50 protein-coding genes, 2 tRNA genes and 1 pseudogene (1 of these 53 running past the window's edge) are annotated in these 57,281 nt (G+C 69.2%); 31 read left to right on the top strand and 22 right to left on the bottom strand.

The features are described from left to right. Positions 1–44 precede the first annotated feature (44 nt). Entirely contained in the window at positions 45–1,148 is a 1,104-nt protein-coding gene (locus H9651_RS01720) for an ABC transporter ATP-binding protein (protein ID WP_191717365.1), read from the bottom strand. Between the two features lie 206 nt (positions 1,149–1,354). On the opposite strand from H9651_RS01720, the gene H9651_RS01725 reads away from it, so the two are divergent. The 4 genes from H9651_RS01725 to H9651_RS01740 all read left to right on the top strand — a co-directional run bounded on the left by H9651_RS01725 (position 1,355) and on the right by H9651_RS01740 (position 4,572). Further along, a complete protein-coding gene (locus H9651_RS01725; protein WP_191717366.1) occupies positions 1,355–2,299 on the top strand; it encodes a DsbA family protein in 945 nt (314 codons plus the stop codon). Between the two features lie 201 nt (positions 2,300–2,500). Then, positions 2,501–2,576, top strand: a tRNA-Thr gene (locus H9651_RS01730). A gap of 108 nt (positions 2,577–2,684) precedes the next feature. Continuing rightward, positions 2,685–3,584, top strand: a complete 900-nt coding sequence (locus tag H9651_RS01735) for a helix-turn-helix transcriptional regulator (protein ID WP_191717367.1) — start codon at positions 2,685–2,687, stop codon at positions 3,582–3,584. A gap of 1 nt (position 3,585) precedes the next feature. After that, complete coding sequence (locus H9651_RS01740) at positions 3,586–4,572, top strand: aldo/keto reductase (RefSeq protein ID WP_191717368.1); 987 nt, start codon at positions 3,586–3,588, stop codon at positions 4,570–4,572. A gap of 19 nt (positions 4,573–4,591) precedes the next feature. Here the strand turns inward: H9651_RS01740 and H9651_RS01745 are convergent, their stop codons facing one another. From H9651_RS01745 to arsB, 3 genes are read right to left on the bottom strand one after another with little or no spacing between them, the layout of a single operon-like run. Further along, positions 4,592–5,011: an arsenate reductase ArsC gene (locus H9651_RS01745; protein WP_191717369.1), complete on the bottom strand. Its 420-nt coding sequence runs from the start codon at positions 5,009–5,011 to the stop codon at positions 4,592–4,594. A gap of 11 nt (positions 5,012–5,022) precedes the next feature. Then, positions 5,023–6,033, bottom strand: a complete 1,011-nt coding sequence (locus H9651_RS01750; RefSeq protein ID WP_191717370.1) for a metalloregulator ArsR/SmtB family transcription factor — start codon at positions 6,031–6,033, stop codon at positions 5,023–5,025. Then, positions 6,030–7,148 carry an ACR3 family arsenite efflux transporter gene (arsB, locus tag H9651_RS01755; protein ID WP_191717371.1) on the bottom strand — a complete coding sequence of 373 codons (1,119 nt, stop codon included), beginning with the start codon at positions 7,146–7,148 and terminating at the stop codon, positions 6,030–6,032. Before arsB ends, H9651_RS01750 begins: the two co-directional genes overlap by 4 nt. A 194-nt stretch (positions 7,149–7,342) precedes the next feature. Between arsB and H9651_RS01760 the strand changes: the two genes are divergently transcribed. Then, a complete protein-coding gene (locus H9651_RS01760) occupies positions 7,343–7,729 on the top strand; it encodes an ArsR/SmtB family transcription factor (protein ID WP_191717372.1) in 387 nt (128 codons plus the stop codon). Between the two features lie 28 nt (positions 7,730–7,757). On the opposite strand, the gene H9651_RS01765 is transcribed toward H9651_RS01760, so the two are convergent. Then, positions 7,758–8,528: a patatin-like phospholipase family protein gene (locus H9651_RS01765; RefSeq protein WP_191717373.1), complete on the bottom strand. Its 771-nt coding sequence runs from the start codon at positions 8,526–8,528 to the stop codon at positions 7,758–7,760. A gap of 191 nt (positions 8,529–8,719) precedes the next feature. On the opposite strand from H9651_RS01765, the pseudogene H9651_RS14950 reads away from it, so the two are divergent. From H9651_RS14950 to H9651_RS01780, 4 genes and pseudogenes are all read left to right on the top strand, one after another. Further along, positions 8,720–9,136 (top strand): annotated as a pseudogene (locus tag H9651_RS14950) (ATP-binding cassette domain-containing protein); the annotation flags it as partial. Positions 9,137–9,210: 74 nt separating this feature from the next. Further along, on the top strand, positions 9,211–9,654 hold the full coding sequence (locus H9651_RS14955) for a hypothetical protein (protein WP_318244729.1): 444 nt from the start codon (positions 9,211–9,213) through the stop codon (positions 9,652–9,654). Further along, positions 9,651–10,475: an ABC transporter permease subunit gene (locus H9651_RS01775; RefSeq protein ID WP_318244715.1), complete on the top strand. Its 825-nt coding sequence runs from the start codon at positions 9,651–9,653 to the stop codon at positions 10,473–10,475. The genes H9651_RS14955 and H9651_RS01775 overlap by 4 nt, the downstream gene beginning before the upstream one ends. Before the next feature lie 55 nt (positions 10,476–10,530). After that, positions 10,531–11,349, top strand: coding sequence for an aldo/keto reductase (locus H9651_RS01780; RefSeq protein ID WP_318244716.1), 819 nt, complete (start codon positions 10,531–10,533; stop codon positions 11,347–11,349). A 9-nt stretch (positions 11,350–11,358) separates the two neighbouring features. Here the strand turns inward: H9651_RS01780 and H9651_RS01785 are convergent, their stop codons facing one another. Continuing rightward, positions 11,359–11,886, bottom strand: coding sequence for a TetR/AcrR family transcriptional regulator (locus H9651_RS01785; RefSeq protein WP_191717374.1), 528 nt, complete (start codon positions 11,884–11,886; stop codon positions 11,359–11,361). Between the two features lie 80 nt (positions 11,887–11,966). Here H9651_RS01785 and H9651_RS01790 point away from each other — a divergent pair, with 80 nt between their 5' ends. Beyond that, positions 11,967–12,680: an MBL fold metallo-hydrolase gene (locus H9651_RS01790; RefSeq protein ID WP_191717375.1), complete on the top strand. Its 714-nt coding sequence runs from the start codon at positions 11,967–11,969 to the stop codon at positions 12,678–12,680. A gap of 12 nt (positions 12,681–12,692) precedes the next feature. On the opposite strand, the gene H9651_RS01795 is transcribed toward H9651_RS01790, so the two are convergent. Further along, complete coding sequence (locus H9651_RS01795) at positions 12,693–13,700, bottom strand: SDR family oxidoreductase (RefSeq protein ID WP_191717376.1); 1,008 nt, start codon at positions 13,698–13,700, stop codon at positions 12,693–12,695. A gap of 195 nt (positions 13,701–13,895) precedes the next feature. Between H9651_RS01795 and H9651_RS01800 the strand changes: the two genes are divergently transcribed. Further along, positions 13,896–14,846, top strand: coding sequence for a DMT family transporter (locus H9651_RS01800; RefSeq protein WP_318244717.1), 951 nt, complete (start codon positions 13,896–13,898; stop codon positions 14,844–14,846). A gap of 12 nt (positions 14,847–14,858) precedes the next feature. Here H9651_RS01800 and H9651_RS01805 read toward each other — a convergent pair whose 3' ends face one another. After that, entirely contained in the window at positions 14,859–15,386 is a 528-nt protein-coding gene (locus H9651_RS01805; RefSeq protein WP_191717543.1) for a nitroreductase family protein, read from the bottom strand. A gap of 14 nt (positions 15,387–15,400) precedes the next feature. Then, positions 15,401–15,808: a peptide-methionine (R)-S-oxide reductase MsrB gene (gene msrB / locus H9651_RS01810; RefSeq protein WP_191717378.1), complete on the bottom strand. Its 408-nt coding sequence runs from the start codon at positions 15,806–15,808 to the stop codon at positions 15,401–15,403. A gap of 69 nt (positions 15,809–15,877) precedes the next feature. Here msrB and H9651_RS01815 point away from each other — a divergent pair, with 69 nt between their 5' ends. The 5 genes from H9651_RS01815 to groL all read left to right on the top strand — a co-directional run bounded on the left by H9651_RS01815 (position 15,878) and on the right by groL (position 19,846). Then, on the top strand, positions 15,878–16,888 hold the full coding sequence (locus tag H9651_RS01815) for a DUF2332 family protein (RefSeq protein WP_191717379.1): 1,011 nt from the start codon (positions 15,878–15,880) through the stop codon (positions 16,886–16,888). Between the two features lie 9 nt (positions 16,889–16,897). After that, on the top strand, positions 16,898–17,158 hold the full coding sequence (locus tag H9651_RS01820) for a DUF3263 domain-containing protein (RefSeq protein ID WP_191717380.1): 261 nt from the start codon (positions 16,898–16,900) through the stop codon (positions 17,156–17,158). A gap of 9 nt (positions 17,159–17,167) precedes the next feature. Further along, positions 17,168–17,740 (top strand): LytR C-terminal domain-containing protein, encoded by a 573-nt coding sequence (locus tag H9651_RS01825; RefSeq protein ID WP_318244718.1) that lies wholly within the window; start codon positions 17,168–17,170, stop codon positions 17,738–17,740. Positions 17,741–17,882: 142 nt separating this feature from the next. Then, the gene (locus tag H9651_RS01830; RefSeq protein WP_191717381.1) at positions 17,883–18,083 is read left to right on the top strand and encodes a cold-shock protein; all 201 of its coding nucleotides are present in this window, start codon (positions 17,883–17,885) and stop codon (positions 18,081–18,083) included. A 143-nt stretch (positions 18,084–18,226) separates the two neighbouring features. Next, a complete protein-coding gene (gene groL / locus H9651_RS01835) occupies positions 18,227–19,846 on the top strand; it encodes a chaperonin GroEL (RefSeq protein WP_191717382.1) in 1,620 nt (539 codons plus the stop codon). A gap of 66 nt (positions 19,847–19,912) precedes the next feature. Here the strand turns inward: groL and H9651_RS01840 are convergent, their stop codons facing one another. From H9651_RS01840 to H9651_RS01865, 6 genes are all read right to left on the bottom strand, one after another. Continuing rightward, positions 19,913–20,200 (bottom strand): WXG100 family type VII secretion target, encoded by a 288-nt coding sequence (locus H9651_RS01840; protein ID WP_191717383.1) that lies wholly within the window; start codon positions 20,198–20,200, stop codon positions 19,913–19,915. A gap of 117 nt (positions 20,201–20,317) precedes the next feature. Next, the gene (locus H9651_RS01845) at positions 20,318–21,928 is read right to left on the bottom strand and encodes a sensor histidine kinase (protein WP_191717545.1); all 1,611 of its coding nucleotides are present in this window, start codon (positions 21,926–21,928) and stop codon (positions 20,318–20,320) included. Positions 21,929–22,088: 160 nt separating this feature from the next. Then, positions 22,089–22,781: a response regulator transcription factor gene (locus H9651_RS01850; protein WP_191717384.1), complete on the bottom strand. Its 693-nt coding sequence runs from the start codon at positions 22,779–22,781 to the stop codon at positions 22,089–22,091. A gap of 387 nt (positions 22,782–23,168) precedes the next feature. Beyond that, complete coding sequence (locus tag H9651_RS01855) at positions 23,169–24,827, bottom strand: DNA repair helicase XPB (RefSeq protein ID WP_191717385.1); 1,659 nt, start codon at positions 24,825–24,827, stop codon at positions 23,169–23,171. Positions 24,828–24,866: 39 nt separating this feature from the next. Beyond that, on the bottom strand, positions 24,867–26,576 hold the full coding sequence (locus H9651_RS14960) for a helicase-associated domain-containing protein (protein ID WP_191717386.1): 1,710 nt from the start codon (positions 26,574–26,576) through the stop codon (positions 24,867–24,869). Position 26,577: 1 nt separating this feature from the next. Next, on the bottom strand, positions 26,578–26,844 hold the full coding sequence (locus H9651_RS01865) for a multidrug ABC transporter ATPase (protein WP_191717387.1): 267 nt from the start codon (positions 26,842–26,844) through the stop codon (positions 26,578–26,580). Positions 26,845–26,948: 104 nt separating this feature from the next. On the opposite strand from H9651_RS01865, the gene H9651_RS01870 reads away from it, so the two are divergent. Together H9651_RS01870 and H9651_RS01875 are read left to right on the top strand one after the other, a co-directional pair. Then, the gene (locus H9651_RS01870; RefSeq protein ID WP_191717388.1) at positions 26,949–27,332 is read left to right on the top strand and encodes a cold-shock protein; all 384 of its coding nucleotides are present in this window, start codon (positions 26,949–26,951) and stop codon (positions 27,330–27,332) included. Continuing rightward, positions 27,316–27,975, top strand: coding sequence for a DUF3027 domain-containing protein (locus H9651_RS01875; RefSeq protein WP_191717389.1), 660 nt, complete (start codon positions 27,316–27,318; stop codon positions 27,973–27,975). The genes H9651_RS01870 and H9651_RS01875 overlap by 17 nt, the downstream gene beginning before the upstream one ends. Before the next feature lie 66 nt (positions 27,976–28,041). On the opposite strand, the gene serC is transcribed toward H9651_RS01875, so the two are convergent. Beyond that, the gene (gene serC / locus H9651_RS01880) at positions 28,042–29,154 is read right to left on the bottom strand and encodes a phosphoserine transaminase (RefSeq protein WP_191717390.1); all 1,113 of its coding nucleotides are present in this window, start codon (positions 29,152–29,154) and stop codon (positions 28,042–28,044) included. A gap of 109 nt (positions 29,155–29,263) precedes the next feature. Between serC and H9651_RS01885 the strand changes: the two genes are divergently transcribed. From H9651_RS01885 to H9651_RS01910, 6 genes are all read left to right on the top strand, one after another. Beyond that, complete coding sequence (locus H9651_RS01885) at positions 29,264–29,965, top strand: metal-dependent transcriptional regulator (protein WP_191717391.1); 702 nt, start codon at positions 29,264–29,266, stop codon at positions 29,963–29,965. A 229-nt stretch (positions 29,966–30,194) separates the two neighbouring features. Continuing rightward, a complete protein-coding gene (locus tag H9651_RS01890; RefSeq protein WP_225216217.1) occupies positions 30,195–31,106 on the top strand; it encodes a M23 family metallopeptidase in 912 nt (303 codons plus the stop codon). A 323-nt stretch (positions 31,107–31,429) separates the two neighbouring features. Next, positions 31,430–31,927: an HNH endonuclease gene (locus tag H9651_RS01895; protein WP_191717392.1), complete on the top strand. Its 498-nt coding sequence runs from the start codon at positions 31,430–31,432 to the stop codon at positions 31,925–31,927. A 615-nt stretch (positions 31,928–32,542) separates the two neighbouring features. Further along, entirely contained in the window at positions 32,543–33,241 is a 699-nt protein-coding gene (locus H9651_RS01900; RefSeq protein ID WP_404802977.1) for a hypothetical protein, read from the top strand. Then, the gene (locus tag H9651_RS01905) at positions 33,238–34,773 is read left to right on the top strand and encodes a DNA polymerase Y family protein (RefSeq protein ID WP_191717393.1); all 1,536 of its coding nucleotides are present in this window, start codon (positions 33,238–33,240) and stop codon (positions 34,771–34,773) included. Before H9651_RS01900 ends, H9651_RS01905 begins: the two co-directional genes overlap by 4 nt. Before the next feature lie 126 nt (positions 34,774–34,899). Beyond that, positions 34,900–38,328, top strand: a complete 3,429-nt coding sequence (locus H9651_RS01910) for an error-prone DNA polymerase (RefSeq protein ID WP_191717394.1) — start codon at positions 34,900–34,902, stop codon at positions 38,326–38,328. A gap of 75 nt (positions 38,329–38,403) precedes the next feature. On the opposite strand, the gene H9651_RS01915 is transcribed toward H9651_RS01910, so the two are convergent. After that, the gene (locus tag H9651_RS01915) at positions 38,404–38,685 is read right to left on the bottom strand and encodes an iron-sulfur cluster biosynthesis family protein (protein WP_191717395.1); all 282 of its coding nucleotides are present in this window, start codon (positions 38,683–38,685) and stop codon (positions 38,404–38,406) included. 143 nt (positions 38,686–38,828) lie between these two features. Beyond that, a tRNA-Arg gene (locus H9651_RS01920) sits at positions 38,829–38,901 on the bottom strand. A 631-nt stretch (positions 38,902–39,532) separates the two neighbouring features. Between H9651_RS01920 and H9651_RS01925 the strand changes: the two genes are divergently transcribed. From H9651_RS01925 to H9651_RS01940, 4 genes are read left to right on the top strand one after another with little or no spacing between them, the layout of a single operon-like run. Then, positions 39,533–41,518, top strand: coding sequence for a type I restriction-modification system subunit M (locus H9651_RS01925; RefSeq protein ID WP_191717396.1), 1,986 nt, complete (start codon positions 39,533–39,535; stop codon positions 41,516–41,518). Next, on the top strand, positions 41,515–42,837 hold the full coding sequence (locus H9651_RS01930; protein ID WP_191717397.1) for a restriction endonuclease subunit S: 1,323 nt from the start codon (positions 41,515–41,517) through the stop codon (positions 42,835–42,837). The genes H9651_RS01925 and H9651_RS01930 overlap by 4 nt, the downstream gene beginning before the upstream one ends. Continuing rightward, on the top strand, positions 42,834–45,950 hold the full coding sequence (locus H9651_RS01935; RefSeq protein WP_191717398.1) for a type I restriction endonuclease subunit R: 3,117 nt from the start codon (positions 42,834–42,836) through the stop codon (positions 45,948–45,950). The genes H9651_RS01930 and H9651_RS01935 overlap by 4 nt, the downstream gene beginning before the upstream one ends. 11 nt (positions 45,951–45,961) lie before the next feature. Further along, positions 45,962–46,972, top strand: a complete 1,011-nt coding sequence (locus tag H9651_RS01940; RefSeq protein ID WP_318244719.1) for a restriction endonuclease — start codon at positions 45,962–45,964, stop codon at positions 46,970–46,972. Positions 46,973–47,202: 230 nt separating this feature from the next. Here H9651_RS01940 and H9651_RS01945 read toward each other — a convergent pair whose 3' ends face one another. Both H9651_RS01945 and H9651_RS01950 read right to left on the bottom strand, forming a co-directional pair. Then, entirely contained in the window at positions 47,203–50,205 is a 3,003-nt protein-coding gene (locus H9651_RS01945) for an SIR2 family NAD-dependent protein deacylase (RefSeq protein ID WP_191717400.1), read from the bottom strand. Between the two features lie 387 nt (positions 50,206–50,592). Further along, a complete protein-coding gene (locus H9651_RS01950) occupies positions 50,593–51,609 on the bottom strand; it encodes a zinc-dependent alcohol dehydrogenase (RefSeq protein ID WP_191717401.1) in 1,017 nt (338 codons plus the stop codon). 202 nt (positions 51,610–51,811) lie between these two features. Here H9651_RS01950 and H9651_RS01955 point away from each other — a divergent pair, with 202 nt between their 5' ends. The 3 genes from H9651_RS01955 to H9651_RS01965 all read left to right on the top strand — a co-directional run bounded on the left by H9651_RS01955 (position 51,812) and on the right by H9651_RS01965 (position 56,128). Next, entirely contained in the window at positions 51,812–54,964 is a 3,153-nt protein-coding gene (locus tag H9651_RS01955; protein ID WP_191717402.1) for a lamin tail domain-containing protein, read from the top strand. Positions 54,965–55,081: 117 nt separating this feature from the next. Further along, on the top strand, positions 55,082–55,693 hold the full coding sequence (locus H9651_RS01960; RefSeq protein ID WP_191717403.1) for a TetR family transcriptional regulator: 612 nt from the start codon (positions 55,082–55,084) through the stop codon (positions 55,691–55,693). A 42-nt stretch (positions 55,694–55,735) separates the two neighbouring features. Next, on the top strand, positions 55,736–56,128 hold the full coding sequence (locus H9651_RS01965) for an ester cyclase (RefSeq protein WP_191717404.1): 393 nt from the start codon (positions 55,736–55,738) through the stop codon (positions 56,126–56,128). Between the two features lie 66 nt (positions 56,129–56,194). On the opposite strand, the gene H9651_RS01970 is transcribed toward H9651_RS01965, so the two are convergent. Further along, positions 56,195–57,115 (bottom strand): FRG domain-containing protein, encoded by a 921-nt coding sequence (locus tag H9651_RS01970; protein WP_191717405.1) that lies wholly within the window; start codon positions 57,113–57,115, stop codon positions 56,195–56,197. Between the two features lie 2 nt (positions 57,116–57,117). Beyond that, a protein-coding gene (locus H9651_RS01975; RefSeq protein ID WP_191717406.1) for an ADP-ribosylglycohydrolase family protein crosses the window boundary here: on the bottom strand, positions 57,118–57,281 show its final stretch. It continues 1,294 nt past the right edge of the window; the window shows 164 of its 1,458 coding nt (coding positions 1,295–1,458); the start codon falls outside the window, past its right edge; the stop codon is at positions 57,118–57,120.

Genomic DNA, 57,281 nt, shown 5'->3' on the forward strand with positions numbered 1-57,281 from the left:
GGGCCCCCCCCGGCCACCCGGCGCCGCGCGGTGTGCGAATGCGATCAGGCCGAGACGACCGGCTTGTCGTTCAGGCGCTCGCCCGACTCGATGTCGAAGGCGTGCACGTGGCCGGCGGTCGCGGCGAGCGTGACCGTCTCGCCGGCGTTCGGGTGGTTGCGACCGTCGACGCGGGCGACCAGGTCGGCGCGCTTGCCGTTGATCTCGGTGTGGCCGTACAGGTAGCCGTCGGCGCCGAGTTCTTCGACGAGGTCGACGACGACCGAGAGGCCCTGGCCGTCGGCGGGGCCGACGACGATGTCCTCGGGGCGCACACCCACGGTGACCTGGCTGCCGTTGGCGCGGCCGACGGTGTCGCGGTCGAGCGGGACGACCTCGGAGCCGAACCGCACGCCACCCTCGGCGAGGTCCGCCGAGAAGAGGTTCATGGCGGGGGAGCCGATGAAGCCGGCGACGAACACGTTGTTCGGCTTCTCGTACAGGTCGCGCGGGGTGCCGACCTGCTGCAGCAGGCCGTCCTTGAGCACGGCGATGCGGTCACCCATGGTGAGCGCCTCGGTCTGGTCGTGCGTGACGTAGACCGTGGTGACGCCGAGGCGACGCTGGAGCGAGGCGATCTGCGTACGCGTCTGTACACGCAGCTTGGCGTCGAGGTTCGACAGCGGCTCGTCCATGAGGAACACCTGGGGCTGACGCACGATGGCGCGACCCATGGCGACGCGCTGACGCTGACCACCCGAGAGGGCCTTCGGCTTGCGGGTCAGGTACTCCTCGAGGTCGAGCAGCTTGGCGGCCTCGAGCACGCGGGCGGCACGCTCTTCCTTGCCGACGCCGGCGATCTTCAGGGCGAAGCCCATGTTCTCGGCGACGGTCATGTGCGGGTACAGCGCGTAGTTCTGGAAGACCATTGCGATGTCGCGGTCCTTCGGCGGCACGTCGGTCACGTCGCGGTCACCGATGAGGATGCGGCCCGAGTTGACCTCTTCGAGGCCGGCCAGCATGCGCAGCGACGTGGACTTGCCACAGCCGGACGGGCCCACCAGCACGAGGAATTCGCCGTCGGCGACCTCGAGGTTGAGCTTGTCGACGGCCGGACGCGTGCCCCCGGGGTACAAGCGAGTTGCATTGTCGAATGTGACAGTCGCCATGTTTTCTTCTCCTTCACCGGCAGGTACGTGCCGGACGATCCGTAGTGAAGTGATGCGGGGGCTTATTCCCGCGCGCCCACCTTCGGGCGCGCGTCCAGTATGTCATGTCTGGGCTTTTCCCAGACACCCTGACTAGCATCGATACCGCCGCGCACACCCGAGCGGCCCCTGCCGGACAGCCGGCCGCACGTCTCTCAGAAGGTTCCATGTCCAGCGACGATCCCTCGAACGCACCGGTCAAGCGCGACGCCCGCGAAGCGGTGCGCGAGAAGGCTCAACTCGTGCACGCCAAGCAGTCCCGTATGCGGATCATCCGCCGGTCGCTGCTGGGTGTGGCGGCACTGGCTGTCGTGGCTGTCATCGCCGGCTCGCTGGTGTGGGTCGTGTCCAGCAATGCATCCAAGCCCCAGCTGTCCCCGGCCAACGTGGTCGACAACGGCTTCGCCATCTCGTCGGTGACGGGAGCGACCGGCCAGGCCGACGCTGAGCGCGGCATGACCGAGGCGACGCCGGCTCCCGCCGAGGTCAGCCCCAACGTCACGCTCGCCGAACCCGCCCAGAGCGACGCCGCCGTGGACATCCGCGTGTACATCGACTACCTCTCCGAGGGTTCGCGCACGTTCCAGATGGCCAACATGAAGCAGCTCGCCTCGTGGGTCGACGACGGCTCGGCCTCGCTGACCTACTACCCGGTCGCCATGCTGAGCGCGAAGTCCAACGGCACCAAGTACTCCCTGCGCGCGGCCAGCGCTGCGGCCTGTGTGGCCACCCACTCGCAGGAGACCTTCTTCACCTACACGAACGAGCTGCTGACCAAGCAGCCCGACGTCGATGCCGACGGCATGTCCGACAAGGAACTGGCCGACCTCGCCCAGGCATCCGGGGTGATCGAGCCGAAGATCGTGCGCGAGTGCATCGAAGAGGCACGCTTCGCCGCGTGGGCACGCGAGGCGACCGACCGCGCACTGAAGGGCATCCCCGACACCGACGGTCTGGCACTCACCGGCACCCCGACCGTGCTGGTCAACGGCGAGCCGTACGTGGGCGCGCTCGACGACCCGGCGGAGTTCGCACAGTTCGTCATGACGCTGGCCAGCGACAAGTACTACGAGGAAACGAACCCCACCCCGACTCCCACGCCGACGCCGTAACCGGCGGGGTCAGGGCGCGGTGGAGTCTGCTCGCGTGGGGTCTGCCGGTCGCCGCGGGCCTGCCCGCGCGGCGCTCGTGCAGCCGACGCTCTAGACTCTGTGGGGGCTCCGTCGACGGCGGAGCCGAATCTGCGGGGTTCGTGCGGGGTCGGCTCGACCGAACGGCGTGAGCCTCGACAGAAGGCCCGGGATTCCGGGCTTGCCGGCTTGGCGCAATTGGTAGCGCACCGTACTTGTAATACGGGGGTTGCAGGTTCAAGTCCTGTAGCCGGCACCACAGAACTGTCGATGTCGACGAAGCTCGACATTGTGGAAGCGTGTCCTCGCCGATAGGTGTACTGGTGTGGCACCCCACGCGAAGGCGGTCGCGCGTAGCGTTGGCGTCATGGACAACAGGGCAGAGGTGCGAGAGTTCCTCACGTCCCGCCGCGCAAAGCTCACTCCGGACCAGGTGGGGCTACCGGGCGGGAGCAACCGTCGCGTGCCCGGACTGCGGCGCAGCGAGGTCGCGATGCTCGCCGGAGTGAGTATCGAGTACTACGCGAAACTCGAACGAGGCCAGGTCGCCGGCGCCTCCGAGTCGGTCCTTCACGCGATCGCGCAGGCACTGCGGCTGGATGACGCCGAACGCGCGCACCTGTTCGACCTGGCCCGCGCGGCGGGGCAGTCTCCCACCCGGGCGCGGCGGAGGCCCGGAGCTTCGGCAGCTGTCCGGTCGGAGATGCAACTGATGATGGATTGCATCACGGAGGGCGCCGCGATGGTGCGCAACGGCAGGATGGACATCCTCGCCGCCAACGCACTCGGCCGGGCCCTTCAGGCTCAGGTGTTCGAGGCTCCCGGAGAGGGGAACCTGGCACGGTACGCGTTCCTTGATCCCCGCGCTCGCGACTTCCACCCGAACTGGGAGAAAGCGGCAGACATCACCGTCGGCATCCTCCGCACCGAGGCCGGCCGTGATCCGTACGACCGCGGCGTCCAGGATGTGGTGGGCGAGCTGTGCACGCGCAGTGATGCGTTCCGCACCCGTTGGGGTGCGCACAATGTTCGCCAGCACGGCGCCGGCGTCAAGCGCTTCATCCATCCCGTGGTCGGCGAACTCGAACTCAGCTATGAGGACCTGCAGTTCGTCCAGCACCCCGGCCTCACCTTTCTCATCTACTTCGCGCAGCCCGGATCCGACAGCCACGAGCGATTGCAACTGCTCGCGAACTGGCAGGCAACAGAAGAGATCGAAGCTGCGCGAACCGCTCATGATGCCGCGTCCGCGGTGAAGGAGGACTGACATGCACACGCGCACACTCGGACAGGGGCTTCAGGTCTCGGCGATCGGCTTGGGGTGCATGGGCATGTCCCAGAGCTACGGCCCGAACCCGGGCACGCGGGACGAGATGATCCGGGTCCTCCGGTCGGCCGTCGACCTCGGCGTCGTCTTCTTCGACACCGCAGAGGTGTACGGGCCGTATGCCAACGAGGAGCTCGTCGGCGAGGCGCTCGAACCGGTGCGGGACCGCGTCGTGATCGCGACGAAGTTCGGCTGGGACATCCGCGACGGTGCGAGTGTCGGCCTCGACAGCAGGCCCGAGCAGATCCGTGCGGTGGCCGACGCGTCGCTGCGGCGACTGCGCACCGACGTGATCGACCTGTTCTATCAGCACCGTGTCGACCCCGACGTGCCGATCGAGGATGTCGCCGGCACGGTCGGTGAACTCGTCGCCGCCGGCAAGGTTCGCCATTTCGGTCTCTCCGAGCCCTCCGCGCACACCATCCGCCGCGCTCACGCGGTGTTCCCGGTGACGGCGGTGCAGAGCGAGTATTCGCTGTGGACCCGCGACCCCGAAGCCGAGGTGCTGCCCACCCTCGCCGAGCTTGGCATCGGGTTCGTCCCGTTCAGCCCGCTCGGCAAGGGATTCCTCACCGGCACCGTCGACACCTCGACCACGTTCACCGACGACGACATCCGTCGCCGGGTGCCGCGGTTCGAGGCCGACAACCTCGCGGCGAACACGGCCCTCGTCGACCACGTCCGCATGCTCGCCACCGGCAAAGGCGTCACCCCGGGCCAGATCGCCCTGGCGTGGCTGCTCGCCCAGCATCCGTGGATCGTCCCGATCCCGGGCACCCGGCGCACGTCGCGCATCCGGGAGAACGCCGACGCCACGACCGTGCCGCTGTCCGCCGACGAGCGCGCCGACCTCGACTCGCTCGCGCGGCGCGTCGGCGTCCGAGGCGACCGCTACAACGCGCAGCACATGGGCTACGTCAACCGCTGAGGCCGGATCGTCCCGCGCGTCAGCGGTGGTCGGGGAGGTCCTCCAGTGACGCGATGAGGCCCTCGACGCGCCGGCGGATGTCGTCGCGGATCGGGCGAACGGCCTCGATGCCCTGGCCGGCCGGGTCATCGAGCTTCCAGTCCTCGTAACGTGTGCCGGGGAAGATCGGGCAGGCGTCGCCGCAGCCCATCGTGATGACCACGTCCGAGTCGCGTACGGCCTCGGTGGTGAGCACCTTGGGCTGCTGCGCCGTGATGTCGATGCCGACTTCGTGCATGGCCGCCACGGCGACGGGGTTGATGCGGTCGGCGGGGATCGATCCGGCCGATCGCACCTCGATCGTGTCGCCGGCGATGTGGCGCAGGAATCCTGCGGCCATCTGGGATCGTCCGGCGTTGTGGATGCAGACGAACAGCACGGAGGGTGTGTTGGTGGTCATGGCAGTCTCTTTCAGCGGCTCGGGGTGAGGGTGGCAAGGAGTGCGTCGACGCGGGCGGTGATGTCGTCACGGATGACGGCGACACCCGCTTCGGATGCGAGGGCGGGGTCGGCGACGGCCCAGTCTTCATAGCGGACGCCGGGGATGATGGGGCAGACATCGCCGCAGCCCATCGTCACCACGACATCCGCTGCGCGCACAGCGTCGTCGGTGAGCGGCTTCGGGAACGCGGCGTCGGCGAGATCTCCGCCTCCGATCTGCGCGAGCAGCGAGCGCACGTTCGGGTGGACATCGGCGGCGGGCGTCGAGCCTGCGGAACGGGCGACGACAGCGCCGCCGGAACGCTGGGTGAGAAGGGCGGCGGCGAGCTGGGAGCGCCCGGCGTTCTGCACGCACACGAACAGCACGTGCGGGGCTCCGGCGGAGCGATCGCGCGACATGTCGGCCAGGCGCTGGCGGGAGAAGCGTTCGGTGATCGGGATGAGCATGTTCGTCACCCTGGCCGTGCGGGACAGGCTCGTGTACGACTCCCGCACGATCGTGGTGACCAGATGCCGATCCAATTGCGGATGCTCGTCCGCGAGCTCTTCAGCGAGACGGGTCACACGCCCATCCATGCCGCGCAGTCGCGCGCTCGACAACGCCTCATCGCGAGGCGTCGTGTCGTTGAATGCGGCGGGTGCGAGGGTGTCCAGCAGCGCGGTCACCGCACCGGAGCGCGCCGGGTCGACGCGATACCAGACCCACGTGCCGCGCCGTTCGGAGAGCAGCAGCCCGGTCTCTTTGAGCACCTTGAGGTGGTGGGAGATCGTGGGCTGGGACACGTCCGAGAGTGCGGCGAAGTCGCAGACGCACGACTCGCCACGCGGATCGGTCGCGATGGTCGAGAGTATGCGCAGCCGCAGCGGATCGGCCAGCGCCTTCAGTACGCCCGCGATGGTGGTCGCGGCATCGAGGCTGATGGCACGGGCGGGCGCCGGGGTGCAGGCATCCGCATCGACGACAGCACGCGCGGTGGTCATCTCGTGCTCGCTTCGATGCGGGGGGAGGCCGGGCGGTACGGATCCGTGTGGAACCACGCCTTCGCCGCCCAGAGCGAGACGTAGACGAGTCCCACCAGCACGGGCACCTCGATCAGCGGACCGACGACGCCCGCGAGAGCCTGCCCCGACGTGGCACCGAAGGTGCCGATCGCGACCGCGATGGCGAGCTCGAAGTTGTTGCCGGCGGCCGTGAACGCGAGCGTCGTCGAACGGGCGTATCCGAGGCCGAGGCCCTTGCCGAGCAGCAGCCCCGCGAACCACATGACCGCGAAGTACACCAGCAGGGGGAGCGCGATGCGGGCGACGTCGAGCGGGCGGGAGGTGACGGCCTCGCCCTGGAGCGCGAACAGCAGCACGATCGTGAACAACAGGCCGTAGAGCGCCCATGGCCCGACGGCGGGGAGGAAGGTGTCTTCGTACCAGGCCCGTCCCTTGCGTTTCTCGCCGATCCAGCGGGACGCGAAGCCAGCGACGAGGGGGATGCCGAGGAAGAAGAGCACGTTGAGCGCGATCTGCCCCACGGAGATGTCGAGCCCCTGGGCGTCCAGGCCCAGCCAGCCGGGCAGCACGGTGAGGTAGAACCAGCCGAGCAGCGAGAACGCGACGACCTGGAACACGGAGTTGATCGCCACCAGCACCGCGGTCGCCTCGCGGTCGCCGCACGCCAGGTCGCTCCAGATGACGACCATCGCGATGCACCGGGCAAGTCCCACGATGATCAGGCCCGTTCGGTACTCGGGCAGATCGGGCAGGAAGACCCAGGCGAGGGCGAACATGACCGCCGGCCCCACCAGCCAGTTCAGCACCAGCGAGGACACCAGCAGCTTCTTGTCTCCGGTCACGGCGGCGATCTTGTCGTAGCGCACCTTCGCGAGCACCGGGTACATCATCACGAGCAACCCGAGTCCGATGGGGATCGATACTCCACCGACCTCCAGTCGGGCGAGCACATCGGACAGCGCGGGGACGAATCGGCCCAGCAGCAGGCCCGTCACCATCGCGAGGCCGATCCACAGCGGCAGCCACTTGTCGAGGGTCGAAAGTCGCCGCGTCCCGGCATGGGGACTCGCGGTGGACGCGCTCTGTGTGGACATCCCGGATGACTCCCGTTTCGCCGATGTGGGCGAGGACCGTTCGATCAGCGCCTATATAGACACTATTCGATATAGACCGGGCATGCCAGGGACTCGTGCGCTCGCGGAGGCGGGTTCGCCCGTTCGCGCCGGCGAGCGACGCTCGGGATGCCCGAGACATTGAAGGCTGTCAATATCCGTGACATCGTGGGGGTATGGCGACGTCGACGGTGGAACAGATCGCGTGCTGCGCCCCGGGTGGCGGCCGGGTGCTGAGCGTCGCTCAGGCCGACGACCTGGGGCGGGTCCTCAAGGCGATCGCCGACCCGACCCGACTGAGACTGCTCTCGATGATCGCGGCTGCGGATGGAGGGGAACTCTGTGCGTGCGACATGCCCGAGCCCCTCGGGGTCAAGCAGCCCACGGTGTCGCATCACCTCAAGGTCATGACCGAGGCCGGCATCCTCAGCCGTGAGAAGCGTGGCGTGTGGGCGCACTATCGGGTCGTCCCCGACGTGGTGGCATCGCTGACTGCCGTGCTGATGTCGATCGCCGATCCCGAGGCGGCCATCGCCGACCACGCTGCTCGGCGAGTGAGCTGAACCTGCGGGCGGAGGGTGGCAGGACGGGTCACGACGTCGGCCACGCGCCGTGCCCGCCCGACGTCGCGGCATCCAGTGCGGCCTCCGCCGCGCGGCGGCCCTCGGCGATGAGGCGCGGCACCGACGCCATGATCCACTGCGCCATCCCCTCCATCTCGGGCTGAATCAGCACGACCGACCGGTCACGGGCGAGATCCGCCGTGCGACTGACGGTGCGCATCATGCGCACGTTCTCCCACCTGGCGTGCAGGCGCACCACGATCACGCGGGATGCGCCGAGGGCGCGTGCGGCACCGAACGGCACGTTGTCGACGATGCCGCCGTCGGCCAGCAGTGCGCCATCACGGCGCACCGGCGGGAGCAGTCCCGGTACCGCGATGGTCGCCCGCAGCGCCTCGCTCAGCGGACCCCGGTCGATCGTGACCGCCCGCCGGGTGCGCAGATCGGTGGCCACGGCGCCGAACCGGCGGGGGAGGTCCTCGATGAGGGGATCGCCACCGAGCGCGCGGGTGACGGCATCCGTCAGCACGCGCGTGTCCAGCAGCCCCCAGCGCGGGGCGAACGACCACCGCGCGATCGCCCGCCAGCGGAACCGCTGCGCGAGTTCGTCGATCGCCGCGGTCCCGAGGCCCGCGGCGTAGACCGACGCGACCAGGGCGCCCGAGCTGGTGCCGGTGGCGATGCCGGGACGGATGCCGCGCTCGGCGAGCACCTGCAGCACCCCGACGTGCGCCGCACCGAACGCGCCCCCGCCGCCGAGGGTGAGCCCCAGGGTCTGGTCATCGCCCGCGTCGCTCACATCGTCCTCCCACTGCCGGTGGCGCGCTGCCTGGGGCGAATGTAACACCGCCCTCTTCCGCCGGGTCGGCCACGGTGGCACGCTATGGATGCGGTCGCGCGGCGGGATTGGCATCCATCGACCTGCAGCGGTCGATGGGCCGCATGCGGGGATCCGGAGGGCGGGCGATGGGCGACGCGGGACACAGCGGCATGACGGCGGCCGTGCAGGTGCGCGGGCTGCACAAGAAGTACGGCGCGCACACCGCACTGCATGCCCTCGACCTCACCGTGCCGACGGGGTCGGTCTTCGGCCTGATCGGTCCGAACGGCGCCGGCAAGACCACGACGCTGCGGGTGCTGCTGGACATCATCCGGCCCACGTCGGGGGAGGTGTCGGTGCTCGGGGAGAACCCCCGCGCGGGCGGTGCGGCGCTGCGGCGGCACATCGGGTACATCCCGGGCGAGCTGCGACTGGCGAGTCGGCTGAGCGCGGGCGCGATGCTGCGCCACCTCGCCGAGATCAGCGGCCCAGTCGCGCCGGGCACGATCGAACGCCTCGCCGAACGGCTGGGGCTGGACCTCACCCGCCCGGTGCGGACGCTGTCGAAGGGGAACAAGCAGAAGGTGGGCGTGGTGCAGGCGTTCATGCACCGACCCGCCCTGCTCGTGCTCGACGAACCCACGAGCGGCCTCGACCCGCTGTGCAGCGCGAAGTGCTCGCGATGCTGCGCGAAGCGCGGGACGACGGCCAGACCGTGCTGCTCAGCTCCCACGTGCTCAGTGAGATCCAGCAGAGCGCCGACGACGTCGCGGTGCTGGCCGAGGGGCGCATCGTCGCGGAGGGATCTGTGGCGACCCTGCGCGTCGCCAGCGTGCGGCGCCTGCAGGCGACCCTCGACGGGAGCACCGTCGACGGGCTGCAGGCGGCACTCGAGCGGATGCCCGGCGTCACCGACCTCGACGTCACCGCCGCGGGCGAACTGACGCGGGTGTCGGCGACGGTGCGCGGCGACATCGACCCCGTGATCCGTGCCCTGTGCACCGCGACGATCCGGGAGCTGACGGTGGAGGAGCCCGACCTCGAGGAATCGGTGCTCGGGCTCTACACCGCCGCGGCGGCCCCGACCCGACGGAGCAGCTCGTGACCGCCGTGGCGCACCCTCCCGCCCGGCCGCGAGCGTTGCCGGTGCTGCGTCGCGCGCTGCTCGACGGGTGGCGAGGTCAGATCGGGTGGTCGATCGGCGTGGTGGCCGTCGTCGGCCTCTACCTGCCGCTGTTCCCCGCGATGCGCACGCCCGAGCTGGCCGGAGTGTTGAACTCCCTTCCCCCGGAACTCGTGCGCACCCTCGGCTACGAAGACATCGCCACCGGCGCCGGGTACACGCAGGCGACCTTCTTCGGGCTGATCGGGTTCGTGCTCATCACCATCGCGGGCATCGCCTGGGGCGCCGCCGCGATCGGAGGCGCGGAGGAGTCGGGTCGGCTCGAACTGACCCTCGCCCACGCGGTGGGGCGGGTGCAGTACGCCCTCGAGAGCGCCGCCGCCGTGCTGGTGAAGCTGCTGCTGCTGGGCGTCGTCGCGTGGGCGGCGATCGCCCTGCTCAACGGCCCGGCCGAGCTCGACCTGCAGCTGGGGAAGCTCGTCGCGGTCGTGTTCGCATGGGTCGGGGTGGGGCTCTTCTCCGCGACCGCGGCGCTCGCCGCGGGCGCCGTCACCGGGCGGAGAGCCTGGGGGCTGGGTGTGGGGGCGGGCGTCGCCGTGGCCGGCTACGTGCTGCAGGCGGTGGCCAACAACTCCGACGACCTCGACTGGCTGCGTGTCTTCTCGCCGTACGAGTGGGCGTTCGGACAGGCGCCGCTCGCGAACGGCGTCGACGGTCCCGGCCTCGCGCTGCTGTGGGGAGGCGGCGCCGTACTCATCGCGCTCGCGACCGCCGCGCTCGCGCGCCGCGACGTCACCGGGTGACTCCACGAAAGGACACACCATCATCCTCACCGAGACGTACACACTCGCCAACGGCGTGCAGATCCCCAAGCTGGGCCTGGGCACCTGGTTCATCGACGACGGCAAGGTCGGCCGCGCCGTCGGCGACGCCATCGAGATCGGCTACCGCAACATCGACACGGCGCAGGCCTACGGCAACGAACGCGGCGTCGGCGAGGGCGTCCGCGGCAGCGGCGTGCCGCGCGACGAACTCTTCGTCTCCACCAAGCTCGCCGCCGAGATCAAGGAGTACGACGCCGCGGTCACCGCGATCGACCGCTCGCTGGCCACGCTCGACGTCGGCTACATCGACCTGATGCTCATCCACAGCCCGCAGCCGTGGAACGACTTCCGCGGCGGCGACTACGGCGAGGGCAACCGCCAGGCCTGGCGGGCGCTCGAAGAGGCGCACACGGCGGGAAAGATCCGCGCGATCGGCGTCTCCAATTTCCAGCAGCACGACATCGAGAACATCCTCGACGTCGCCAGCGTCGCCCCGCAGGTGAACCAGATCCTCGTGCACATCGGCAACACCCCGTCCGACCTCATCGACTACTGCCGGAGCGCCGGCGTGCTCGTCGAGGCGTACTCGCCGATCGGGCACGGCGAGATCCTGCATCGCCCCGAACTCACGTCGGTCGCTGAGCGGTACGGCGTATCGGTGCCGCAGCTGTGCATCCGCTACACGCTGCAGCTGGGCACGGTGTCGCTGCCGAAGACCGCGAACCCCGACCATCTGCGTTCCAACGCCGACGTCGACTTCGTCATCTCCGATGAGGACATGGCGGCGCTGCAGGGCCTCGACCTGCGCGACTACGGCAAGTCGTCGAAGTTCCCCGTCTACAGCCGCACGTAGGCGCGCTACTCAGCTCCGCCGCAGCGCTGCCTGCAGCTGTGTGAGACCGTACTCGAACGCCGCGTCGACATCGCCGCCGAGGCGGAAGGCCCCGGCCAGCTCCATGCTGACGAACCCGGTGGCCCACGCGGTCACGAAGCGCGCGGCATCCAGCGCCCGTTGCTCGCCCACGGCCTCGCGCGCCGCCTGCAGCACCGGCGCGCTCGCGCGCTGCAGCGGAGCGAGGTCGGGGGAGGAGGCGTAGAGGTGGCGGAAGCCTTCGGGGTGCGTGTGCGCGAACGACCGGTAGGCGCGCGCGAGGCCGGCGAGAGTGTGATCGGATGCCGCGAGCGCGGTGCCGAGGTCGTCCACCGTGGCCTCGGCCACGAGCTGCAGCAGCGCGTCGCGGTCACGCACCCGCTTGTAGAGCGACGGTGCGCGCACCCCGACGCGCTCCGCGACGGCCTGCATGCTCACCTTCGTGGGCCCGCCCTCTTCGAGCAGGTCGCGCGCGGCGGCGACGATGGCGGGCAGGGTCGTGCGTTCCGGGGTGGGCATGCGGCGGCCTCCAGTGATGGCTATGGTGCTAAGCTTTGATGGCTACGGAGAATAGCTTACATCTCAACGAAGGAGTCCTCATGCGACTCGCACCGAACCTCCACCGCATCGGCAACGACATCGTCGCCGCGTACCTGATCGTGACGCCCGAGGGGATCACGGTGATCGACGCCGGCCTGCCCGGTCACTGGAGCGACTTGCGCGCCGAGCTGGCCGCTCTCGGCCGCCCACTGTCGGATATCAAGGGCGTGGTGCTCACTCACGGCGACAGCGACCACATCGGCTTCGCCGAGCGGCTGCGCCGCGACCACGGTGTGCCCGTCTTCGTGCACGCCGCCGACGCCGACCGCGCCCGCGGCGGAGACAAGCCCAAGACGGCGATGGGCCCCCTGCGGCTGCGGCCACTCGTCGGCTTCTTCGGCTACGCGCTGCGCAAGCGCGGCCTGCGCACGACGTACCTGAGCGAGGTCGTCGAGGTCACCGACGGCGATGTGCTCGACCTGCCGGGCGCCCCGCAGGTGATCGGCATGCCGGGGCATTCGCCGGGGAGCATCGCGGTGTACGTGCCGATGGCGCATGCCGTCGCCGTCGGCGACGCCCTCACCACCCGCCATGTGCTCACCGGGCGCACCGGGCTCGGACCGGCGCCGTTCACCGATGCGCCCGATACCGCGCTGCAGTCGCTCGAGCGGCTCTCCGACCTCGAGGCGACGTGGGTGCTGCCCGGGCACGGCGCGCCCTGGCGGGGTTCACCCGATGAGGTCGTCGCAACGGTGCGTGCTGCGGCGAGCTGACGAGCGGCCGCGCTACGTCGCCGCCGTGCCGGCGCGGTCGGCGTGGGCGATCATCGCGTCGAATGTGGCATGAAGCTCGGCGTTCACCCGCTGCTGGTCGGGGTGCGCGTCGTAGAACGCCACGATGCGCCGTGCGCCCTCGTCGAACGTGACGGTGGTGCGGAATTCGGGCACGAGCCGAGTGACCTTCGACACGTCGAAGACGACCGAGTGGGCCTTGTCGCCCCGCAGCGTCGGACCGAGATCGGGCGCCCAAGCGGCGATCGTGTCGCTGGCCACGTGCACGAAGCGCGGGTCGGTGACGCCGGCGGCATCCGCCAGCCAGCCGTAGATCTGGTTCCAGCTGGGCGCGTGGGTGCCGGTGATGGTGAACGCGTCGCCGACGGCGGCCGGGTTGCCGAGCAGGCCGGTGAACGCGACCGCGAAGTCGTCGGCGTGCGTGATGGTCCACAGACTCGTGCCGTCGCCGTGGATCACGACGGGTTTGCCCGCCCGGAGGCGTGCGATGTCGGTCCAGCCGCCGATCGTGGGGATCTTGGTCTCGTCGTACGTGTGGGAGGGGCGCACGATCGTCACCGGCAGCGACCGCGACCGGTGCGCGTCGACCAGCAGCTGTTCGCACGCGATCTTGTCGCGGGAGTACTTCCAGAACGGATTGCGCAGCGGCGTGGATTCGGTGACCGGCAGATAGCGCGGTGGCTTCTCATAGGCGGATGCCGAGCTGATGTAGATGTACTGGGCGATCCGGCCCTCCACTGCCGAGAGCACGGTGGCGACATGCTCCGGCACATAGGAGAGGAAGTCGGCGACCACGTCGAAGCGTTCGTCGCCGATCGCGGCCCGGATCGACTCGGCGTCGCGCACATCGCCCGTCACCCGCCGCACCTGCGCGGGCAGGTCGCGGTCGCGCGTGCCGCGGGTGAGCACGGTGACGTCGTGACCGGCGGCGACCGCGGCGCGCACGCACGCGGTGCTGATCGTGCCGGTGCCGCCGAGGAAGAGCAGGCGCAGGGAGGTCATAGCCCGACCCTAACGAGCGCGGCCGCGGTGCGCACGATGTGCCAGTGGCGCGTTCGCCCCGGCGCCTCGCGCGCGGCCGCGGTGCGCACGATGTGCCAGTGGCGCGTTCGCCCCGGCGCCTCGCGCGCTGGACCTACTGATCGCGACGCGCCGGCGCGGCGTGCAGCATTCCCGGCGCGGCCTAGACTTGCACGAGTGCCCACCGAGACCCGTCGCCTGCCCGTCTGGGTGGCGCTGGGTGGCGCAGCACTCATCGGCGTGATGACCGCGGTGCAGGCCCGCATCAACGGCCAGCTCGGTGTGAGCCTCGACGACGGCTTCGTCGCGGCGTTGATCTCGTTCGGGTCGGGCCTGGTGATCCTCGCGGTGATCTCTCTCGCACTGCCCAGCGGCCGTCGCGGGTTCCGTCGGCTGGTGTCCGGCGTGCGCGACCGACGCATCCCGTTGTGGATGCTGGGCGGCGGAGTCGCGGGAGCCCTCACGGTCGCCACCCAGGGCCTCGCGGTCGGGCTGATCGGCGTGGCCCTTTTCACCGTCGGAGTCGTCGCCGGACAGACCGTCTGCGGTCTCGTGCTCGACCGGCTCGGCCACGGCCCGTCGGGCGTCGTCGCGGTCACCACCGGCCGGGTGATCGGTGGTCTCCTCGCCCTGGTCGCCGCGGGCATCGCCCTCACCGGTGGCGCCATCGATGCCCCGGTGTGGATGCTGGTGCTGCCGTTCGTGGCGGGCGTGGGCATCGCGTGGCAGCAGGCCACCAACGGCCGGCTCCGGCAGCGGGTGGGGACGCCCCTGACCGCCACGCTCGTCAACTTCATCGGCGGATCGCTGTGCCTCGTCATTGCCGCCGGCGTGCACGTCGCGCTCGTCGGTGCGCCCGCCGCCCTTCCCACGGAGCCCTGGCTGTACGTCGGCGGGGCGATGGGAGTGTTCTACATCTTCCTGTCGGCGGCGCTCGTCGTGCACACCGGCGTGCTGCTGCTCGGGCTCGCCTCGGTGGCCGGTCAGCTGGCGGCATCCGTCGTGCTCGACATCATCTGGCCCGCCCCGGCGGGACCCGGCGTCGGGACCGCGCTCGCGATGGTGGCCGTCGCGCTGGCGTCGGTCGTGGTCGCCGCCGTGCCGTGGCGCCGTCGACGAGCACGCTGACCGGCGGGGGCGTTACCTCTTGGGCTGCGGCATGCGGCTGACGAACGCCGCGGCGTCGACGACCTTGTCGCGCGACACCCGCGCGCGCTCGGGCTTGCCGCCGATGTAGAGCCAGCCCAGCAGCTCCTCGTTCTTGCGCAGTCCATGGGCCTTCGCGACGGCCTTCGCGCGGGTGTAGTGGCCGGTGCGCCAGATGACGCCCCAGCCCGCCTCATCCAGCAGCAGGCTGAGGGCGTGGGCCACACCGGATGCCACCGCCTCCTGCTCCCAGCGCGGCACCTTGTCGCTCTTCCGGTAGCTGGCCACGACCGCCACCAGCAGCGGCGCGCGCAGCGGCTTGGTCGAGACGCCCTTCTCGCCGGATGCCTTGTTGATCGCCCGGCCGAGCGTCGCGCGGTCGTCTCCGCGCAGCTCGATGAGGCGCCAGGGCTTCAGCTCGGAGTGGTCGGCGACGCGCCCGGCGGCGCCGACCAGCTCGAGCAGTTCCTCGGGGGAGGGCGCTTCGTCGGTCACCTTCGACAGCGACCGACGGCGCCGCATCGCCTCGAGTGCGCTCACCCGGCATCCTCGGGGGTGAACTGCAGGGCGAGGGAATTCATGCAGTACCGGTCACCGGTGGGGGTGCCGAACCCGTCGGGGAAGACGTGCCCCAGGTGCGAGCCGCAGTCGGCGCACCGCACCTCGGTGCGCACCATGCCGTGGCTGGTGTCGTCGATCAGCTCGACCGCTTCGGGGCGCACCGACTCGTAGAAGCTCGGCCACCCGCAGTGCGAGTCGAACTTGGTTCCGCTCTGGAACAGCTCCGCGCCGCACGCGGCACAGGCGTAGAGGCCGGCGCGGCTCTCATCCAGCAGCTCGCCGGTCCACGGCCGCTCGGTCGCCGCCTCACGCAGCACCGCGTACTGCTCGGGTGCGAGCTCCTCGCGCCACTGCTCGTCGTTCTTGCTCACTGCGTAGGTCATATCTGACTCCTTCTGCTCCTATTCAACCCGACGCACCGACGCTGTGTTCCGATCGGGCACAATCGGTGGGTGAGTTCAGAGCCGCATGCCGCGACCGCTGTGCGCGAGCGGTTCGACCGCTTCGCCCGCGACGAGGCGCCCGGTCGATCGGAGCTGTACCGCGTGTGGGCCGCGGGGATCGCCGCCGACCCCGAGGTGCAGGCGGTGCTCGCCGGCATCCCGGCCGCGCATCGCCAGCCCCCGCTCGTCTTCGCCGTCACGCGGCTGCTCGGCGCGCCCGAGAGCGACTACGCCCAGTGGGCGGCGTGGCTGCACGCGCACGCCGACGCCGTCGTCGCCGAGTGCGGCCGGCGCAGCGTGCAGACCAACGAGGCGCTGCGGTGTGCCGCGCTGCTGCCGGCACTCGCGCTCATCGACGGCCCCATCGCGCTGCTCGAGGTCGGTGCCAGCGCCGGACTGTGCCTGTACCCCGACCGCTACGGCTACCGCTATCGCCGCCCCGACGGCGAGGTGCTGGCGCTCGAGCCGCCCGACGGGCCTTCGCCGGTGACCCTGCACTGCGAGGTGCGCGGCGAACGGATGCCGACGCTGGCGCTGCCCGACGTGGTCTGGCGTGCCGGCATCGACCTCGACCCCCTCGACCCGACCGATCCGCAGACGCGCGCGTGGCTGACGGGCCTCGTGTGGCCGGGGGAGGAGGGACGTGCCGACCGCGTGCGCGCCGCCCTCGACATCGCGGCCGCCGACCCGCCGCTGCTGGTGGCCGGCGACGCCGTCGACGCCATCGCGCGGGTCTCCGCGCTCGCGCCGCCCGATGCGACACTCGTCGTCACGACCCCGGGCGTGCTCGCCTATCTACCGTGGGCGCGCCGCCACGAGGCCATCGCCGCCGCCCGCGCCGCCGGGCGCTGGGTGACCATCGACGACCCTCGGCTGCACGAGGGGTGGGCGCACGCGGTCGATCCGGATGCCTGGCCGGGCGGTTTCGCCGTCGCGCTGGACGGCGACATCGTGGCGGCCGCCGACCCGCTCGGCGCGTGGCTGGAGTGGCGCGCCGCCGACGCCGCCTGCGCGCGTTAGCGTGGAAGGGTGCCCCTGACCCCTCGCGATCGCGCGATCCTCGACTTCGAGTCGGGGTGGCCGCGCCACGGTCCGGTGAAGGAGGAGGCGATCCATGCCCACCTCGGCCTGTCGCCGGCGCGGTACTACCAGCTGCTCGGCCGGCTCATCGACACCCCTGAGGCGCTGGAGTACGACCCGATGATGATCTCCCGGCTGCGGCGCATCCGCGATGCGCGCGAACAAGCGCGGCGCGCCCGCGTTTCGATGCGCCCGCACGTGGCCAGGTAACATTCCAAAGTGCCGAAAACGACCTACCCGAAGGATCGCTTCGACCAGATTCCGCCCACGAGCGGCCGCGTCGGCGCACATCGGGCCGAGAACCCCCACATGCGTGGCTGGGTCGTGCTGCTGTGGGCGGCCGTCGCGACGGTCGTGCTCGTGGCCGTCGGCATCTTCGGCACCCTCGTCGTCACCGGCCGTGTGACGCTGTTCCCCACCCCCGAGCCGACGGTGGCCGCGCCCGCCGTGGTGACGCCCGTGCTCGACACCACGTACGAGGTGCTCGTGCTCAACGCGACCCCCGAGTCGGGTCTGGCCAGCCGCACCCGCGACGACATCGTCGCCGCCGGCTGGTCGGCCGATCTGGTGCTGGCCGGCGACGCCGGGTCGGATGACTTCGCGACCACGACGGTGTACTACCCGATGGCCGCCGACGAGGCCGCCGCGCTCGCGCTGGCTGACGTGATCGGTGGAGCGGAGGTCGGCCTGAGCGAGGTCTACCAGCCGCTGGATGACCCCGAGGCCCGTCAGCTCACCGTCGTGCTGGGGCTGGATCGCACGGCGGGCGGCGCCGAGACTCCGGCATCCTGAGCCTTCCGGTGCTGCTGACGCGGCGCCTTGTTACGTGCGTGTGAAGACTTCGATGCACGCCCGTCAACAGTTGCCCGATCGATGACCACGCCCCTGAAGCGCTGGTTACGCTGACCACGTCACACGGCAACAGGAGATCGACATGGCACAGGGCACCGTCAAATGGTTCAACGCGGAAAAGGGCTACGGCTTCATCACCGGCGCCGACGGGGAGGACGTCTTCGTCCATTACTCCAGCGTCGAGATGGACGGCTTCCGCGTCCTCGAAGAAGGACAGGCCGTGGAGTTCACGGTCGGCTCGGGTCAGAAGGGCCCGCAGGCCGAGACCGTGCGCGTGGTCTGAGCCGTCCCGCGGGGGACGTGTGAACGTGTGTGTCGACGCGCCCGGCGTGGCTTGCACTCGCCTGGGGTGAGTGCCAGAATGGCTTAGCACTCACTCCTGTCGAGTGCTAAAGACATTCCTACGTCCGGGAGGGACGCACACACATGGCAAAGATCATCGCTTTCGACGAAGAGGCCCGTCGTGGTCTCGAGCGCGGCCTGAACATTCTGGCCGACGCCGTCAAGGTGACGCTCGGCCCGCGCGGTCGCAACGTCGTGCTTGAGAAGAAGTGGGGCGCTCCCACGATCACCAACGACGGCGTCTCGATCGCCAAGGAGATCGAACTCGACGACCCGTACGAGAAGATCGGCGCCGAGCTCGTCAAGGAGGTCGCCAAGAAGACCGACGACGTCGCGGGCGACGGCACCACCACCGCCACCGTGCTCGCCCAGGCGCTCGTGCGCGAGGGCCTGCGCAACGTCGCCGCCGGCGCCGACCCGATCTCGCTCAAGCGCGGCATCGAGAAGGCCGTCGCGGCCATCACCGCCGAGCTGCTCGACTCCGCCAAGGAGGTCGAGTCGAAGGAGCAGATCGCTGCCACCGCGTCGATCTCGGCTGCTGACGCTTCGATCGGTGAGCTCATCGCCGAGGCGATCGACAAGGTCGGCAAGGAAGGCGTCGTCACCGTCGAGGAGTCGAACACCTTCGGCACCGAGCTGGAGCTCACCGAGGGCATGCGGTTCGACAAGGGTTACATCAACCCCTACTTCGTCACCGACCCCGAGCGCCAGGAAGCGGTCTTCGAAGACCCCTACATCCTCATCGCGAACCAGAAGATCTCGAACATCAAGGACCTTCTGCCGATCGTCGACAAGGTGATCCAGGAGGGCAAGGAGCTCCTCATCATCGCCGAGGACGTCGAGGGCGAAGCTCTCGCGACCCTGGTGCTGAACAAGATCCGTGGCATCTTCAAGTCGGCTGCCGTCAAGGCTCCCGGCTTCGGCGACCGTCGCAAGGCGCAGCTGCAGGACATCGCGATCCTCACCGGTGGTCAGGTCATCACCGAAGAGGTCGGCCTCAAGCTCGAGAACGCCACGGTCGACCTGCTCGGCCGTGCCCGCAAGGTCATCATCACCAAGGACGAGACCACCATCGTCGAAGGTGCCGGCGACTCGGCTCAGATCGAGGGTCGCGTGACCCAGATCCGCCGCGAGATCGACAACACCGACAGCGACTACGACCGCGAGAAGCTCCAGGAGCGTCTCGCCAAGCTCGCCGGCGGCGTTGCCGTCATCAAGGCGGGTGCGGCCACCGAGGTCGAGCTGAAGGAGCGCAAGCACCGCATCGAGGACGCCGTTCGCAACGCGAAGGCTGCCGTCGAAGAGGGTGTCGTCGCCGGTGGCGGTGTCGCCCTGATCCAGGCCGGCAAGAAGGCGCTCGACGCCCTCGAGCTGACCGGTGACGAGGCGACCGGTGCCAACATCGTGCGCGTCGCGATCCAGGCCCCGCTCAAGCAGATCGCCCTCAACGCGGGCCTCGAGCCCGGCGTCGTCGCCAACAAGGTCGCCGAGCTTCCCCTCGGCCACGGCCTGAACGCTGCCAGCGGCGAGTACGGTGACCTGTTCGCACAGGGCATCATCGACCCGGCCAAGGTGACCCGCTCGGCGCTGCAGAACGCAGCCTCGATCGCCGGTCTGTTCCTCACGACCGAGGTCGTCGTCGCCGACAAGCCCGAGAAGGCCGCGGCTCCGGCCGGCGACCCGACGGGTGGCATGGACTTCTGATCTGATCAGAACCTGAGCGAAGGGCCCCTCCACGCGGAGGGGCCCTTCGTCTGTTCCGGGTGGGGGTCACCGGAACAGACCCGCCGTCGCGGCTTCGGTCTGCGCATACTGCTGACCGGCGGTCGCGAGGGCTGTGCTGATGTCGGCGAGCGTCGCCTCGACCTCGCGTTGCGTGGCGCGCCAGCGGTCGATCACGTTCTGGAAGCCCAGCGCCGCCCCACCGGTCCACGACGACTGCAGTGTCGTGAGCTGGGCGAGCATCGCGGCGGTCTCACCCGCGAGCCGGTCGGCGGTGCTGCGTACGGCGGCGGTGGCGGTGAGGACGGCGTCGCTGTCGACGGAGAAGACGGCCATGGGGTTGCTCCCTTCCGAGCGGATGCCGCCGACGTTACGGCGCCCCAGCGACGCCCGGATGCCGCGAACACCCCAGATGGGGATGGATCGGCATCCCCAGGTGCGGGGGAGGAAGCGTCAGGCCTCGGGAGCGGTCGGGCGACGCAGTGGCTGCGTCTCGACGTCGAGGTGCTCCGCAGCGTCACGGGTCTGGGCGAGGGGGAAGGCCACGCGGAACGTCGCGCCCCCGCCCGGGGTGTCGCCGACGGCGATCGACCCGTGCAGCGCCTCGACGATGGCCGCGACGATCGACAGACCCAGGCCCGAGCCGCCCGTCTCACGGGTGCGGGACGTATCGGCGCGCCAGAAGCGCTGGAAGATCTTGTCGCGGATCTGCGGTGCCACGCCCTCGCCGTGATCGCTGACCGCGATCCACCCCATGCCGGCTTCGCGGTCGACCCCGACCGTCAGTTCGATGGGGGAGTCCTGGGGGCTGTAGCGGCGCGCGTTGCCGAGCAGGTTGGTCACGACCTGGCGGATGCGGTTCTCGTCGCCCAGCACCACGGGGGTGAGGGCGGCGGGCGGCACCGCTGTCGTGCGCTCGGGCCCGGTGGGGGCGGGGGCGAGCGCCTCGCCGTCCGTCGGCGGCTGCTTCGAGCGGCGGCGCAGCAGCGACAGAGTCGCACCCGCCAGGCCGCTCGGGGTGCCGGTGGCGCCGCGCTTGCGCTGCGGGTGGGTCTGGTCCTGCTCGTCGTCGTCGGCCTCGGACGCCGCAGGGGCGACTCCGCCGAGGGCGGTGGTGTCGAGCACGGTGACGGTGCGCAGCGGTGCGGCGGCCCGGGCATCGAGGGCGGCGTCGCGGGCGATGGGGCGCAGATCCACGGGCGCGAACACCAGGTCGCGGCGCTCGTCGAGCCGGGCGAGGGCCAGCAGGTCCTCCACCAGCACACCCATGCGGATCGCTTCCTTCTCGATGCGGTCCATCGACTGCGTCACCTGGTCCTCGCCCGAGATGGCGCCCATGCGGTACAACTCGGCGTAGCCGCGGACCGTCACGAGGGGCGTCCGCAGCTCATGACTGGCATCCCCGATGAATCGCCGCATCTGGCGCACCGTGGCATCCCGCTCGGACAGCGCCGCGTCGATGCGGCCGAGCATGGTGTTGATCGCCGCCTTCAGGCGCCCCACCTCGGTCGTGGTCGGTTCGATGTCGGTCATGCGCAGGCTGAAGTCGCCCGCCGCGATGGCGTCGGCGGTGGCCTCGACCTGCCCGAGGCTGCGGAAGGTGAGGGTGACGATCCAGCGCACGAGGAAGGCGCTCGCGATGACCGTGATGAGGGCGAGGAAGCTGTAGATGCCGAGGAACGACGCGAGGAACCGCTCGTTCGGCGCCGTCGGCAGCGTCACGAGCTGCGTGTAGAAGACACCGTTGGGGGTGTCTTCGATGCCGACCGCGGCGCGGTAGCCGGCGCCGCCCTCGGAGCTGCGCAGATCGAACACCGTGTTCGGCCCGAAGATCGTGGCCTGCTGCAGTGTGAAGGTCGCCGGGAACTCGGGCTCGGGCGCGCCGTTGCCGCCGCCGCTGGTGAGGAACGTCCCGTCAGGACCGTAGACGGCCACGAAGTAGCTCGTCGCGTCGGACTTCACCTCCAAGTCCTCGCCGTCCTCGGTGACCACTCCGGTGAAGACGCTGCTGACGGCATCCGTCACGGCCAGCTGCTGCACCTGCGCATCGAGGTTCGTGGCCATCGTGTTGCGGAGGAACGCCAGGGTGCCCACGCCCGCCGAGACGAGCCCGATGGCCAGCACCGCGACGGTGACGCCGGTGACCTTCGCGCGCAGGCTGACGCCGCGCCACCATCGGGTCAGCGCGTCGTTCCTGCCTGCGTGGGCGGCTAGTGCCACGAGGTCACGCCGTCTTGCCTGCCTTCAGCATGTAGCCGAAACCGCGTTTGGTCTGGATGAGGGGCTCCGAGGAGTGCGGGTCGATCTTGCGGCGCAGGTACGAGATGTAGCTCTCGACGATGCCGGCGTCGCCGTTGAAGTCGTACTCCCACACGTGGTCGAGGATCTGCGCCTTGCTGAGCACCCGGTTGGGGTTGAGCATGAGGTAGCGCAGCAGCTTGAACTCGGTGGGGCTGAGATCGATCGACACGTCGCCGACGAGCACGTCGTGGGTGTCCTGGTCCATCGTCAGCTCGCCGGCGCGGATGATCGACTCCTCGTCGGCCTGCATCGTGCGGCGCAGGATCGCCTGGATGCGGGCGACGATCTCGTCGAGGCTGAACGGCTTGGTGACGTAGTCGTCGCCGCCGGCGTTGAGGCCGGTGATCTTGTCCTCGGTCTCGTCCTTCGCGGTGAGGAACAGGATCGGCGCGGTGTACCCGGCGCCGCGGAGGCGCTTGGTGACGCTGAAGCCGTTCATGTCGGGGAGCATGACGTCGAGGACGATGAGGTCTGGTTCCTCTTCGAGGACGGCCGAGATCGTCTGGGCGCCGTTCGAGACGGCGCGCACCTGGAAGCCGGCGAAACGCAGGCTCGTGATGAGCAGGTCGCGGATGTTCGGCTCGTCGTCGACGACAAGAATGCGCGGAGCGGTCATGCCCTCATTATGGCCACCGAACCCATGCGCTGTCTGGATGCCCGCCGGAGCGGCTCCGATCGGGCGCCGGCCGCCGAGCGCCGCGTGCTGTCGGAATTCAGGCTGTGCGGGCGTGGGCGCGGTTTTCTGCGGGGGTGCGGGCCTGCCCGCCTGAATCCCGACGGGGTGGGCGGCGGCACCGGTGCCGGTGTCGGTGCCGGTGATGGGGCGTGCGGCCGTTGCGGCTGGCGCAGCGGGTGCCGCGGCCTCCGGTGGGAACTGTGGCCGATCGGGCAGTCCGCTGTCGGAATTCAGGCTCAGCGGGCGTGGCCGCGGGCATGGCGCCGCGGAACGGGTCGACAGCCTGAATTCCGACAGGGCGAGCGGCGGGGTCGCGGGGACGCGGGGTCAGGCGGCGGCGACCTGGTCGGCGTCGAGGATCGTGTACGAGTAGCCCTGCTCGGCGAGGAACCGCTGCCGGTTCTGGGCGAAGTCCTGGTCGACGGTGTCGCGCGCGATGAGGGTGTAGAAGCTCGCCGTGTGCCCGTTGGTCTTGGGGCGCAGCAGGCGTCCGAGGCGCTGCGCCTCCTCCTGGCGGGAGCCGAACGACCCCGACACCTGAATGGCGACGGATGCCTCGGGCAGGTCGATCGAGAAGTTCGCGACCTTCGACACCACCAGCACCGGCACCTCGCCGACCCGGAACTGCTGGTACAGCGTCTCGCGCTCGTCCACCGGCACGGCTCCGGTGATCTTGGGCGCGCCGAGCGCCTCGGCGAGCTCGTCGATCTGGTCGAGGTACTGCCCGATCACCAGGATCTGCTCGCCCTTGTGACGGGCCACGAGGTCGCGCACCACGTCGATCTTCACCGGCGCGGTGGCGGCGAGGCGGTAGCGGTCCTCATCGGCGGATGCGGCGTACTCCAGTCGCTCGTCGACGGGGAGGTCCACGCGCACTTCGTAGCAGACGGCGGGGGAGATGAACCCCTGGGCCTCGATCTCCTTCCACGGCGCATCGAACCGCTTCGGTCCGATGAGGCTGAACACGTCGCCCTCGCGGCCGTCCTCGCGCACGAGGGTGGCGGTGAGGCCCAGGCGGCGGCGCGCCTGCAGGTCGGCGGTGAGCTTGAACACCGGAGCGGGGAGCAGATGCACCTCGTCGTAGACGATGAGTCCCCAATCCAGCGCGTCCAGCAGCGACAGGTGGGCGTACTGGCCACCGCGCTTGGCGGTGAGGATCTGGTAGGTCGCGATCGTGACCGGCTTGATCTCCTTGACCTGCCCGGAGTATTCGCCGATCTCCTCGGCGGTCAGGCTGGTGCGCTTGAGCAGCTCATCGCGCCACTGCCGGGCGCTGACGGTGTTGGTCACGAGGATGAGGGTCGTCGTCTTCGTCGCGGCCATGGCCCCGGCGCCCACGAGCGTCTTGCCGGCGCCACAGGGCAGCACGACCACGCCCGAACCGCCGTCGGAGAAGATGTCCACCGCGGTGCGCTGGTACGGCCGCAATGACCATCCGTCTTCGGCCAGTTCGATCGGGTGCGGCGTGCCGGGGGTGTAGCCTGCGTGGTCCTCGGCGGGCCAGCCGATCTTCAGCAGTTCCTGCTTGATCTGCCCGCGCGCCCACGCGTCGACGACGAAGGTGTCGGGGGTGGGGCGGCCGATGAGAAGCGGGCTGATGCGCTTGTTGCGCGAGACCTCGGCGAGCACCGCGTTGTCGGTCGAGCGCAGCACCAGCACACCCTCGCCGAAGCCCTCGACGTCGGCGCGTTCGATGACCAGGCGCCCGTAGCGGTTGACCGTCTCGCGCAGGTCCATCGACACCGATGCCGGCACCGGGAACCGCGACCAGCGGTCGAGGGTCGCGAGCATGTCGTCGGCGTCGTGGCCGGCCGCCCTCGCATTCCACAGGCCCAGCCGGGTGATGCGGTACGTGTGGATGTGCTCGGGTGCGCGCTCGAGCTCGGCGAAGATCGCGAGCTCGTGGCGCGCGGTTTCGGCGTCCGGGTGGGCTACTTCGAGCAGCACCGTCCGGTCGCTCTGCACGATGAGGGGGCCGTCAGCCATAGCGGACAAGTCTAGTCCGCCGGGGGAGGTCGGCGGCCGTCAGGCCACCGGATGCACGGCTTCGATGCTCGTGACCGGCAGCGTGCGCTCGACGTCGGCGGCGCGGTCGCGCCCGCGCAGGCGCCCGCCGCCCATGCCACTGGCCTCGAGCGTGAAGTCGCGGGTCGAACCGTCGGGCAGGCGCACCGTGACGACGATGACGGCCTTGGCGCGCACCGCCTGCTCCAGTTCGCGGCCGAGCCACGCGGCATCCGAGTCGGATCCCTGCGCGGTACGCAGCCGGGTGAGCAGCGGCGCGTAGCGGTTCTCAGGCTCGGGCGCCGGTTCGGATGCCAGGCGGTGGCGCATCACGGTGCGGCTGTGGCCCGCGGCATCCTGCATGCCGACGGGGTAGCGGGCGTCGGCGAGCATCCAGAAGACGGTGTCGGCGCTCGAGCGCGAGGCGAGGCCCTGCGCGTCGCGCACGAATCCGAGGGGGCGCAGCGCCTGGTCGACGGCGAGGGTGTCGATGACGGCGGGGTCGTCGCTGCGCACGAGGGTGTGGGTGGATGCCGGATCGTCGATGACCCGGATCAGCCCGTGCCGCGCGGCGGTGCGTTCGATCTCGTACGCGAGCGGCTGGGGGAGCCCGGTGAGTGAGAGGGAGGTGAGGAACTCGCGCAGCGTCTCGGCGGTCTCGCCGCCGGTGATGGCCGCGCCGATCGACTCCGATGTGAAGCGGTAGCTCGACGCCTGCGCCCGCGATTCCCGCACGGCCATGGTGCGCAGCCGCATGTCGAGGTTCGGCGCGAGGGGGCCGGGGGCGATGGCGGTGAGGTCGTTCTGCAGGAAGACGCGGTCGACTTCCGAGGGCAGCAGCGCCCGCATCTCGGAGAGGTCGATGTCGCCGCCGGCGGCGAGTGCGCGCGTCCACGGCGCGCTCGAGCCGTCGGAACCGATGAGCGCCCAGCGGTGCATGAGTGCGCGCCAGCGCTCGGCGTGGGGCGGCCATGACGGGTCGAACGGGTACGCGCTCGCCCACTCGGCGGGGTCGATCCAGCCGCCGTCGGCGGAGCGCAGCGCCGCCGGCAGGGCGTCGCGCAGGCGCCGGGCGACCTCGCCCCAGCGGTCGACGGTGCCCGCCTGCAACCAGGCGAGCCCGGCCCGGGTGACGAGCCATTCCTTGTCGGTGGGGGCGGTGAGCCCGGCGGCCTCCGACAGCGCGACGAGCTGGTCGGCCGTGGCCGGGTCATCGACGATGCCCGCTTCCATCAGTCGTCGCCGCTCGGTGGCGCCGAGTGCGCCCGACCCGATGCGGGTGAGCGGCGAGGCCAGCGCGAGCTGCAGGATGTCGGCGAGGGTCGCGGCGGCGGTGAAGGCGCGTTCGGCGGCTGCGGCATCCGATTCCGGCTCACCGGCGGATGCCGTGGCAGGCGGAGCCGCAGGAGGGAGCGCTGCGACGGTGTCGGCGACGGTGCGGTACACGGTGCCGTCGGGGGCGACGAGCGCGCGGGCGGTCAGCGCTGCGCGCGCGGGCTCGGGTACCTCGCCGTCGCCGGCGGCGAGGAGCGCGTCGGCGAGCGGTCGCGGCAGCACGGCCAGGGCGCGGGTGAGTGCGGGGGTGTCCTGCAGGGCCTCGGCGGCGTCGAAGAAGTCGTGCCACGACACGGTGGGGGAGATGCCGCGTTCGGCGAGCAGGGCCGCGAGCGCGGCGTCGTCCTGCGTCGCGAGCCAGGTCGCGAGTGCGCGGGAATCTGCCGGATGAGGCACGTCAGCTCGCCTTGTTGGCGCGTGCCCTTCGCACGAAGCTCATGATCACGAGGGTGATCAGCAGGATGAAGGCGAGGGGCGGAGCGAACCAGACGATCGCGCCCACCGTCGGCCAGATCCCCTCTTGCATGTCGCCGCCGGTCGCGGAGCCGATCATGATCGCCACGAAGCTCACGATCGACAGCAGCAGCAGACCGAACGACATGAACGCGAGGATGCGGTCGATGCGGCGGATCGGCAGGTCCTCGCCGGGGGTGCGTGTGCTCATCATCGCCAGCCTACTGGGTGGCCGGTGCCGTAGGCTGTTGAGGGGTCCGATCGGCCCACTTCTGGCGTCCTGCCCCGCGCAGGCTCGACTTCAACGAGGTTCGCATGCCCACCGGCAAAGTCAGGTTCTACGACGAGGAGAAGGGGTTCGGCTTCATCTCCGCCGATGACGGTCAGGACGTGTTCCTGCACGCCACTGCCCTCCCCGCCGGTATCACCGCGCTCAAGCCCGGCACGCGGCTGGAGTTCGGCGTCGCCGACGGCAAGCGCGGTCTGCAGGCGCTCTCGGTGCGCGTGCTCGAGGCTCCGGTGAGCCTGTCCAAGCGCACCCGCAAGCCCGCCGACGACATGGCGATCATCGTCGAGGATCTCGTGAAGCTGCTCGACGGCATCGGTGGCGACCTGCGTCGCGGTCGCTACCCCAGTGGCCCCCACGCCCAGAAGATCGCCGCCGTGCTGCGCAAGGTCGCTGATGACTTCGAAGCCTGAGGTTGCCGACGAGCGGCTGCTCGGCGCACATGACCTCGCCCTCGCCGCGCTGCGCGAGGTGACCCCCGAGTCGACCATCGGTGACGCCGCGGGCTACACGCTCGAAGAGGACGGTGTGGTCTCGCTGCGGTTCAACAACCGGCTCGCGGGCTACCCGGGCTGGTTCTGGACCGTGAGTGTCGCAGCCGTCGAAGGCGCCGAGCCGACCGTGCTCGAGGTCGAACTGCTGCCCGGTGACGGTGCGCTGCTGGCCCCCGAGTGGGTGCCGTGGGCGGTGCGGCTGGCCGAGTACCAGGCTGCGCAGGCCGTGCAGGCGGCCGTCGCCGCCGAATCCGGCGAGGGCGCGGCATCTGAAGATGACGACGAGGAGGATGCCGACGTCGACGACCTCGACGACCTCGATGCGTCGGACTTCGATGACGACGGCTCGGCGATTCTGCACGGGGGCGACCTCGACGGCGTGGACATCGATGAGCTCGACGAGAGCGGCAACAACGACGACGAGTCCGACGACGACTCGGCGGACTCCGACGACGACTCCGAAGACGGCGACGACTCCGAAGACGACGAAGACGGCGACGACGACTCCGACGAAGACGGCGACGACGAAGACGACGAGCCCGAGAACGACGCCGGGCGCTGAGCCCGCCGACGACGAAGGCGCCGCCCCCGTGGGGAGCGGCGCCTTCGCTGTTTCGGCCGGGCGGCCTCAGAGGTTCTCGACGATGTAGTCGATGCAGCGGATGAGCTGGCGCACGTCGTCGGGCTCGATCGAGACGAATGTCGCGACGCGCAGCTGGTTGCGCCCGAGCTTGCGGTACGGCTCGGTGTCGACGATGCCGTTGCCGCGCAGGTTCGCGGCCACGGCCGCGGCATCCACTGAGTCGTCGAAGTCCACCGTCACCACGACGGGGGAGCGGTCGGCGGGATCGGCCACGAACGGCGTCGCGTACGACGAGGCCTCGGCCCAGTCGTAGAGCGCCGCCGACGACTCGTGCGTGCGGGCATCGGCCCACTGCAGGCCGCCGTTGCCGATGATCCAGTCGAGCTGGTTGTCGAGCAGGTAGAGGGTCGTCAGCGCAGGCGTGTTGAGCGTCTGGTTGAGGCGCGAGTTGTCGAGCGCGTTCTTCAAGCTCAGGAACTCGGGGATGTAGCGCCCGGATGCCGCGACGCGCTCGATGCGCTCGACGGCGGCCGGCGAGACGAAGGCGAACCACAGGCCGCCGTCGGAGCCGAGGTTCTTCTGCGGGGCGAAGTAGTAGACGTCGGACTGCGACACCGAGAAGTCGATGCCGCCGGCGGCGCTCGTCGCGTCGATGACGGTGAGGGCGCCCTCGTCGCCGTGGACACGCTCGACGGGGGCGGCCACCCCAGTGGACGTCTCGTTGTGGGTCCAGGCGTAGACGTCGACGCCCTCGACCGGCTCGGCGACGGCGCGCGTGCCGGGCTCGGCCTTGCGCACGTCGGGGGCGTCGAGCCACGGCGCAGCGGCCGCGGCGGCGAACTTGCCCCCGAACTCGCCGAACACCAGGTTCTGGCTGCGGCGTTCGATGAGACCGAACGCGGCGGCATCCCAGAATGCGCTCGAGCCACCGTTGCCGAGGATCACCTCGTATCCGTCGGGCAGGCGGAAGACCTCGCCGAGGTTGGCGCGGACGCTGCCGACGAGCTTCTTCACCGGCGCCTGGCGGTGCGAAGTGCCGAGCACCGCGAGGCCCGGGCCGACGAGCGCGGCGATCTGGTCGGCGCGCACCTTGGAGGGGCCGCAGCCGAAGCGTCCGTCAGTGGGCAGGATCTCGCGGGGCAGCGTCACGTGGGCCATGTGCCGATTGTAGGGCCGCGCGCGACGCGGGCCCGGTCAGCCGGGGCCGGGGTCGGGGGTGCGGGATAGGCTGGGAGGCGCTGAATTCGCCCCCGACATCGAGGCTGCCATGACCGATCTGATCGACACCACCGAGATGTACCTGCGCACCATCCTCGAACTCGAGGAGGAAGACATCATCCCCCTGCGTGCGCGCATCTCGGAGCGGCTCGGTCACTCCGGCCCCACCGTGTCGCAGACGGTCGGGCGCATGGAGCGCGATGGTCTGGTCGTCGTGTCGGAGGACCGTCGGCTCGAGCTGACCGATGCCGGTCGGCAGAAGGCCGTCGACGTCATGCGCAAGCACCGTCTCGCCGAGCGGCTGCTGAGCGACGTCATCGGTCTCGACTGGGCATACGTGCACGAAGAAGCCTGCCGCTGGGAGCACGTCATGAGCGAGCAGGTGGAGCGCCGGCTCATTGAGCTGCTCGCGCACCCGACCGAGTCGCCCTACGGCAACCCCATCCCCGGCCTCGACCAGCTCGGTGACGTGCCGGCGACGACGTTCGACCAGGGGGTCGTGGGGCTCGTGCGCTGGCTCAACGCCGCCGACGCGCCCATCCGTGGCACCGTGCGCCGCCTGGCCGAGCCCGCCCAGGTCGACCCGGAGCTGCTCACCCAGCTGCGTACGGCCGGTGTCGTCCCCGGCGGCACCGGCGACTTCCGTTACAACGAGGGGCATGTGCTGGTGCAGATGGACGGCAGCGACGAGGCGCTCGAGCTGCCCGTCGAAGTGGCATCCCACATCTTCCTCATCGACGGTCGTTCGTGAGCCGTAGGCCATTCGGACAGCGGGCGGCAACAGGTTGTGCACAGCGGCGTGACATGTTCGTTATCTTCGGGTAGCCTCGGGAGAGTCCAACGGCGAGAAGCCCGCCACGGATACCACGAGGATTGCCTCCCCGGTTCGTCGTTCTCGTGGATGACCCGCATATCCGTGCCCCGACACTGAATGCCGACGAACCGGCGTCTACTTCGACGCAGAGGCGCCGGAGGTTGAATTGACCGAAGACATCGACTCGTCACGTGATGAGATCGCTCCCACGGTGGGAACGCGTCGCAACACTCGACTCAGTACGGTGAAGGCCGCAGCGCGACTGCCGATGCGTCGCCGCACGGCGAGCGCCCCGGCATCCGCCTCGGCCCTGCCCCGCCGCGAGAAGACCAAGTCGGTGCGCAACCTGCTGATCGTCGCGTCGGTCGCCGGAATGTTCGCCACGGTCGCGCTGCCCGCCTACGCCGCCACCCGTGTCGGCACCGGCGAAGAGGTGCAGACGATGCAGCAGGTCGCCGTCGACAACGCGCAGTCGCTCGTCGTGGCCTCCGAGGCATCGCCGCAGGCGCTCGACCGCCAGAGCTACTCGGCGACGACCCCGGAAGAGATCGAGAAGAAGAAGGCCGAAGAAGCCGCCGCAGCCGCAGCCGCAGCCCGCGCCGCGGCCGCAGCCGTGACCGCCTCTGCCCGCACCAGTGCGGTCGCCTCGGTCGACCTGTCGATGACGGCTCCCGGGTCGGGCGAAGTGCGCTGGCCCGTGACGGTGTTCAACTACCAGAGCTACAACCTGTTCGGCGGCTACGCCGGCCACAAGGGCTTCGACATGATGACGGGCACCGGCACGCCCATCTTCGCCGCGGCATCGGGCGTCGTGCGCACCTCCACCGACGGCGGCGGCAGCTACGGCGCGGTCGTCATGATCGACTCCGTCGTCGGCGGCCAGCAGGTGAGCGCCACCTACGCGCACATGAGCTACGGCACCCGCGTCGTCTCGGCCGGGCAGACCGTGCAGGCCGGACAGCTGATCGGCCAGGTCGGCCAGACCGGCCGAGCCACCGCGCCGCACCTGCACTTCGAGGTGCAGGTCAACGGGACGTACGTCGACCCGCTGGCCTGGCTGAACGCCAACGCCGGCTGAGCCTGCGGGCCCGATCACCGCGCGACACGCGCAACCTGCTGTTCACCCGTGATCGGGCGGTGCGGTCGGATGCGTGCGTTAGCCTGATCCTGACGCTGAGAGAGAAGCGGAGGGACGCCGATGGACGGCACGCCACGCATCCGAACCATGGATGCGCTCGGGCTGTTCGTCCTCCGGCATCGTGAGATCGGATGCAGCGGCTCTGCCGCCGCGCTCAGGCGCTGTCTATGAGACAGCGCCTTTTTTCATGCCCCACCGCGGATCGATCATCGATCGCGTCGAACATCCGGGAACCCGTCTCGGCCGTTCGAGAGGACAGGGAAATGCGCACACTGGTGCTGAACGCAGGATATGAGCCGCTTGCCGTGGTCTCCTTCAAGCGGGCCCTCGTGCTCGTGATGAACGACAAGGCGACCATCGTCGAACACGTCGCGGACGACCCCGTCTGGGCTGCGGGTGGCGCGTACGACCGGCCCGCTGTGATTCTGCTGGCTCGCTACGTGCGTGTGCCCGGGAGCGGCAGCGTGCCGGTCACCCGCCGGGGCGTGCTGCGCCGCGATGCGCACCGGTGCGGATACTGCGGCTCATCGGCGGCGACGATCGACCACGTGCTGCCGCGGTCGCGCGGCGGCACGAACTCGTGGGAGAACCTCGTGGCGGCGTGTGTGCGCTGCAACAACCTCAAGGGCGACCGCACGCCCCAGGAGATGGGCTGGCAGCTGCGGCTCACCCCGCGCCCGCCCCGCGGGGCGCTGTGGACGGTGCGCGGCACCGAGCGCGCCGACCCGCGGTGGGAGCCGTACCTGGCACTCGCCGCCTGAGCGGGGTGCGGGGCGGGGCGCGGGGGCGTCGCGCGGGGCGGCATCCCGCGGTCGTGTGCCGCGGCATCCGTCGCCCCCATCCGGTGAGAAACCACTTTCCGGGTGAGAAACACCGCGGCGCGTGGTGTCTCGACCGGGAAGTGGTTTCTCGACGTGGTGGATGCCGCGGGTGGCTGGCACGCGCCCAGCGGCAGGTCCGCACGCGCGGTGGATGCCGGGGCGCGCGGTGCGGGGGTTGTCGCGGCATCCGTCGGTGGCATCCGTCGCCGCGGCATCCGTCGGTGGCATCCGTTGTCGCGGCATCCGTCGCCCCCATCCGGTGAGAAACCATTTCCCGGGTGAGAAACACCGCAGTGCGTGGTGTCTCGACCGGGAAGTGGTTTCTCGCGTGCAGGGGCCGCGCTGGCGCCCCGGCCGGACCCCGCCCCGCGAACCGCCCACGACCCACCCACGCCCCGCCCACGACCCGCCCCGCGACCCGCCGGCGACCCGCCGGCCGACCCTCCCCGCGCCCCCGCCCGGGGCCCGCGTCGACGGCAGGAACCGATGTCGGATGCCGAGCGTATCTTCGACGGTGACGTTGTTGATATAGAACATCCGTTCTACTCTGTATAAGTGAGGTCGATCGTGCGGAACCGGGCTGCGGCAGAAGACGTGCAGCGTCTGCGCGCGCAGCTCGAGCGCGTGCAGGGACGGCGGATGGATGCCCCCGTGCTGCCGGCCGACCCGGCGCTCGCGGGGCTGCTGCCGGGGCGCGGGCTGCGGCCGGGGTCGGCGTACGCACTCGGCTCCTCGCTGACGCTGCTCTCCGCGCTGCTGGCGCCGCCCTCGCAGGCGGGTTCGTGGTGCGGGGTGGTGGGCATGCCCGAGTTCGGCGCCGAAGCGGCCGAGCGGGTGGGGGTGGATCTTGACCGGCTCGTGCTGATCCCCGAGCCCGGCACCCGCTGGCTGGCGGTCACGGCCGCCATCGCCGAGGTGCTGCCGGTGGTGGCGGTGCGTCCGCCTTCGCGTGCGCGGGATGCCGATGTCTCCCGGCTGGCCGCCCGCCTGCGCGAGCGCGGTGCGGTGCTGCTGGTGCAGGGCACCTGGCCGCAGACCGAGGCGATGATCGACGTCAGCGACCCGGTGTGGTCGGGGGTCGGCGACGGCTATGGGTACCTCGCCGCCCGCGAGCTCACCGTCACCGTGTCGAGCCGCCGCTCCCCGGTGCCGCGCCGCGCGCGCGTGCAGCTGCCGGCCTCGTCGGGGCAGGTGGCCGCGGCATCCACCCCGGTGCCGACGGGGCTGCCGATCCCGATCCGGGCGGCGGGATGAGCACCGCACCCGACACCCCCGTTCCGCGCACCCTCGTGCTGTGGCTGCCGGACTGGCCCGTCGTCGCCCTCGCCCGTGAGGCGGGGGTGGATGCCGCGGCCCCCGTCGCCGTGCTCGCCAAGGGGGCGGTGGTCGCCTGCTCCGCCGCCGCCCGCGCCGAGGGGGTGCGCCGGGGGCAGCGTCGCCGTGACGCGCAGGCCCGGTGCCCGCAGCTGACGGTCGCCGACGCCGACCCCACCCGCGACCAGCGGGTGTTCGCGCCGCTCATCGCCCGCATCGAGGAGCTCGCCCCCGGGGTGCAGCTCATGCGGGCGGGCCTGTGTGCCCTCCGCGCCCGGGGGCCGGCCCGCTACTACGGCGGCGAGGACCGCGCCGCCCACACCCTGCGTGATGCGATGGGTGAGACCGACACCCGCATCGCCATCGCCGACGGTCCCTTCACCGCCGAGCAGGCCGCCCGTCGCGCCCTCGCCGACGCGCCGGTGCGCATCGTGCCGGCGGGGGAGTCGGCCGCCTTCCTCGCCCCGCTGCCGGTGTCGGTGCTCGACGAGCCCGACGTCGTCGATCTGCTGGGCCGTCTCGGGGTGCAGACCCTCGGGCAGTTCGCCGCGCTCCCCGCCGAGCGTGTCGGCGAGCGGCTGGGGGAGCGCGGCATCCGCCTGCACTCCCTCGCGGCGGGGCGCGATTCCCGTCCCGTGCTGCCGCGCACTCCGCCGCCGGACCTCGACCGCGAGGTGGCGTTCGAGCCGCCGCTCGAGATCGCCGACCAGGTGGCGTTCGCGATGCGCGTCGCCGCCGAGGAGTTCATCGGCGCCCTCGGTGCGATCGACCTCGTCTGCACAGAGCTGCGGGTGCAGATCACCGGAGACCGGGCCGAGAACAGCGAGCGGGTGTGGCTGCATCCGGGGTCGTTCACCGCGGCGGAGGTGGTCGACCGGGTGCGCTGGCAGCTGGCCGAGGCGGGGCTGCGCAGCGCTGTCACGCGGGTGCGCATCTCTCCCGAGACGGTGGATGCCGCCGCCCACCACGTGCGCTCCCTCTTCGGCGGTGGACCCGACGAGCGGGTGCACCATGCGCTGTCGCGGGTGCAGGCGATGCTCGGGCATCGCGGGGTGGTGACGCCCGTCGTCGGCGGTGGGCGCTGGTTGAGCGAGCGGCAGGTGCTGGTGCCGTGGGGCGACCGGCCGGTGCTCGCCCGCCCCCGCGAGCGGCCGTGGCCGGGGAGTCTTCCCGACCCGCTGCCGTCGACGGTGTTCGACCCGCCCCGGCCGGTGGCGGTGGTCGATTCCGACGGCGACACGGTGGCCGTCGGCGACCGCGACGCGCTGACGGCGCCGCCGGCGGTGCTGGTCGAGAGCGGCCGGCGCCGGCGCATCGACGCGTGGGCGGGCCCGTGGCCGGTGCGCGAGCGGGGGTGGGATGCCGCGCGCGCCCGCCGCGCCCACCGCTTCCAGGTGGTCGACGCCGAGCAGTCCGCATGGCTGCTGGTGTGCGAAGCCGGCGACTGGTCCGCCGAGGGCCGCTATGACTAGCGGGTCGTTGAGCGAGCGAAGCGAGACGAAACGCGCGACCCCGCCGTCGGAACCGCGTTTCGTCTCGGTCGCTGCGCTCCCTCGCTCAACGACCGAGAAACGCCGCAACCCCACAGGAAACAGCTGATGGGCTTCAACAACCCCTCCGTCCCGTGGTCCGAGATGGAACGTCTCCTCAGCGGTCGCCCGCCCGGTGCCGACGGTGGCGACAGCCCGGCCTGGTCGCGCAAGCGCGGGCCGTACACGCCGCCGCCCATCGCCCGCCCCGACGACGTCGTGCCCTACGCCGAGCTGCACGTGCACACGTCGTTCTCGTTCCTCGACGGCGCCTCCTCCCCAGAGGAACTCGTCGAAGAGGCCGAACGACTGGGCCTGCACGCCCTCGCGGTCACCGACCACGACGGCTTCTACGGCATCGTGCGCTTCGCCGAGTCCGCCGAGGCCCGCAGCGTCAAGACCGTGTTCGGCGCCGAGCTGTCACTCGGGCTCCCCGAACGCCCCCGCAGCTCGCCGAAGGCCAACGACGCCGACCCCCTCGGCACGCACCTGCTCGTGCTCGCCCGCGGCGAAGAGGGCTACCATCGGCTCGCCGCCGCCCTCACCCACGCCCAGCTGGCCGGCGGGCAGAAAGGCCGCCCGCTCTACGACCTCGCCGACCTCGCCGAACGCGCCGACGGCCACTGGGCGATCCTCACCGGATGCCGCAAGGGCGCTGTCCGCACCGCTCTCGCCACCGACGGACCCGCCGGCGCCGCCCGCGAGCTCGACCTGCTCGTGGACCTCTTCGGCCCCGACGCCGTCAACGTCGAACTCATCGACCACGGCGCCCCGCTCGATTCCCGGGACAACGACGTGCTGGCATCCCTCGCCGCCGAGCGCGGCTTGCCGGTGCTCGCCAGCAACAATGTGCACTACGCCGTCCCCGAGCGGGCCGACCTCGCCGCTGCGGTCGCCGCCGTGCGCGCCAACCGCAGCCTCGACGAACTCGACGGATGGCTCCCCGCCAACGCCGGCGCACACCTGCGCTCGGGCCGCGAGATGGGTGCCCGCTTCGCCCGCTACCCGGGCGCAGTCGCCCGCACCGTGACCCTGGCCGACGAACTGGCCTTTCCGCTGCGGCGTGCGAAGCCCGCCCTGCCGAAGCTCCCCGTCCCCGGGGGGCACACCACCATGTCGTGGCTGCGGCACCTGGTGTGGGAGGCGGTGCCGCGCAAGTACCCCGACGCGACCGACGCCGACCGAGCTCGCATCGAGAAGGAGCTCGGGGTCATCGAGCAGAAGGACTTCCCCGGGTACTTCCTCATCGTCCACGGCATCGTGCAAGAGGCGCGCCGCCGCGGCATCCTGTGCCAGGGGCGGGGCTCCGCCGCCAACAGTGCCGTCTGCTATCTGCTGGACATCACGGCGGTCGATTCCATCGCCTACGACCTGCCGTTCGAGCGGTTCCTCTCGGCGCTGCGCGATGAGGAGCCCGACATCGATGTCGACTTCGACAGCGACCGCCGCGAGGAGATCATCCAGTGGGTGTACGCGACCTATGGGCGCGAGCGGGCCGCGCAGGTGGCCAACGTCATCCAGTACCGGCCGAAGAACGCCGTGCGCGACATGGCGAAGGCGCTCGGGCATTCGCCCGGCCAGCAGGATGCCTGGTCGAAGCAGATCGAGCACTGGGGGCCGCTGCCCGACGCCGAAGCGAAGGCGCAGACCCACGACATCCCCGACAAGGTGCTGGAGTATGCGAGCGAGCTGCTGAAGGCCCCGCGACACCTCGGCATCCACTCGGGAGGCATGGTGCTGACCGACCGTCCCGTGGGCGAGGTGGTGCCGATCGAGCATGCGCGCATGGAGAACCGCACCGTCATCCAGTGGGACAAGGACGACGCGGCGTGGATGGGGCTGGTGAAGTTCGACCTGCTGGGGCTCGGCATCCTCGCCGCCCTGCAGTACAGCTTCGATCTCATCGCGGATGCCACGGGGGAGCGGTGGGAGCTGTCGACGCTGCCCAAGGAGGAGCAGGCCGTCTACGACATGCTGTGCCGGGCCGATTCGATCGGGGTGTTCCAGGTGGAGTCGCGCGCGCAGATGGGGCTGCTGCCGCGCCTGCAGCCGCGCAGGTTCTACGACCTCGTGATCGAGATCGCGCTGATCCGGCCGGGGCCGATCCAGGGCGGGGCGGTGCACCCGTATGTGCGGCGCAAGCTCGGGTACGAGAAGGTCACCTACCCGCATCCGAAGCTCGAGCCGGTGCTGGAGCGGACGCTGGGCATTCCGGTGTTCCAGGAGCAGCTGATGCAGATGGGTATGGCCGTGGGCGGGCTGAGTGGGGCGGATGCCGATGTGCTCCGCCGCGCGATGGGATCCAAGCGCGGCATCGAGCGGATCGACTCGCTGCGCAAGAAGCTCTACGCCGGCATGGCCGAGAACGGCATCACCGGGGAGCTGGCCGATGACATCTACGCGAAGATCCAGGCGTTCGCGAACTTCGGGTTCGCCGAGAGCCATTCGCTGTCGTTCGCGCTGCTGGTGTACGCCAGTTCCTGGCTGAAGCTGCACTATCCCGCGGCGTTCCTCGCCGGTCTGCTGCGCGCCCAGCCGATGGGCTTCTACTCCCCGGCGACCCTCACCGCCGACGCCCGCCGCCACGGCGTCGAGGTCCTCCGCCCCGACCTCCACCTCTCCGGCGTAGAGGCCGTCCTGGAGCCCACTGACCGGTCGTTGAGCGAGCGAAGCGAGACGAAACGCCGCGCCCCCACCGGCCTCCCCACATGCACCGACCGCCGCCAACCCCCCGTTCCCCCGTTCGATCCCACCGCCCCAGACGAATCCGCCGCCCACCGCCGCGACGGCGCCTTTGCCGTGCGTCTCGGTCTCGCCGCGGTCAAAGGCATCGGCCCGGCGCTCGCCCAGCGCATCGTCGCCGAGCGTGACGCGTCGGGGGAGTACCGTGACCTGCGAGACCTGGTGCGCCGCACCGGAACCACCGCCGCGCAACTCGAGGCGCTCGCCACGGCGGGGGTGTTCGGGTGCTTCGGTCTCAGCCGCCGCGAGGCGATCTGGCTCGCCGGGTCGGCCGCGCAGGATCGCGCCGAGTTCCTGCCCGGCACCCTCGTTGCGGTCCAGCCGCCGCTCTTCTCCGACCCGTCGAGCTACGAGGTGCTGGCTGCGGATCTGTGGGCCACAGGCATCTCCACCGACGATCATCCGCTGGCGCACTACCGACCGAAGCTCGACGCCCGCGGGGTGCTGCCCTCCAGCGCGATGCGCACCCATGAGACCGGGCGCCGGGTGGAAGTCGCCGGGCTGGTCACCCACCGGCAGCGGCCGGCGACGGCATCCGGGGTGACGTTCCTCAATCTCGAGGACGAGCACGGGCTCGTGAACGTGGTGTGCTCGGTGGGGGTGTGGAACCGCTACCGGCGGGTGCTGCGCGATTCGCCGGCGCTCATCGCGCGGGGGCTGCTGGAGCGCTCGCCGGAGGGCGTGACGAACCTGGTGGCGGATGCCTTCGAGGATCTGCGCGTAGGGGTGATGCACCGCTCGCGGGACTTCCGGTGATCCGTGGCACTAACGCCCCGGGTACGACGAAGGCCCCGAGCCGGAGTTCGAGGCCTTGATCGCTCGGTGTGCGTGTCAGGCGCGCACACCGAGGGCGAAGCTCAATGAGCCGTCATCGCCGATCTGGGCATCGAGTACCCGATCGTCCAGCGGTTCCGTGGCCCTCTGCTCGACGAACACGCGTGCGCCGTCGGTCTCGATGACGGCGTCTTCGGCCTCGGGCGACGAGACGAGGGCGAGTTCGAACCCGGCCTCGGCCTGGTCCGCGCCCCGAATGCGCAGGCCGCCCTCTTCCGTCGGGATCTGCGACGTGAGCGTCTTGACTGCGTTGGCGGCGTTCTCGGTGAGTGTGAGCATGGGTGCTCTCCCTTCCGTGGATGACTGCGGACGGGCCACGATTCCGAGAATGGGTGGCCGATGCAACCTGCGACGCACCTTCCGTCGGGACTCCCACCGGATACGGAGGTTGGGCGGGACGCGGACGCATTTCGGCAAAACGGTGCCCCCGACAGGATTTGAACCTGCGACCTGCGCGTTAGGAGTGCGTTGCTCTATCCACTGAGCTACGGAGGCGTCCCCCTTAGTTTACGGGCCGGCTTCATCGGCCGCCGCCGAAGTCGGATACCGGCCAGCCCCCGAGGTGCCCAGATGAACTACGGCGCAGGAACGACCATGTGCGCCATCGCGCGCACGAATGAGGTCTGCTCGCAAGGGCGCGGCGGGCTCCCGAATCCTGGGGGAGCTCGGTGAGAGCGCGAGCATCAATGGATGGGGGTGGGACCCGCTCTCTCGTTCGGCCCCACCCCCATGATCACATCGAGCTACAGTGCCCGCAGAGAGGCCAACCGTTGGTACCGGCGCGACGGTTGTATGCCGGAATCTGCTGCCCGCTCGGACAGTCGCTCTGGTTGTGGTGTACGTCGGGGTCGGACTGGTTACTCGAGTAGTACGCCGAAACTCTCATGCTGAACTCCTTCTAGTCGGCAGCTGTTGTCTGCACGCTCAAGGTAACGACTGCCCCCGACACCATGAGCTTGCGATCTAGGGGGGGCGAACGCCGCCTGGGGGATTGCCCCTCGTGCCCTCGTGCGCTTCACAGGCGTGGGGCGCCAGTTGTAATCGGAGCCCACGCCATGAGCGAGGATGGGAGAAGAAGCGTGGCGGCGTAGCCGCGTGCCCATAGCAACAGTCGGAGTGCCCGCCCGTGGTCAATCACGTCAACTTCATCTGGAACATCGCAGAGTCTCTGCGTGGCCCGTTCAAGCCTTCCGAGTACGGCTCGGTGGTCCTGCCGTTCACGGTGCTGCGCCGGCTTGATGCCGTGCTCGCCGACACCAAGGCTGAGGTGCTGAAGGTCGTGCCCGCCGTGGAGAAGCTGCCCGAGATGCTGCAGACGATCAAGCTGACCGAGGCGTCGGGTCACGAGTTCTACAACACGAGCGCCTTCGACTTCGCCAAGCTCGTCGCCGACCCGCAGGACCTCCGCGCAAACCTCTCCGCATACCTGGCGGGGTTCTCGCCGAACGTGCGGGACATCTTTGACCGGTTCGAGTTCGACAAGACGCTGAACAAGCTGGCGGAGAAGAACAAGCTGTTCTCGGTGACGGAGAAGTTCGCGCAGGCCGACTTCCACCCGCGCGCGGTGAGCAACATTGAGATGGGTCTGGTGTTCGAGGAGCTCATCCGGTGGGCGAACGAGCGCTCGAACGAGACAGCGGGTGACCACTACACCCCCCGCGAGGTCATCACGCTCATGGTCGAGTTGCTGTTCGCACTCGACGACGACGCGCTGTCGAAGCCCGGCGCGGTCCGCTCCATCTACGACCCCACCGCCGGCACAGGCGGCATGCTCTCGGTCGCCGACGATTACCTGCGCACCCTGAACCCTGGCATCCAGCTGAGCCTGTACGGGCAGGACTACAACGACCAGTCCTACGCGATCTGCAAGGCCGACATGGTCATCAAGGGCCAGGACGTCGACAACATCGCGCTCGGCGACACCCTTACCGAGGACGCCTTCGAGGACAAGAAGTTCGACTACGGCCTGTCGAACCCGCCGTTCGGGGTCGACTGGAAGGACCAGCGCCAGTTCGTTGAGGATGAGCACGCCAAGCTTGGCTTCAACGGCCGGTTCGGGCCCGGCACCCCGTCGGTCAGTGACGGGGCGATGCTGTTCCTGCTGCACCTGGTGTCGAAGATGCGCCGACCTGAAGACGGCGGCGCCCGCATGGCGATCGTCCTCAACGGGTCACCGCTGTTCTCCGGTGGCGCGGGCGGCGGGGAGTCGAACATCCGCAAGTGGCTGCTCGATAACGACCTCGTCGAGGCGATCATCGGGCTGCCGAAGGACATGTTCTACAACACTGGTATCTCCACCTACATCTGGGTGCTCAGCAACCGCAAGGATGCTGACCGCAAGGGCCGGGTGCAGCTCATCGACGGCCGTGAGATGTTCACCAAGCTCCGCAAAGGCCTGGGCTCCAAACGCAACGAACTGTCCGCGCAGAACATCGAGACCATCGTCGGCCTGTACTCCGGGTTTGAAGACGGCGAGCACTCGAAGATCTTCCGCAACGAGGACTTCCTTTACCGCACCATCACCGTCGAGCGCCCCCTCAAGCTCAACTGGCAGGCAACGCCCGAGCGCATCGACGCCGTGTTCGAGGCGAAGGCGGTGCAGAAGCTGAGCGAGACGGATGCCGCTGCCCTCCGTGCCGCTCTCGACCGACTTGCCACCCCCCCGGCCGTTGAGCGAGCGGAGCGAGCCGAAACGCCCCGAACGTGGAAGAACCGAGCCGAGTTCCAAAAGACCCTCAAGGAAGCCGCGAAAGCAGAGGGACTCACCCTCGGGGCCCCGCTGCTGAAGACCGTGACGATGGAACTCGGCGAGCAGGACGACACCGCCGACGTGTGCCGCGACGCCATGGGCAACCCCGAACCCGACGCGTCGCTGCGCGACACCGAGAACGTCCCGCGGGACGAAGACATCGACGCCTACGTCGCCCGCGAAGTCCTCCCGTACGCCCCCGACGCATGGGTCGACCACGCCAAGACCAAAGAAGGTGCGGAGATCCCCTTCACCCGCCACTTCTACACCTACGTCCCGCCACGCCCGCTCGAAGAGATCGACCGCGACCTCGAAGCCGTCATGGACCAGCTTCGCGCCATGCTCGAAGAGGTTGAACGATGACTCGCGCCATGCGCGACTCAGGCGTGGAGTTTCTCGGTGAGGTTCCAAGCCACTGGGACGTGCAGCCCGCTGTCACCCTGGCACGGGTTCTCACGAGCACGGTGGACAAAAAGACCTACGAGGGTGAGCGGGTGGTCAAGCTTTGCAATTACACCGACGTGTATTACAGCGACCAGATCGTGGACAGCTCGGGCTTCATGGCGGCAACCGCGACCTCTGAACAAATCGCGAAGTTCTCGGTTCGCGCAGGAGACGTGCCATTCACGAAAGACTCGGAGACCGCAGACGACATCGGGATCCCCTCGTACGTGCCGAAGGACCTGCCGGGAACCGTGTACGGATACCACCTCAGCATCTACCGGCCGATCGACAAACGGCGCGGTCGATTCCTCAAATACCTGCTCGAATCCGATTACGCGAAGGCTTACTTCGAAGCGAAGACGCCGGGAGTGACGCGGGTCGGTCTCGGCCAGGCGACGATCCGATACTTCAGGGCACCAACGCCACCGGTCGAAGAAGCCGTCGCGATTGCGGACTATCTGGATCGGGAGACGGCGCGGATCGACGCGTTCATCGCGAAGAACGAGGAACTCATCGCCCTCCTCACCGAGCGCCGCTCCGCAAGCATCGTAAAGGCTGTGACGAAGGGTCTCGATGACACGGCGGAGCTCAAGGAAAGTGGCGTTTCGGTACTTGGCGCGATCCCTGTCGGCTGGACTGTGAGTCGCATCCGCAACGTTGGCCGCGTGATCATCGGCCTCACATACTCTCCAGAGGACATCTGCGACGAAGGTGACGGAGGGACTTTGGTGATCCGTGCTGGCAACGTCCAGGACGGCCGGCTCAACCTGGCGGACCGGGTATACGTCTCGAAGCCAATTCCCAAACCACTCAGGTTGCGACACGGAGACATAGTGATCTGCGCCCGGAACGGGAGCGCGCGACTGATCGGCAAGAATGCGCTCGCCACCGACGAAGTCCTCGGGCAAACCTGGGGTGCGTTCATGGCAGTCTTGCGGACGCCGATGAATGAGTATCTCCGTTGGGTGTTGAACTCGGCGATCTTCACATCGAGCCTTGGGGCTTTCGCGACAACCACGATCAATCAGCTGACGTCCTCCACGCTGTACTCTCTTCAGTTCGCAATGCCTCCCGAGGACCAGCAAACATCGATCGCCGCGTATCTGGCCGAAGTGACCGCAGCGATCGACCACGCAATCCGCGCGGCTAGACGCGCGATCGAACTCGCGCGTGAGCGCCGCGCCGCGCTGATTTCAGCGGCTGTGACGGGCAAGATCGACGTGGGGGTGGGTGCATGAGCAACGTTGCCGGGGCACATCTGGAGTCGGTGCTGGAGAGTGAGATCGCGGAGCATCTGGCCGCGAACGGTTGGCGGTACTCGCCGACCGATGCGGGCTATGACCGTGAGCTCGCCTTGTTCCCAGAGGACGTGCTCGGGTGGCTGAAAGATTCGCAGCCGACCGACTTCGCGAAGGTCGTCCGCCCAGCGGACACCGATGCGCAGCGTGAAGCGGCTGGTCGCGACATCCTGTCCCGTCTGGCGAAGGCTCTCGACAACGATCCGCTGAAGCACGGCGGTACGCTGCGTATCTTGCGCGAGGGGTTCTCGATGGTGCCGCTGCACGGTGGTGCGGTGAAGTTCCGGATGGCGCAGTTCCGGCCGGCGACGTCGAACAATCCGGACACGCTCGCGGCGTACGGCAAGATGCGGGTGCGGGTAATGCGTCAGGTGCATTACTCGGTAAAGCATCCGAACAAGGCGTTGGATCTGGTGCTGTTCGTCAACGGTGTTCCCGTAGCGACGGTGGAGCTGAAGACGGATTTCACGCAGCCGATCGGTAACGCGGTGGCGCAGTATCAGTTTGATCGGGATCCGGCGGGGGAGCCGTTGTTCTCGTTCGCGAAGCGTTCGCTGGTGCATTTCGTGGTTTCCAACGGCGAGGTGCGGATGACGACGAAGCTTGCCGGGCCGAGCACCCGGTTTCTGCCGTTCAACAAGGGGTACGACGAGGGCGCGGGGAATCCGCCGAACCCTCACGGGTCGGCATCCTCCTATTTCTGGGAGGAGATTCTGCAGCGCGACACCTGGTTGCAGTTGCTGGGGTCGTTCGTGCATTTGCAGGTCGATGTCGAGGTCGACCCGGACACGGGGAAGAAGACGCGGACTGAGAAGGTGCTGTTCCCGCGGTACCACCAGTGGCGGGCGGTGACGCGTCTGGTCGACGCGGCTCGGACGGAGGGTCCGGGGCACCGGTATCTGGTGCAGCATTCGGCGGGGTCGGGTAAGACGAACTCGATCTCGTGGCTGGCGCACCGGTTGTCGCAGCTGCATGACGAGAGCAACGAGCGGGTGTTCGACACCGTTGTGGTCGTGACGGACCGGACGGTGCTCGATAAGCAGTTGCAGGACGCGATCAGCCAGTTCGAGAAGCAGGCCGGGGTGGTGCAGTCGATCACCCGGGAGTCGGGGGAGTCGAAGTCGAAGGAGCTGGAGGCGGCGCTGGTCGGCGGTAAGAACATCGTGATCGTGACGATCCAGTCGTTCGAGGCGCTGATCAAGGCCGTCCAGTCGCTGCCGCAGTTGCAGGGGCGACGGTTCGCGGTGATCGCGGATGAGGCGCACTCGTCGCAGACCGGGTCGACTGCCGGTGCGTTGACGAAGGTGCTGTCGCCGGATGAGCAGGCGGCGGTCGCGGAGGGCGCGCCGATCGATTCGGACGCGTACCTGCAGTGGGCGATGGAGGTCACTGCATCGGCCCCCAACATCTCGTACTTCGCGTTCACCGCGACGCCGAAGGCGAAGACGCTGGAGCTGTTCGGGCGGGTGCCCGAGGGTGGGGATCTGCCGGAGCCGTTCGATCTGTATTCGATGCAGCAGGCGATCGAGGAAGGGTTCATCCTCGACGTGCTGCAGAACTACACCCCGTACAAGGTGGCGTGGAAGCTGCAGCACCCCGATGACGACTACACCGCCCATCAGGAGGTCGATGAGTCGACCGCGGCGAAAGCGCTGGTGCAGTACGTGCGGCTGCATCCGACGAACATCAGCCAGAAGGCGAAGATCGTCGTCGATCATTTCCGCACCTTCGCGCAGCCGCTGCTGGACGGCAAGGCGAAAGCGATGGTCGTCACCGGGTCCCGGAAAGAAGCGGTGCGGTGGAAGAAGTACCTCGACAAGTACATCGCCGACGCGCACATCCTGGGCGTCCGCTCCCTGGTCGCGTTCTCGGGCACAGTGGACGACCCGGAGGATGTGGGTGAGGGGTTGACGGAGAGGACGCAGAACCCGGGCCTGCGCGCTTCGGATCTGGCGGAGGCGTTCAAGCCGTCGACGTACAACGTGATGATCGTGGCGGAGAAGTTCCAGACCGGGTTCGATCAGCCGCGCCTGGTCGCGATGTATGTCGACAAGAAGCTCGGCGGGGTGCAGGCCGTGCAGACTCTGTCGCGGCTGAACCGCACCTACCCGGGCAAGGACAAGACGTACGTGCTGGACTTCGTCAACGAGCCACAGGACATCCTCGACGCGTTCCTGCCCTACTACCGGAAGGCGACGCTCACCGCGACGACGGACCCGAACCTCATCTACGACCTCGTGACGAAACTTGACGCCTCCGGCATCTACACGATGAGCGAAGTCGAGCAGGCGTTCGACGCAGCGTTGGCCGGCGGCACGAACGCGAACTCGAAGGTGTCCGCTGCGACCAAGCCCGCGGTGGACCGGTTCTCGAAGCGATGGTTCGACGCCGTCACGGGCGGTGACAAGGTCGAGCAGGACGAGCTGAAGCTGTTCAAATCGGATGCTGGCCAGTTCGTGAAGTTCTACGACTTCATCTCCCAAGCCCGCAACCTCGAAGACACCGACCTACCCCGCCGCCACTACTTCCTCCGACGCATCCTGCCGCAGCTGTCCACCGCGACATACGAGGAACCGGTCGACATCTCGAAGGTGCAGCTCGCCGGCTACAAGATCACACCCGGCGAGGCCGTCAAGCTCAACCTCGAGCAGGGGCCGGGCCTGGACCCGATCACCGCGATCGGTTCCGGCGCGATCCATGAGAAGCACCGCAGCGCGCTCGAGGAGATCATCGAGAAGCTCAACGAACGGCTTGGAGACAAGTACGGCGTCGGCGTCATCGACATCACAATGAACCACATCGTCGGCAAGCTCGCCCTCGACCCCGACCTCGCCAACCAGGCCGCCGTCAACACTCCGCAGCAGTTCGCGGAGTCGCCGGCGTTGCCGAAGGCGTTCACGAAGGCTCTGCTCGGGGTGCGGGACGACACCCCCGCGTTCATCGACGACCTGTTCAGTGACAGCGGGCTGTATGCGGAGCTCGGGAAGGCGCTACCGGCGATGCTGTACGAGTACCTGAAGGACCGCGCGACAGAGGGGAGCGCTTCAGCGTGAATGTATGGGGAGTGCACAACAACGTCCTGACCACCGAACTTGTAGACCAAGGCTTTATCAGCCTCGGGTGGGACGACCTGCCTGATCTGAGCTCCATTGGCGGCGGGCGCGAGGGCCTCAAATCCGCCCTTGCAGGGGCGGACCCCGACGCCAAACCGCGGTCCATCGCAGGGCAGGCGGGCGTGCTCACTCGGTTCCGCGACGAGATGCGAATCGGTGATGTGATCGTCGCGCCGTACAAGCCCGATTCGACGATCAACTTGGGTGTAGTCACAAGTGATTACTACTTCGATCCCGAGGCTCGGGTGCATCGCCATCGACGACGGGTGGAGTGGAAGCGGCTGGGACTGCCTCGGACCCTCTTCTCGCAGGCCGCGCTCTACGAGATCGGTTCCGTGCTTGCGGTGTTTCGAGTGCGTCGACACGTCGATGAGTTCCTGGCTGCGCTACGGAGCTCCGGGGAATCGCTGGACGAAATTGCCGAGACTGTTGACCGTGCGGCGGAGCAGACGGCTACGGACGATGAGATCGACGAACCGCGTGCATCCAGGATTGAGCGTCATACGCGTGACTTCGTGCTCGAAACGCTGCACCGAAAGCTCAGCCATGAGGAGTTTGAGGAGTTCACCGCCGCACTACTGCGTGCACTCGGGTATCAAGCGCGAGTCACGCAGTACTCGCAGGACGGTGGTGTCGATGTCATCGCGCATCGCGACCCGCTAGGCGTGGAACCTCCACAGATCAAGGTGCAGTGCAAGCACAAGACCGGCACGGTAGGTGCCCCGGAGGTCCAGCAGCTCATCGGCACTCAAGGGCTTGGCGAGCTGTCGCTGTTCGTCACGCTCGGCGCTTACTCGCGTGATGCGCTCGCGATCGAACGCCAGCGTCCGGGGCTCCGGTTACTGTCGGGGGAGGACGTCGTGACGATGGTGCTCGAAAACTATGCGGAGCTCCCGGAACCTTGGCGTGCAATCATCCCGCTCACCCGGGTGCTCGTCGTGGCGGATGCCGCGGAACGCTAGGTCATGCCGGTGCTTCCCATTGACGCGACAGGGGGAGGATCAGGATCGGGACGCCCGCGGCAAGAACCCCCAGCCTTGCGAGCGGCCCCGCGGCGAAGATGATGAATCTTGGAACGCGCTCGGCTCGGCGACCCGGCCGCGCGTCGCGGAGTCGATTTGCACTCCGAGCGCGAGGTATTCGTCGAGACCATGGGAGCGGCCATGGGTGCCGCTGCATCATAAGTGGCGGGCTACGCGACGGTATCTTCTTTATCTGCCGGTGTTGCACGATCCGCAAGCCGCGCCGACCGCAGACCCTGGCGATATCCGTCGAGCGCGCTCGCCCTGTCCGACGCGCTCCCATACTTGTAGGCCCGATCGCGGAGGAGGACGCACAGCTTCAGCACGTCGTCGAGATTGTCTGACGGTGGACCCGAAACGTAGCGGTCCTCGCACATCCAGCGAAGATAGCTGCTGGTGATCCAGGTATTCTCCGCAGTGTTCAGAAGCGTCATCACCTGCTGTGGCCAGCTGGGCGCCCCGAGAATCACCGCGAAGAGCATCCCCGCCGTGATCCTCTCTGCGCCTGATTGAAATCCGCCGTTAGTGATCGCAGCGGAGAACACCGGCTCAAGCTTCGGCGTAACAAGCTTCGTCGTCATTCCTCCGACCGCGGTCGCGACAGGGATTGACTTCGAGAGGGACTCGATAAAGTCCGCCTTGTCCTCATCGGATTTCCAGTCGGTGTCGTCGCTGGAAAGTTCGACCATTCGAGTGAGGTAGGCCTGGAAATCTGCTTGGCGGGCGTCGAAAGAGTGCATCGCGATCACGCGACCCCATGTCTCAAGGACCTTCTCCAGCATGTCTCGTTTGAGATCTAGATCGGCGACCTGGTCGGAGTCTCGTAGCACCGCGGAGGAAAATTCGACTATGCGGCGCGTGACGGCTGGCGGGCGCATCTTCTCCAGGACAAGGTTGTACTTGATGCGGTCTCCACCCTCCGGTACGTCATAGTCCTCAATGTCGAGCCTGGGTGCTTGCGTGACCGCCAGCTCCTTGTGGCTTTCGGGGCCTATCACTTCGATGGGGGCCATGACGTCGTACGGAGAGCCCAGTTCCAGAGGCTGATCGAGGACGCTGAGCACGGCCTCGCGGGACCTAGCCAAGAGCTCTCGGTCGTGCCGAACGAGGGCGGCATAACGCGTCACAAGCGGCGCGTACCAAAAGACGTCCGACGTGATCAGAGAGCGGAAGTCGGGGTCCGCCGACGCGCGCTTCGCTGCATATAGGAGGAACACCGCGCTCCGTGAGAAATGGACCTCCGTGCCGTCTCGCCGCAGGACACGGCGGCCGAGCAAGAACGCCACGACCTCGCTGGCTGATGCAGGCCAACTGAACGAGTCGATTGCGGACTGAACGACTTCAAGCGTCCGTACTTCGTCGAACCGATCGACCTTCGCCTCGACCATGCGCTGCGCGAGGATGGTGAGAATTGCCTCGACATCGCGACCCGTCAGCGGCCCACTGATTGCATGGTGTGGATCCCCGTGCATGAGAAGCAACTCGACATAGGAGTCGAGCAGGGAAATGGATGACGAAACCTCTGGTGCTTTTCCGCTCACGAGCAAGTACAGGAGCAGGGTCACGTTAAACGGAGTACGTTGCAGTCCCTCGTTGTCCAGAAACTCGATGAGTTCGGCGGCAATGCGCTCGCCTTCAGAGGGCGCGACGCAACGCGCGAGAATTTCTACGTCGGACTTTCGGAGTCGTCCGACGTAAACAGTGCGCGGGATGACGCCTCGGCTTCGAAGCTGGCCAACGATCTCCTCCTCGCGTCCGCTCCGGCAACCGACATACGTGGCGACGGCAACCCCCTGTGCCAGCTCACCCATCACCTGAGTCGACACGCGCGGCTTCTCCGGGTCAAAATCATCGAGCGCCAAAACGATGTCTGGCACCGCGTCGCCTCGCCGAGCGATGAGGCCGAGCTGGCGCGCGCGGTCTTCGATGGCGGCTCCCAGCGGAACTCTAGTGGCGCGGCACTCATGAAATGGGACATAAATCGGCGCGGCCGCTCCGAGCTCACGCGAAGCTTCATTGGCGAGCCATTTGAGCGCCGTCGTGACGCCCGCGCCCTCGTCTCCGACAACGACGACGAAGTCGTCGCTACGCGCAATGTCAGCAGCATGAAGTCGAGGCAATCTCTGGGCCCCGCTGCCGCGTCGTCGTCTGGTTAGGACGGAGTGCGGCACCGACGAGAGGATCGGCGGCAAGATGACGCCCGCCTCACCAGAATGAGCAACGTCTAGCAGCTCCTCGAGTACCGATTCTGAACGCATGTTCAGTGCGAGCTCTTCGCGAGCTTCAGCGAATGCGTCGCGCGCCATGCCCGCCGGCGTCAAACTCAGCGCCGTTGTTGGCTGAAGGTGCGCTTCCAGGAACGGCGCAAGGTCTTCGTAGTTATCGCCGTAAGCCACAGGTTCAATCGCGTCGTTGGCGTGTTCTCGCCGTAGGTCATCGACCTCTCGCGCGCGGCAAAGTCGCACGTGGTGGACGCCGGAGTTCTGGAATGTTTGTCGGTGCCACTTGAGTAGTTCGCCGAGATTGGGGTCAGCCATTCCTGCACCGAACCCGACGTAGACGAGGGTTTTCACACTTGAGATCGCCTTCTGAAGCGCCTGCGTGGCGGCGTCAGCCACGACCGCAGCGTAGTCACTCTCCGTCAAGACGAGCGACCCCGGCTGGTCCCAGGTCCCATGAAGATGACCGATCGCCTCCGACTCGCCAGCTAGCAGTCGCTGCAAATGGGCCGCGTCGGTCCATGTCGCGCTCGGTCGCCCCGAGGCCCTTTCGATCAAATCATCGTAATTGGTCGTGAGTATCGGAAATGGATAAGCGCACAACGCCTTCGCGAGACGGTCATCCTGGAGAGGCAGTTGTCCGACCTCAGCCCTCAGCCAGTCTGCGAAGTTCTGGCTGTCTTTCCCGCCCAGTGCGGAGGTGATCATTCCCGCTGCCCCGATGACGGCCTCTGAACTGCCCGTCTCACGTGCGAACGAGATCTGCATGTCGACGAGAGCGCTCCAGCCGCTTGCCTGAGTGGTGGTCTGTTCTGCACGTGCTCGCCCGCTCTCCAGAAGGCCCAACCAAGTCGCGGTTGGCGCTTTGCCGGAGAGCGCGGCCGACGCGCCGGTCCCCACGACGAACACAACCCCTGACGACGACACCGCGCGCGCGAACGCATTGAGCGACAATTGACCCTCCGACTCTCCCATTGAGCAACATGCCGATCTTGGCATGCTGTGGCGGTGCGGCGTCGAACATGTCGACGGTGCGTCGCCATAGTCGTCCAGGCTGCGGGCGTATGCCTATGCCTGCCGACGCCGACCCAGCGGGACTTCTCATGACGCGGGGCATTCACGGTAGAGCGTGGAGCCGTTTGATCCAGCCACCCGTGAGTCCATCCCGAGCGTGCTCCAACGGTAATCGAAGGCTGAGTTCGACTTGCCTAGCTAGCTGCACGGCGTGAATAGCGCGCGGTGCGCGACGCTGCGTGGCAGCGCGGCTTAGACATGCGTCGTCCGGCGCCTGAAGCGGCCCGCCCTCCAAACCGGAAGGGCGGGCCGTAATCACAAACAACCTCAGTCGAACACGACAGTCACCTTGTCCGCCGCCCCCGGCGTCGCCGCGACCTTCAGCGCTTCGAGCGCCTGGTCGAACGGGAACCGGTGGCTGATGATCTTCGCGTACTTCTCCCAGTTCTCGACGATGTCGTCGGTCACCTCGAAGATCTCGGTCGGGTAGCCCATCGCCCACACGATGTTCAGCTCGGACTGCAGGATGCCGCCGAAGTCCAGCTCCACCGGCTTCTTGTGCACCGCGACGATGCCGAGCGTGGCACCGTGCTTTGCCATGTTCGCGGCGGTCTGCGGCACGACAGAGACGCCCGCGGCATCCAGGTAGATGTCGGTGCCCGGACGCACGCCCCGCACCCACGGGGTGGCGCCGTCGCCGTGCAGTTCGACCAGGCGGGCGCCGACGTCTTCCTTGGACGAGTCGATGACGGCATCCGCACCGATCTCCAGTGCCTTCTCGAGGCGAGAGGGAATCACGTCGACGACGACGATGTGGCTCGCGCCCTTGCGGCGGTAGCCGAGCAGCGCGCCCAGGCCGATGGGTCCGGCGCCGAAGATGACGACCTTGTCGCCCTCCTTCACGCCGGTGCGGTTGACGGCGTGCAGGGCGACGGCCATCGGCTCGTTGAGCGCGGCGACATCCCACGGCACATCGTTGGGGATGACCTTCAGCTGCACACCCGGCGCGGCATCGTGCACGACGACGTACGGGGTCAGACCGCCCTGGGCGCCCCCGGAGCCGAGCAGCCCGTCGGTGAAGCGCATCGTGTCGATGACGACGTGGTCGCCGACGGTGAAGCCCTCGACCTCGGCGCCGATCTCGACGATCTCCGCGGCCGGCTCGTGGCCCAGGGGAGTGGCGCCCTGACGGGGCGGGATGCCGCCGTAGCTCGCGTACATCGCGTCGGAGCCGCAGATGCCGCACGCGCGCATGCGCAGCAGCACGTCGCGGGGTCCGACCTCGGGCTTGTCGACCTCGACCCAGTCGATCTGGTTGACACCGGTGATGTGGACAGATTTCATGGGGCCCTCCTGGCGCCTTTGACCTGGTCGGCAGGGTTCGCGCGACCATCTCCAGCGTAGTCGAACAGTGTTCGGAAATGCGGGTGAAACGAGGGTCACGGCATCCGGTCATGCGGAGTTCACCGTGCGGTCACCCGGTCGACGGATTCACGTCAGGCGATGCCGATGGCCTCGAAAGGTTGGTTTCGACCCGAGGAGATTGATGAGCCGTCTGACCCGCGCGTTCGCCGCGACGGTGGTGTGCGCGCTGGGCGCCGCCGCCGTGGTGGCCGCGCCCGCCGCCGCACTCGCCGCTGAGCCCGGCATCCGCATCAATGAGATCGAGTCCTCCGGGGGAGTGCCCGGGGATTGGATCGAGCTGCACAACGCCGGCTCGGCGCCCGTGGTGCTCGACGGATACACCGTCAAGGATGACGACGACACCCACGCCTACGAGCTGCCGCCCGGCACGCAGCTCGCGCCCGGCGCGTACCTCGTGCTCGACGAACTGATCGGCGAGGCCGGGCACCTCGACTTCGGCCTCGGCAAGGCTGACCGGGCGCGCCTGTTCGACCCGGCGGGCCAGCTCGTCGACGAGCACGGCTGGAGCGAGCACGCGGTCGCCACCTGGGCGGTCGCACCCGACGGCACGTGGGCGCAGGCATCCGCCCCGACCAAGGGCGCGGAGAATGTGTTCGCCGCGCCGGAGACGCCCGCGGCGGGCGTGGTCGTGCTGAACGAGGTCGACTCGCAGCCGGCGGACTGGGTGGAGCTGTACAACCCCGGCGCCGAGGCGCTGGACATCTCGGGCTTCGAAATCCGCGACAACAGCGACGACCACCGCTGGCGCTTCCTTCCCGGCACTTCGATCGCCGGCGGCGCGTACCTCGTCGTCGACGAGAACACCGTCGGCGCGGTGGGGGAGGGCACGGCGCCCTTCCGCGACCCGATCGGCATCGGCAGCGTCGACCGCATCCGCCTGTTCGACGCGGCCGGCGCGCTGCTCGACGACACCGAGCCGTGGCAGGGACACGCCGCGATCGACGGGGATGCCGCGGCAGCAACGCTCGCCCGCTGTCCCGACGGCGAGGGACCCTTCGTGCTCGCGTACCCCACTCCGGGGGCATCCAACACGTGCGTCCCGCCGACGGTCGCGATCAACGAGATCGAGTCGAACGGCGACGCGACCGACTGGGTCGAGGTCGTCAACACCGGCTCGGCGGCGGTCGACCTGTCGGGGTGGACCCTCATGGACAACGACCCCGTCGGGCACGCCGCCGAGACCACGCCGCTCGCTGCCGGCACGGTGCTCGAGCCGGGCGCGTACTTCGTGTTCGACCAGCCGCGCGACTTCGTGTTCGGCCTGGGCAACGGCGACACCGTGACGGTGCGCGACGCGCGCGGCAACACCGTCGCCGAGCACCGGTACGACGCGCACGCGAACGGGGTGTGGGCGCGCTGCGCCGACGGCGTCGGTGCGTTCGCCGACCTCGAGACGGCGACGAAGGGCACGCGCAACGCCTGCGGCAACCCGGTGCGCATCAACGAGGTCGAATCCGACGGCGGCTCGCCCGACGACTGGATCGAGCTGGTGAACCCCACGTCGACCGCGCTGGATGTCGCCGGCATCCGCGTCTCTGACGACGACGACACCCACGCGTATGTGCTGCCGGGCGGCTCGACGATCGCACCCCACGGGTACCTCGTGCTGGAGCGCGCCGACCTCGGCTTCGGCCTGGGCGGGGGCGACACGGTGCGCCTGTTCGAGGGTGACGAGCTGATCGATTCCGCCTCGTGGGGTGCCGGTCACGCGGCCACGACGTGGGGCCGCTGCCCCGACGCCACCGGCCCGTTCGCAGTCACCGCCGAGTCCACCAAGGGAACGGCGAACGTGTGCCAGGGCGACATCCCGCTCGGGGTGTGGCCGGGCGCCGAGACGGTGCGCGCACTGGATGAGACCCCGATGTTCCTCGCCGACAGCTCGGGACTCGACGTGCAGCAAACGACCGACGGCACCTTTCTGTGGGCCGTGGACAACGGCACCGGTCGCTACTGGAAGCTCGCCGTCGCGGCCGACGGGACGGTCGCCTTCGCAGACGGCTGGGCCGACGGCAGGCGCGCGCGCTTCCAGAAGGATGCCGGCGACCCCCGGGCGGCGGGTCCGGATGCCGAGGGCATCACGATCGCTGGGGACGGGTTCGTCTACCTGGCGTCTGAGCGCGACAACTCCGCCAAGGGCGTGAACCAGAACGTCGTGCTGAAGCTCGATCCCACCGCCCCCGGGCCTGACGTCGTCGCGATGCAGCAGTGGGATCTCACGGCGCAGCTGCCGGCGGTGAGCGCCAATCTCGGCATGGAGGCGATCGAGTGGATCGCCGATGCCGACCTCGCCGGCAAGCTCGTCGACGCGAACACGAACGCGCTGTACGACCCGGCGCGCTACCCGCTGCACGGCGACGGGCTGATCGTCGTGGCTGTCGAGGACGGCGGCGGCCTCTCGGCGTTCGCGCTCAACAGCGACGGCTCCACGCAGCTGGTCGCCACGATCGATCCGGGGCTGCCGGGTGTCATGGCGCTCGACTACGACACCGTGCTCGACGTGCTGTGGGCCGTGTGCGACGACGGATGCGACGGCAGGGCCGCGCAGGTCACGCTCAACGGCACCTCGCAGCCGGCCATCGCGCACGTCGCGCGACCGGGCGGGATGCCGAACGTCAACAACGAGGGCTTCGCCACGATGCCGGTGGTCGCGGCGGGCGCGACCGAGCGGGCCGCGTGGTGGTTCGAGGACGGCGTCGAGGCGGGCGCGCTGCGGCTGGGGTCGGTGCGCGTTGTGGACGGTGCGGAGCCGGGGGAGCCGGGGACGCCGGGTGAGCCTGGGGAGCCGGGAACGCCGGGGACGCCGGGGACGCCTGGAGCGCCCGGGCTGCCCGGAGCGCCCGGTGCGCCGAGCGGTCCGGCCGCGCCGACGGCGCCGCTGCCCGGTTCGGGCCTCACCGCCGAGAACCGCGGCACGCTGACGGCACCGGCATCCGCCGCCGCCGGCGCGCGCATCACGATCGGGGTGGGCGCGGCGCACGCGGGCCGCGACGTCGAGGTGTGGATGTACTCCACCCCGGTGCAGATCGGGCAGGGCACGCTGGATGCCGCGGGTCGCATCTCCGTGGTGGTGCCGGCCGACACCACCCCCGGCATGCACCGCCTCGCGGTCTACGCGGATGGTGATCTGCTCGGCTGGACCGACATCCGCATCACGGGCGCCGCGTTGGCCGTCACCGGCGGCGCCGGTGCGGAGGGCGCCGCGGTGCTGGGCGTGCTGCTGGTGCTGCTGGGCGGGGCCGGCGTGGCGATGCGACGACGAGCCGCCACGCGGTGAGGTGACGAGGCTCGGCACGTGGCGTCGTTGACGCGCGTGCCGGGCCTCGCGCGCTGCGCGAGCGTGTGAGACTGCTCGAGCAGGAGGTCGAGACCCTCCGGAATCTGAGGGAGCGGCATGAGCGACGACGGCGGGCGGAGCGCGAAGCGTCCCGGGCGACCGCGCAGCGCGAGCCGCGACGACGTGCGCGCCGTGGCGATGGCGCTGTTCGAACAGCAGGGGTACGCCGCGACATCGCTGGCGCAGATCGCCCGCGCGGTCGGCGTCGGCCGCACCACCCTGTTCTCGTACTTTCCGGCCAAGCGCGACCTCATGTGGGGCGAGCTCGACAGCCGCACCGAGCGCATGCGGCAGAGTCTCGCGGCATCCACCGATCTGCCACCGATGGAGGTGATCGTCGCCGCGATCCTCGCGCTGTCGCACTACAGCGCCGCCGATCGCGCGGCGTTCACCGCCCGCTGGCGCATCGTGGATGCCGACGACGAACTGCGCGCGACGGTGGCCCTGCGCCGGGCCGAGCTGAGCCGCGAGATCCTCGATGGGGTGCACCGGCGCGCTCCCGAGCTCGATCGGGAGCGGGTGGGCGACGTGGTGCACGCGCTCATGGCGATCGGTGAGCGGGCGACGTCGGAGTGGGCGGATGCAGCCGAGGTGAGCGAGGGGCTCGACACGTACATGGCGCGGCGGCTGGAGCCGTTCGTGGTGGTGCTGCGGCCGCTGCTCGGGTGAGGTGCGGACGAGCGCCCTGGGACGCGCGCCGATAATGGACGGATGGAGCCCTGGGAGCTGCACGGGTGGCACGCCGACTACCTCGACGCCTGCAACCGGCACGACCTCACCGCGATCGCGGAGTTCCTCGACCCGGCGGTGCGCCGCGCGCACCTTCCGGCGGGTGCAGGCGCATGGATTCGCGATCTCGCCGACCTCTTCCAGGCGTTCCCGGATTGGCGCTGGCGCCGCATCCAGCTCGTGGTCGAAGACGACCGCATCGCCGCGCACCTGCGGGGGAGCGGCACCCACTCGGGGGAGTTCCAGGGGATCGCGCCCACGCGGCGTCATGTCAACGTGGCGGAGTTCGCGTTCTACCGCGTGGTGAACGGGCGGATCGTCGAGGTCACCGGCAGCGGCAGCGCCGAGTTGCTCAGCCAGCTCAAGGCGCGGTGATGCCAGAAGCGACTGCGCGTGACCAGTCGAACACCGTGCTGCGGTGTACGCGCGGCGGCGGCCTTGTCAGCGCCCGAGGAGGGCGTGCCGGGGCCAGCGCCGAACGTACTCGGCGAGACCCTCGATGTCGGCGTACACGGTTGAGAAGCTGTAGCCGAATCGGCGCTCGAGCTGATCGCGGATCTCGCTCTTGGCCGCGTGTCCGATCCGGTATGTGAACACCGGCGCGTTCGCGGCGGGGAGTTGTCCCTCTCTGGCGTGTGCGAACCGCATGGGGATCGAGGTCACCTCGCGGAGCTCGCTGGCCGTCCATGATCTCGCGCCTCGCGCGACAGAGTGCCCGTCCTGCAAATCGATCGGGACGCCATCGATGATGAACGCGGCGTTCTGAGCCGGAATGCGGCCGTGAACCGCCGGCGGGCGCCAGATCTTGCGCCCCAGCCCTGTTCCCCAGTTGACCTGGTGCCGGGCGGCGTCGGAGTCGAGACGATGCCACCGTGGACGATTCGCGTTCCACTGCGAGTTGAGCTGCACCGGCGCCTTGGTGGAGCCGAAAACGAGCAGCCGGCCATCGCTCTCATTGGTCTTCTCGTCACGCGAGACAGCGAACCATGCGGCGATGAGCGGGTTGTAGGTCACATCCAGGAGTCGCGTGGGGACGCCGACATGCTGCATCTGCGCGAACAGCTGCAGTGCGGGAATGCCGTCGAGCCGCCAGTCGATCCGAGCGCGATCCAGCAGCCTCTTTTCAGCCTCGACCAGTTCGGCTTCGGTGGGGTATCGGCCCGTCGCACCGTGGATGGCCCGAGATAGGGAGCTGTGCAGCCCCCACGACGCATCGGACTGCCCCCGCCACACGAACGATTCGGTCCGGTAGAGACCGGTCAGTTCGTTGATCGCGGTCTGAAGATCGGCCCAGCTATCGATTCGCCTCTCCCAAGGCGCGAAGAGCTCGGTCGCGTCGGTCTGCATCGCGTCGGTGTGCATCGTCACGGAGTGATCCTGGCAGATCCACGGGTGGCGGCGCCGCGCTGCGCCAGCCGCGCCACGGCTTCGCGCAGGAACTGCTGCGGTGCGAACCCGGGCAAGGTGCGGCGGACGTCGTCCCATGCCTGATCGAGCGGGATGCCGCGGTGACGAGCGCCGTACAGCG

It is taken from the genome of Microbacterium pullorum (assembly GCF_014836535.1).
Taxonomy (GTDB): Bacteria; Actinomycetota; Actinomycetes; order Actinomycetales; family Microbacteriaceae; genus Microbacterium; species Microbacterium pullorum.

Coding starts and splice junctions, on each gene's coding strand:
- H9651_RS01875 (WP_191717389.1), top strand. CDS start 27,316: ATGACTTCGAAGCCTGAGGTTGCCGACGAGCGGCTGCTCGGCGCACAT.
- H9651_RS01850 (WP_191717384.1), bottom strand. CDS start 22,781: ATGACCGCTCCGCGCATTCTTGTCGTCGACGACGAGCCGAACATCCGC.
- H9651_RS01830 (WP_191717381.1), top strand. CDS start 17,883: ATGGCACAGGGCACCGTCAAATGGTTCAACGCGGAAAAGGGCTACGGC.
- H9651_RS01725 (WP_191717366.1), top strand. CDS start 1,355: ATGTCCAGCGACGATCCCTCGAACGCACCGGTCAAGCGCGACGCCCGC.
- H9651_RS01885 (WP_191717391.1), top strand. CDS start 29,264: ATGACCGATCTGATCGACACCACCGAGATGTACCTGCGCACCATCCTC.
- H9651_RS01720 (WP_191717365.1), bottom strand. CDS start 1,148: ATGGCGACTGTCACATTCGACAATGCAACTCGCTTGTACCCCGGGGGC.
- H9651_RS01745 (WP_191717369.1), bottom strand. CDS start 5,011: ATGACCACCAACACACCCTCCGTGCTGTTCGTCTGCATCCACAACGCC.
- H9651_RS01895 (WP_191717392.1), top strand. CDS start 31,430: ATGCGCACACTGGTGCTGAACGCAGGATATGAGCCGCTTGCCGTGGTC.
- H9651_RS01790 (WP_191717375.1), top strand. CDS start 11,967: ATGCGACTCGCACCGAACCTCCACCGCATCGGCAACGACATCGTCGCC.
- H9651_RS01870 (WP_191717388.1), top strand. CDS start 26,949: ATGCCCACCGGCAAAGTCAGGTTCTACGACGAGGAGAAGGGGTTCGGC.
- groL (WP_191717382.1), top strand. CDS start 18,227: ATGGCAAAGATCATCGCTTTCGACGAAGAGGCCCGTCGTGGTCTCGAG.
- H9651_RS01760 (WP_191717372.1), top strand. CDS start 7,343: ATGGCGACGTCGACGGTGGAACAGATCGCGTGCTGCGCCCCGGGTGGC.
- serC (WP_191717390.1), bottom strand. CDS start 29,154: ATGGCCCACGTGACGCTGCCCCGCGAGATCCTGCCCACTGACGGACGC.
- msrB (WP_191717378.1), bottom strand. CDS start 15,808: ATGACCTACGCAGTGAGCAAGAACGACGAGCAGTGGCGCGAGGAGCTC.
- H9651_RS01865 (WP_191717387.1), bottom strand. CDS start 26,844: ATGAGCACACGCACCCCCGGCGAGGACCTGCCGATCCGCCGCATCGAC.
- H9651_RS01845 (WP_191717545.1), bottom strand. CDS start 21,928: ATGGCCACGAACCTCGATGCGCAGGTGCAGCAGCTGGCCGTGACGGAT.
- H9651_RS01855 (WP_191717385.1), bottom strand. CDS start 24,827: ATGGCTGACGGCCCCCTCATCGTGCAGAGCGACCGGACGGTGCTGCTC.
- H9651_RS01915 (WP_191717395.1), bottom strand. CDS start 38,685: ATGCTCACACTCACCGAGAACGCCGCCAACGCAGTCAAGACGCTCACG.
- H9651_RS01950 (WP_191717401.1), bottom strand. CDS start 51,609: ATGAAATCTGTCCACATCACCGGTGTCAACCAGATCGACTGGGTCGAG.
- H9651_RS01740 (WP_191717368.1), top strand. CDS start 3,586: ATGCACACGCGCACACTCGGACAGGGGCTTCAGGTCTCGGCGATCGGC.
- H9651_RS01930 (WP_191717397.1), top strand. CDS start 41,515: ATGACTCGCGCCATGCGCGACTCAGGCGTGGAGTTTCTCGGTGAGGTT.
- H9651_RS01735 (WP_191717367.1), top strand. CDS start 2,685: ATGGACAACAGGGCAGAGGTGCGAGAGTTCCTCACGTCCCGCCGCGCA.
- arsB (WP_191717371.1), bottom strand. CDS start 7,148: ATGTCCACACAGAGCGCGTCCACCGCGAGTCCCCATGCCGGGACGCGG.
- H9651_RS01795 (WP_191717376.1), bottom strand. CDS start 13,700: ATGACCTCCCTGCGCCTGCTCTTCCTCGGCGGCACCGGCACGATCAGC.
- H9651_RS01840 (WP_191717383.1), bottom strand. CDS start 20,200: ATGGCCGTCTTCTCCGTCGACAGCGACGCCGTCCTCACCGCCACCGCC.
- H9651_RS01965 (WP_191717404.1), top strand. CDS start 55,736: ATGGAGCCCTGGGAGCTGCACGGGTGGCACGCCGACTACCTCGACGCC.
- H9651_RS01785 (WP_191717374.1), bottom strand. CDS start 11,886: ATGCCCACCCCGGAACGCACGACCCTGCCCGCCATCGTCGCCGCCGCG.
- H9651_RS01905 (WP_191717393.1), top strand. CDS start 33,238: ATGAGCACCGCACCCGACACCCCCGTTCCGCGCACCCTCGTGCTGTGG.
- H9651_RS01805 (WP_191717543.1), bottom strand. CDS start 15,386: ATGCGGCGCCGTCGGTCGCTGTCGAAGGTGACCGACGAAGCGCCCTCC.
- H9651_RS01750 (WP_191717370.1), bottom strand. CDS start 6,033: ATGACCACCGCGCGTGCTGTCGTCGATGCGGATGCCTGCACCCCGGCG.
- H9651_RS01970 (WP_191717405.1), bottom strand. CDS start 57,115: ATGCACACCGACGCGATGCAGACCGACGCGACCGAGCTCTTCGCGCCT.
- H9651_RS01935 (WP_191717398.1), top strand. CDS start 42,834: ATGAGCAACGTTGCCGGGGCACATCTGGAGTCGGTGCTGGAGAGTGAG.
- H9651_RS01910 (WP_191717394.1), top strand. CDS start 34,900: ATGGGCTTCAACAACCCCTCCGTCCCGTGGTCCGAGATGGAACGTCTC.
- H9651_RS01960 (WP_191717403.1), top strand. CDS start 55,082: ATGAGCGACGACGGCGGGCGGAGCGCGAAGCGTCCCGGGCGACCGCGC.
- H9651_RS01955 (WP_191717402.1), top strand. CDS start 51,812: ATGAGCCGTCTGACCCGCGCGTTCGCCGCGACGGTGGTGTGCGCGCTG.